Genomic DNA, 56,503 nt, shown 5'->3' on the forward strand with positions numbered 1-56,503 from the left:
GGCCGGTGTGGTCGACGTCGAGCCCGCGGCCGGAGTCTCGGTCATCTCCCAGAGCAGCGGCGAACCGTCTTCCCAGGTCGATGACGCCACCTTGTCGGGCGTGGCGTAGGAGACGGCCAGCGACTGCACGATGATCGAGTCGCCCTCGGCGACCACCGGGCCGCCACCCTTCTTCAGCAGAGCCGACTTGGCCTCGGTGGGTGTGTCACCCGAGACGATCGTGATGCCGGGCCGCCCGGTCGAGTCGTGCACGACGCTGGGGAATCCGGCCTGCGCCGGCTGGTCGGCTCCGGTCGCGGTGCGCGGGAAAGTCGAGGTGATGTCGAACACCATCACCACCGAGCCGGTGGCGCCGCTGAAGATCGTGGTCGCCTGGTCGTTCGGGAGCACGATCGCGACGCGCTCTCCGGCGCTGGTGCAGAGCAGACCGTTGCGGAGGCCCTCGGGCAGCGAGTCGGCGAGCACCAGCGCAGTGGACTGCGGGGCGCCGGCGGCGGCTCCGGTCTCGCCGTCGTAGACGGAGTAGTCGACCACCACGGTGCTGCCGGGGCCGACCAGCTCGCCGGAGCCGGGGATGAGCACCGAGCGCTCCGCGTTCTGCGCGACCAGCGGGAACGGGAAGCTGGCCGCAGGGTCTGCGCCCAGCTTGCCGGTGGCCGTGATGGCCTCGCTCGAGTCACCGGGCGGCGTGGCCGTCGAACAGTCGGGAGCTGCGGGCGAGCCGCTGCACGCGGCGAGCGACAGCAGAAGCCCTGCCGACAGAATGAGCGCGAGAGACTTGCGCACGGATCCTCATTTCCTGCATTCGACGAGCCGTCGGCCCGGTGAGCGAAACTATCCTATTTCATCGTCGGGAAGCTGGATTCCGCCCGACTCCCGCTCTTCGCGGGCCTTTGCGGCATCGGCGGTGGCCGTAGCGGCCCGCACGCGCTTGCGGAGGCTCTTCGCGCTGATGCCGCGCTCCCCCAGTGCGCCCGGGGTCCAGGCCTCGACGTCGTCTTCGGAGAAGTCGCTCTTCGAGGCGCGACGCTTCAGTTCGGGCAGGATCGCTCCGGGCGCGAGCCGCCTCGCCGTCACGAGAAAGCCGGTGTGGCCGATCATCCGGTGGTCGGGCCGCACGGCGAGTCCTTCGACGTGCCAGCCGCGCACCATGGTCTCACTCGGGATCGGGTTGGTGAAGACATCCGATTCGCGGATGGCCTCGACCACCCGCGAGAGCTGGGTCACGGTCGCGACGTAGCAGAGCACCACGCCGCCGGGCTTGAGTGCAGCTGCGACGGCGTCGACGCATTCCCAGGGCGCGAGCATGTCGAGCACCACGCGGTCGACGGTGTGATCCGGATGCGTGGCCGGCAACGCTTCGACGAGGTCGCCGACGGTCACGGTCCACGACTCGGGGTCGCGCCCGAAGTAGGCGGCGACGTTGGCGCGTGCCACGTCGGCGAACTCGTCCCGCCGTTCGAAACTCGACAGATGGCCCTCAGGACCGATCGCCCGGAGCAGCCAGAGCGAGAGCGCGCCCGATCCGACGCCGGCTTCCACGACCGTGGCTCCCGGGAAGATGTCGGCCTGAGCGAGGATCTGCGCGGCATCCTTCGGGTAGATGATGGCGGCGCCGCGAGGCATCGACATCACGAAGTCGGTCAGCAGCGGGCGGAGCGCCAGGTGCTCCACGCCGACGGAGTTCTTCACGACCGAGCCGTCGGGCAGGCCGATCAGGGCGTCGTGGTCGATGAAGCCGCGGTGCGTGTGGAAGACCTTGCCCGATTCGAGGGTGATGCTGTTGAGCTTGCCCTTGGGGCCGGTGAGCTGCACCCGGTCGCCTTCACGGAACGGGCCGCTGTATTGCGCGGTCATGCGCTCTGGCCCGCGTCGCTGCGCACCTCGGCGAGCACGGTCGCCAGGTCGTCGGGCGTCACGCCCTCGAGGGTGTTCCACACCCGGTCCGCACCCGAGTCGTCGAGGTTCAGCAAGTGCTGCACTCCGATCACGGCCGCCCCCGAGGCGACGGCGGAGGTGACGCCGGTCACCGAATCCTCGATCGCGACGGTGTGCGCGATGTCGACGCCGAGCGTCTGGGCGGCAGTGAGGTAGGCCTCCGGATGCGGCTTGCTCTGCGTCACGACATCGGCCGACACGACCGTCGCGAAGACGTCAGCGGGCACGAAACCGGCCACGTGACGGGCCATCCGGCCGATCGACATGGTCACGAGCGCCTGCGGCACTCCGCGCTCGTGCAGGGCGGTGAGCAGCTCGAGCGCTCCGGGCCGCCAGGGCACGTGCTCGCTGATCTGCTCCATCACTTTGGTGGAGAGGAGCTGGATGATCTCATCGGCCGGCATCTCGACGCCGAACTCCTGCATGATGCGAGCACTGCGGTCGAGCCCCGAGCCCACCAGGGTCATCGCGGCCTCATGCGTCCAGGTGCCGCCGTAGGATTCCACCAGCTCTTCCTGAGCGCGCATCCAATACGGCTCGGTGTCGACGATGGTGCCGTCCATGTCCCAGAGGACTGCGGCGGGCAAGGCAGGTGCGGATTCGGTCACGGGCGACAAGTCTACGGCGTCGCGATCCGGCCTCACTTTTCCTCACCTCTCGGTGGAACGCCTATCCTTGACTGACGGCACCCGCACCGTGCGGACGTCTCGGAAGGCAGTGAGGTACCCATCACGGTGACAGACAACGGATTCCTCCGCGGACGGCTGCTGCTGGTCGCGTTCGAAGGCTGGAACGACGCCGGCGAAGCGGCCACCGGTGCGCTCCGGGTGCTCAAGGAGCAACTCGAGGTGGTTCCGATCAGCGAGGTCGACACCGAGGAGTACTTCGACTTCCAGTTCAACCGGCCGACGGTCTCGGCCGACGACGAAGGCCGGCGCGTGCTCACCTGGCCGGGCGCGACCGTGTACGGGCCCGATGGCGCCGTCGACACGGAGGCGACGGCGACGCCGGGCTCATCCGTCGATGCCGACGACGACTCGCACGTCTATCTCCTGATCGGCTCCGAGCCCTCCCGCAACTGGAAGAAGTTCACGGCCGAGATCATGTCGGCGGCAGTCGCCGAAGACATCAGCGGGGTGCTGCTGCTCGGGGCGATGCTCGCCGACGTGCCGCACACCCGGCCCATCTCGGTCTTCGCCACCAGCGAGAACCCACTGGTGCGCAGTGAGCTCGACATCGAGCGCAGCTCCTACGAAGGACCGGTGGGCATCCTCAGCGTCATCGCCGACGCCGCCGAGAACGCGGGCATCCCCGCCATCTCGATCTGGGCATCCGTGCCGCACTACGTGCACAACGCGCCCTCCCCGAAGGCCACTCTGGCCCTGATCGACAAGATCGAAGAGCTCATCGACGTGCAGATCGACCGGGGTGAACTCGTCGAGGAGTCGAGCGCCTGGGAATCGGGCATCGACGCGTTGGCGGGCGAAGACGAAGACATGGCGGCGTACATCCAGCAGCTCGAGCAGGCGCGCGACACCGTCGACTCGCCCGAGGCGAGCGGCGAGGCCATCGCTCAGGAGTTCGAGCGCTACCTCCGCAAGCGCGGCGACGGTCGCGCCGGCGGCGATGGTCGGCCCGACGAGCCCTGGCGTCGCGACTGAGTTGGTTGCCTCGGGCGCCGTGCTTCGCGCGGCGTCCTCGGGCGTCGCCGGTCCTTGCCCGGCGCCGCGCGACATGCTCGCGTGCGGTCGCTGACGCGGCCGCGCGCTCACCCTGGGTCGTCGAGTAGGGCCTGTTGCGTGGCGTGCCGTGCGCTCGTGTGCGAAACGACGGAGTTTCGGGGCCCACACCGGAAACGACGGAGGCTCCGCCCGCAGTTCCGCGCCCCCTCCGTCGTTTCGTTCTCGTTCTCGTTCTCGTTTCCCAAGTCGTGGGGCGCGAGACCGCAGGCCGCGGGCCGCTCCCGGATGACCCAGGGTGAGGCCGAGGCCGCGTCAGCGACCTCAGCCGAACATGTCGCCTCGCGCCGCAGAAGCGGCGGCGCGAGAAATGAGCGCCGAGCTACCCGGCAGGGCAGCTCAGCGCGGGCAGTGGCGAGGCGGTACAGAAGCGGCGGCGCGAGCAATAAGGGCTCGCCCAGCCGAAGGCCGGGCGAGCCCGAAGAATGCGGCGCGGTACCCAGTTCCCCGGCCCCCGCAACAGCCGGTACCTACAGCCGAATCCCCAAAAGCGCATCCAACATGCGAGCCGCCAGCGCGTTCGACGCCGCCGAGTGCGGCACTGCGTACCAGGCGTCGAACTCGTCGAGGGCGCCGGGGGTGTCGAGGTCGTCGTGCAGGCGCAGGCGCACGCGCTCCAGGAGTAGCAGCGCGTCATCCGCGTCGAGGCCCTCGTCGAATTCGTCGTCGACGAGCGGACGGACGGTGGATGCACGCCAGCCCGCCAGGCGCTCGGCAGCCCGCAGCTCGTCGCCGCGGTGCCACTCCCAGTCGTCGCGGTAGCAGTGCGAGAGGATGGCCAGGCGGATGGCGGCCGGTTCGACACCCGCTTCCCGCAGCTGTGAGACGAGCACGAGATTGCCGAGCGACTTGCTCATCTTCTCGCCGTCGAAGGCCACCAGACCGCCGTGGGCGTTGACCCGCGCGAAGCGCTGACCGGTGAGGGCCGTGGCGTGTGCGGCGCTGAACTCGTGGTGCGGGAAGACGAGGTCTCCTCCCCCGCCCTGCACGCAGATCGTGTCGCCCAGGGTCTCGCGGGCGATGACGGAGCACTCGATGTGCCAGCCGGGTCGCCCGCGGCGGATCTCGGCATGAGACGTCTGCCAAGCGGGTTCGCCGGCGCGCTCGACGCGCCAGAGCAGCGGATCGAGGGGGTCGCGCTTACCGGGGCGGGCCGGGTCTCCCCCGCGTTCCGCGAAGAGGCGGCTCATCGTCTCGCGGTCGAGGCCGCTCTCCGAACCGAGCACCCAGGGCGTCGACCGCTCGGCCGCCGCGATGTCGAAGTACCAGTCCGAGGCCGACGCGTCGACCGCATCCGGAGTCGGCACGGTGTAGGCGATACCCGCGGCGCGCAGTTCGTCGACGGCGCGTGCGATGTCGTCGATGGTCTCGGTGACGCCGACGTAGGCATCCGGTGGCCGCACGCCGAGCGCCGCCATGTCGGTGCGGAACAACTCGATCTGGCTCGCGGCGAGCTCTCTCCAATCGACGCCGGTGGCGGTCGCACGTTCGAGCAGCGGGTCGTCGACGTCGGTGATGTTCTGCGTGTACGAGACGTCCAGACCCGCGTCGATCCAGGAGCGGATCAGGGTGTCGAAAGCCAAGTAGGTGGCCGCGTGCCCGATGTGCGTGGCGTCGTAGGGCGTGATGCCGCAGACGTAGAGTGTCGCGGCGCCGCCGGCGCCCGTGACGGTGGAGTCGAGGAAACGGCCGCTCGAATCGTCGTGGATGCGCGGCGCTTCACCGCGCCCGGGGAGCTCGGGGATGTCGGGACGGGGCCAGGAATGCACCGGTCAAGCTTAGTTGCGTTCCCTGAAGGAATCCGTGTAGCCGCCTAGGCCGCGATGACGCCCGTCGAGAGCAGCACGATCAGCACGCCGCCGAGCGCGATCCTATAGATGACGAAGGGCAAGAAGCTGCGCTTGGAGATGTAGCTCATGAAGAACGCGATCACCACGAGGCCGACGATGAACGCGATGACCGTCGCCACCAGCGTCTCGAGAGGGCCGAACCCGCCCGACACGGTCTCACTGCCACCGAGGCTCTTCGCCACCTGGAACAGGCCACTCCCGAACACCGCGGGAATCGCGAGCAAGAACGAGTAGCGCGCAGCGGCGCGGCGCTCGTAGCCCATGAAGAGGCCGGCCGTGATCGTGCCGCCCGAGCGGGACACGCCGGGGATGAGTGCGAGCGCCTGGGCGAAGCCGAAGATGATGCCGTGCGGCACCGTGAGGTCTTTCAACCGCCGCCGTTTCGCTCCCACGTAGTCGGCGATGCCGAGCAGGATGCCGAAGACGATCAACGTCGTCGCCACGATCCAGAGCGAGCGGAACGTCGTCTCGATGTCGTCTTGGAACAGCACGCCGAGGATCACGATCGGGATGGAGCCGATGATGATCAGCCAGCCCATCCGCGCATCCGGATCGTTGCGGGGAACGCGACCCGCCAGCGATTTGGCCCAGCGGGAGACGATCCGCACGATGTCGCGCCAGAAGAACACGACCACAGCGGTCTCGGTTCCGAGTTGAGTGATGGCGGTGAACGCAGCACCCGGGTCTTTCGCACCGGGGAGCAATTCCCCCACGATGCGCAGGTGCGCGCTCGACGAGATCGGCAGGAACTCGGTCAGGCCCTGGACGAATCCGAGGATGACGGCGTTGAGAAAGTCCATGTCTCCCTTTTGGAGTGATCGTGCGCGGATGCGGACTCGCATCCCGCGCGCCGGTCGCGACCACGTGGTCGCAATGCGGCCGTTCTGCGGCGCGGTGTCAGTACCGCAGCAGCAGGTCGGTCAGAACGTCTGAGCCAAACCCTAGCGCGTCGAGCGGCACGCGCTCGTCAACGCCGTGGAACATGGCGGGAAAGTCGAGGGTGGGCGGCAGCTGCAGCGGGGCGAACCCGAATCCACGGATGCCGAGCAGACTCAGTGCTTTGTTGTCGGTGCCTCCGGAGAGCAGATACGGCAGCACCTCGGCGCCCGGGTCGTGTCGTTGCAGCGACGCGACCATGGCGTCGACGAGCTCGCCGTCGAAGGTGGTCTCCAGTCCGATGTCGCGGTGCGAGATCACGATCTCGATGTCGTCGCCCACGATCGCGCGGATCTCTTCGAGCACCGCATCCTCCTCGCCCGGCAGCACCCGCACGTCGATCATCGCCTCCGCGCGGTCGGGGATGACGTTGTGCTTGTAGCCGGCGGTGAGCCCCGTGGGATTCGTGGTGGTGCGGAGGGTCGCCGTGATGAACCGCGAGGTGGTGCCCGTCGCGAGCGCGATCTCGTCGGGGCTCAGCAATTGCGCGTCCTTGCCGAGCAGTTCCGCGACGCGGTCGAGCAGCTGCCGCGTGGTGGCTGTGAGGTGCATCGGCCACTCCCGGGCGCCGATCGCGGCCACCGCACGGGCCAACCGCGTGACGGCGTTGTCGCGGTTGATCTGCGAGCCGTGGCCGGCGGTTCCGCGCGCAACGAGCTTCAACCAGATCAGCGCTTTCTCGCCGGTCTGCACCAGGTAGGCACGCTTGCCGTCGAGGTCGATGGAGTAGCCACCCACTTCGCTGATCGCCTCGGTGGCACCGGCGAAGAGCTCCGGATGCTCGGTGACGAGGTGATGGGAGCCGAAGACTCCCCCGTTCTCCTCGTCGGCGAAGAAGGCCACCACGAGGTCGCGTTCGGGCTGCCGACCCGACGAGAGGATGCGGTCGAGCGCGGAGACGATCATCGCATCCATGTTCTTCATGTCGACGGCGCCCCGACCCCAGAGCATGCCGTCGGCGATCACGCCGCCGAACGGGTCGACCGACCAGTCCTCCGCAATGGCCGGCACGACATCCGTGTGGCCGTGCACGACGAGTGCCGGTTTGGAATGGTCGCGGCCCTCCACACGGGTCACGATGCTCGTGCGGCCGGGAGCCGCATCGAAGGATTGCACGGTCAAACCCAGTCGCTCGAGGTGGGCCGCGAGGTACTCGGCGGCCTCGGTTTCGCCGTTCGACCGGCCCTCTCCGAAATTCGAGGTGTCGAACCGGATGAGGTCGCGCGCGATGCGTGTCGTCAGGTCGGGTTCGGCGCTCGGAGGAGTGGACGTCATACCCCTCACGCTACCGTTCCGCGGGAGCCGCACCGGTGGATTTGCCGGGTGCGCATCCGTGCTATTGTCTTTCCTTGGCTGGTTGAGCAATCAATCACCGGCACCAGTCCGGGTGGCGGAAATGGCAGACGCGCTAGCTTGAGGTGCTAGTGCCCGTATAGGGCGTGGGGGTTCAAGTCCCCCCTCGGACACACTGGTTGAGACAGTGAACGAAAAGAAGGCCTGGCATGACGCCAGGTCTTTTTTTCGTTAACCCGCATCCTCTACGCTCGTAAAAAACGGAGAAAGGTTTCACACACTCATGGCCGATTTGATCGTCATCGCCTTTGACAACGAAAAAGACGCCGAAGGCGCCTACGAGAAGGTGCAGGAGCTCCAGGGCGACCTGATCGTGCAGCTCTCCGGCCTCGCTCTGGTGAAGGTCGACGAACAGGGCAAAACCCATGTGGAGCACCCCGGAGCGGCCGGCAACATCGGCCTCGGGGCGGCCGGGGGTGCGCTGTTCGGAACGCTCATCGGCATCCTGTTCTTCGTGCCGTTCTTCGGTCTCGTGTTCGGCGGTCTCATCGGCGCCCTGTTCGCCGGCATCGACAAGACGGGCCTCAACAGCGAGTTCCGCGCCCAGGTCAAGGAGTCGGTCACCGCCGGCAAGTCGGCCGTGGTGATCTACACGGTGAAACTCACCGAAGACAAGTTCGCGGCGGCCATCGCCCCCTTCAACGGCACGGTCATCAAGACCTCGCTGAGCGAAGAGGACGAGAAGACGCTCATCCACGACCTCGCCGACAAGCCTCAGGCGTAGTCTTATCGCACCAACGGGAGGAGAGCACCATGGGCATCGTGACCCCCGGATTCTTCGGGAAAAGGCGTGAGGCAGACCCTCATCTGCCACCTGGGCAATACGAGACGAAAGATTTCCCGGTGCTCTCCGCCGGCCCGACTCCCAACATCCATGAGGGAGAGTGGGAGTTCTCGATCACCAACGAGTCGGGCGACGTGAAGCGCTGGTCGTGGGACGAGTTCATGGCGCTGCCGATCGAGAACGTCGACACCGACATCCACTGCGTCACCCGCTGGTCGAAGTTCGACACGAAGTGGCGGGGGGTCTCGCTCGACACCCTGTTCGCCGAGATCGAGACGGATGCGGACTTCACGATGGCGCATTCCTACGGCGGCTACACCACCAACGTTCCGCTTGAAGACCTGCTGGAAGGCAAGGCCTGGGTCGCGTTCGAGTTCGACGGCGAACCCCTCGACCCCGAGCACGGCGGCCCGGCACGACTGCTCGTGCCGCACCTGTATTTCTGGAAGAGCGCGAAATGGGTCACCGGCCTCACCATGCACGAGACCGATGAGCTCGGTTTCTGGGAGGTCAACGGCTACCACGCCTATGGCGACCCGTGGAAGGAACAACGCTATTACTACGACTCCTGACGCCCGATACTGAACCCGATGAAATGGGCAATCGCCGACGTGGTCGGCGTTCGTGAGGAGACACCCACGGCGCGCACGATCATGCTGCGCATTCCCGGCTGGACCGGGGCTCTCGCCGGCCAGCACATCGACATCCGGTTGACCTCACCCGACGGCTATCAGGCCGCTCGGTCGTACTCCCTGTCGTCGGCAGCGGGTGCCGAGTTCGCGTCGGTGAGCATCGAGCTGATGCCCGACGGGGAGGTCTCGCCGTACCTCGTGAGAGGTGTGAGCGTGGGTGACCAGCTCGAGGTGATCGGGCCGCTCGGCGGCTGGTTCGTCTGGAAGCCGACACAGCCCGAGCCGCTTCGGCTGATCGGCGGCGGTTCGGGCATCGCCCCACTCGTCTCGATGCTGCGCACCCACGCCGAGGCCAAGAGCACCGCACCGGCCCACCTGCTCTACTCGGTGCGCTCCCCCGACTACGTCTACTTCCGTGACGAACTCGATGCGCTGGCGGCGGCCGCCGACGCCGAGGTGACGATCCAGTACACCCGGCACGCCCCCCAGGGCTGGACGGGCACCGTCGGCCGCCTGGATGGCGCGCGGGTGACGTCGTGGGCGGCGAGCACCGCTCCGGCCGACGGCGGCACGGTCTCCACGTACATCTGCGGGCCCACCCGCTTCGTCGAATTGGCAGCCGACACCCTGGTGGCGACGGGAGCCGACCCGCTGACGGTGCGCACGGAACGGTTCGGCGGGGCGTAGGGGTACCGCGCCGCGTTCTTCGGGCTCGCCCGGCCTTCGGCTGGGCGGGCCCTTATTGCTCGCGCCGCCGCTTCTGCGGCGCGAGGCGACATGTTCGGCCGAGGTCGGAGGGCCCGGCCTGCGGTCGGACCCTCCGGCCTCGGCCTCACCCTGGGTCGTCGAGCGCGGCCCGCGGCCTGCGGTCTCGTGCCCCACGACTTGGGAAACGAGAACGAAACGACGGAGGCGGCGCGGCACTGCGGGCGGACGCTCCGTAGTTGCCGGTGTGGGGCCCGAAACTCCGTCGTTTCGCACACGAGCGCACGGCACGGCACGCAACAGGCCCTACTCGACGACCCAGGGTGACGGCGAGGCCGCGAAGCGACCTCACCGGAACATGTCGCGCGGCGCCGGGCAGGGACCGGCGCCGCCCGAGGACGCCGCGCGAAGCACGGCGCCCGAGGCAACCAGCACAGCTACCCAGCCTTCACGACGCACCACTCGTTGCCCTCGGGGTCGAGGAGCACCTGGAAGGTGCCCACCGCATCGCTGTGCACCGGCCCTTGTCGTGCCGCTCCGAGGCGCTCGGCGGCATCCGTCGCCTCCGGCACGTCGTCGACGGCGACGTCGAGGTGCACCCTGTTTTTCGCGTTCTTGCCCTCCGGCACACGCTGAAAGGCGATACGGAGCCCTGTGGGGCTGTCGAAGTACGACCAATCGGGGCTGCGGTCGGTCGGCGCCGACCCACCCAGCACCTGCTGCCAGAAGCGCACCAGGGCGGCCGGCTCCGCGCAGTCGAAGACCACCTCGTCGAGTGAGCCGAGCATCCTCACCTCACCCCCTGCATCATCTTTCGCACCCACGGTGCGGCCGCGATCAGGGCAGCGCCCACACCGATCGCCACGAGCCCTGAGATGCCGAAGTAGGGCACCTCGTCGTTCTCGTTGTAGAAGGCGGCGAGGATGCCCGACAGGGCCGTTCCGAGGGCGATGGAGAGGAAGAACAGGGCCACCATCTGCGTCTGGAACACCTTCGGCGCGAGTTTGGTCGAGAGCGACAGCCCGACCGGCGAGAGCAGCAGCTCGGCGATGGTGAAGACGAACAGGATGCCGACCAGCGCGATGAGCGGTGTGCCGTGCGCCCCGGTGCCCGAGAAGGGGATGAACAGCAGGAAGGCGAGACCCATGACGATCGCGGCCGCGGCGAACTTGTACGGCGTGGCGGGCTGCTTCGCGCCCCATTTCGTCCAGATCGCCGCGAAGACCCCGGAGAGGATGATGATGAAGATCGGGTTGATCGACTGCACCCACGCCACCGGCATCTCCCAGCCGAACAGGTTGAGGTTCAGGCGATCGTTGGCGTACAGGGTCACGACGGTGAACTGCTGCTGGTAGAGGGCCCAGAACGCGACGCTCGTGATGAACATGGGGATGAAGGAGAACACCCGGCTCCGCTCGGTTCCGCTGATGCGCTTGCTCGAGAGGATGATCACGAAGTACGCGATCGAGGCCGCGAGGGTGATGATCGCGACGGCGGCGGCGAGATTGTCGGCGTTCAGCACACCGATGAGCACGGCCACGACGATCAGCACCACCGCCCCGACCGCGACACCCACCATGATGAGCCGGTGGTTGCGGGGCAGCGGGTTCGGCACGGCCTTCGCTTCGGGCGGCAGCGAACGACGTCCGAAGGAGTACTGGGTCAGGCCGATGGCCATCCCGACCGCCGCCACGGCGAACCCCACGTGGAAGCCGAAGGAGGTCTGCAGGAGTCCGGTGAGCAGCGGCCCCAGGAACGCTCCCAGGTTGATGCCGAGGTAGAAGATGGAGAACCCGGCGTCGCGTCTCGGATCTTTCTCGGTGTAGAGCGTGCCCACGACCGAGGTGGCGTTGGCCTTCACCCCGCCGGATCCGAGGGCGATCAGGATGAGACCGGCTGCCAGCCCGGGGATGCCCGGGATGAGCGAGAGCGCGATGTGCCCGGCCATGACGACGATGGCCGAGTAGAACAGGGTGCGCTCGGAGCCGAGCAAACGGTCGGCGAGCCACGCGCCGAGGATGGTGGCGAGATACACCGACCCGCCGTACGCCCCCACGATGCCCACCGCAACCGGTTTCGGGATGCCGAGACCGCCCTCGGCGACCGTGTAGAACATGTAGAGCAGCAGGATGCCCTGCATGCCGTAGAACGAGAACCGCTCCCACATCTCCACGCCGAAGATGTGCACGAGGGCGAAGGGTTGCCCGAAGAAGGTGCGCTCCTTCTTCGTCGGAACTCCTGGAGGCGGCGCTGTCTCAGTCGTCATGCAGCCATAGTGGCACGGTGAAAGCGCAAATCACGCGAGCTTTTCGCCCCTTGTTCCCGGGCGCCCGCTCGCGACCGCTCAGTGCCCGGCGGACATCCACTTACGCACGGTGACGATGCGGGCCTGAAGCTGGGTGACGCTCGCCTGCGCGACGGCCGGGCCGCCGCAGATGCGCCGGAGCTCGGCGTGGATGAGACCGTGCGGCTCGTTCGCCGTCTTCGACCAGAGGCCGACCAGGCTGTTCAGAAGAGACCGCTGCTCCTTCAGAGTGCGGTAAAGGGGGGCGGGCACTCCCCCGTCGTCGGCCGCCGGGGTCGCCGCCTTGTTGGTCTTGGCGTGCTTCTGCTGGCGGGCCTGGCGGTGCTGCAACAGGTCTTTCACCTGCTCCGGCTCCAGGATGCCCGGCAGCCCCAGGAAGTCGAGCTCCTCTTCGCTGCCCACCACCGCTTCGAACCCGAACTCGCCGCCGTCGTAGACCACACGATCGAAGGTCGCTCCCGAACTGATGGCCTGGAAGGCGAACTCGTCCGTCAACCGCTCGGAGGCCTTGGAATCGCGGTTGGCCTCGGCCATCATGGCGTCTTCGGGGTTGTAGAAGTCGCCCTCGGGGTCGGAGCCGTCGTCGCGACGGTCGAGCGCGTGGTCGCGCTCCAGCTCCAGCTGGGCCGCCAGCGCCATGAGCGAGGGCACATTGGGCAGAAAGATCGAGGCCGTCTCGCCGCGTCGGCGTGCCCGCACGAAGCGGCCCACCGCCTGGGCGAAGAACAGCGGGGTGGAGGCGCTCGTCGCGTAGACGCCGACCGCGAGCCGCGGCACGTCGACGCCTTCCGACACCATCCGCACTGCCACCATCCAACGCTTCGACGACTCCGAGAACTGCTGGATGCGGTCGGAGGCCTCTTTCTCGTCGGAGAGCACGACCGTCACGGACTCGCCGGAGATCGACTCGAGGATCGCGGCGTAGGCCCGTGCCACGGTCTGGTCGGTGGCGATCACCAGGCCTCCCGCATCCGGGATCGCCTGGCGCACCTCGGTGAGCCGTTTGTCGGCGGCGCCGAGCACCTGCGGAATCCACTCCCCGTTCGGATCGAGCGCCGTGCGCCAGGCCTGCGAGGTGATGTCTTTGGTGTTGCCCTCGCCGAGCCGCGCCTCCATCTCGTCGCCCGCCTTGGTGCGCCAGCGCATGTGCCCGGCATAGACCATGAAGAGCACGGGGCGCACCACGCCGTCTTTGAGCGCGCGGCCGTAGCCATAGCTGTAATCGCTGCGGGAGACCCGGATGCCGTGCTCGTCGGGCGCATATTCCACGAACGGGATGGGCGAGGTGTCGGAGCGGAACGGCGTTCCCGTGAGAGACAGCCGGCGGATGGCGGGCTCGAACGCCTCGCGCACGGCCTCGCCCCAGCTCAGCGCGTCGCCGCCGTGGTGCACCTCGTCGAGGATGACCAGCGTGTTCGCACCCTGGGTGAGTTCGCGGTGCAGCGCCGGCCGGGCCGCCACTTGCGCATAGGTGAGCGCCACTCCGTGGAAGTGCCGCCCGAAACGGGATTCGCTGTTCTTGAATCCGGGGTTGAGGCGCACGCCCGCGCGGTCGGCCGCATCCGCCCACTGCCGCTTCAGATGCTCGGTGGGCGCGACCACGATCACGCGGTCGACGGTGCGCCGGTGCAGCAGCTCCGAGGCGAGGCGCAGGGCGAAGGTGGTCTTGCCGGCGCCCGGTGTCGCGGCGGCGAGGAAATCGCGGGGCTCGTGTTCGAAGTAGGCCGTGAGCGCCTCTTCTTGCCAGGCGCGGAGGCGGCCGGCGGTACCCCACGGTGCGCGGCCCGGAAAGGAGGGCGGGAGGTGGCCTGCTGCACTCGTTCCCGGAGCGGGTTCGAACAGCGGCAGGTTGGTCACGATGTTCGAGGATACCCCGTGCCGCTGACACCGTCGGTCGTACCGCCTACTCTGGAAGACGGTTCGAAAGGAGCATCTCGCAGATGACTCAGCCTCATCCCTGGCGACGGTATGTCGCCCTCGGCGATTCGTTCACCGAAGGCATCGGCGACCCCGAGCCGGAGAGCCCCGGCGGCTACCGCGGCTGGGCCGATCGCGTGGCGGAGACGCTCGCGATGACGGCCGATGGGGAGTTCTCCTACGCCAACCTGGCCATCCGAGGCCGGCTCCTGCAGCAGATCATGGACGAGCAGATCGAGCCGGCGCTCTCGCTGCAACCCGACCTCATCACGATCTCCGCGGGGGGCAACGACGTCATCCGTCCGGGCACCGATCCCGACGACATCGCGGCTCGATTCGAAGTGGGCATCCGGCGGCTGCGGCACGACGACGCGACCGTGGCGATCTTCACCGGGGTCGACACGAACTTCACGCCGGTGTTCCGCGGCATCCGCGGCAAGGTCGCCATCTACAACGAGAATCTGCGGGTGATCGCCGATCGCTACGACTGCATCGTGGTCGACCAGTGGGGCCTCAAGGCCATCCAGAACCCGCGGATGTGGGCCGACGACCGTCTGCACCTCAACCCGCTCGGCCACCACGAGGTCGCCCGGCGCGTGCTCGAAGCCCTGAACGTCGACAACAATCTGGTGCCGGGCGAGCCGGAGCCGCTCCCCCGCACCGGCTGGCGCCACGCGCGCGCCGAAGACCTGGTCTGGGCGCGGATGCACCTGGTGCCCTGGGTGATCCGCCGCATCACGCACCGCTCGAGCGGTGACGGTGTCGCGCCCAAGCGCCCCACCCCCCAGCCCATGGACGTGGCGAAAGACGAGTGAGCTCGGCTTCGTGCGTCAGCGGAACGGATGCGTGAGCCGCCACCACGCGTCAGGTCCGTCGAGCTCGCCCGCCAGGGTGAGCGGCACCGTGAGCTCCCCGCCGCCGAGCGTCGTGCCCGTCACCGTGTAGCGGGCCGTGCCGACCTCGGTTCCGGAAGCGCCGTTCGAGAGCTGCTGAGCCTCCACCTGGCGCGTGGCGTCGACCTGTGACCACACGATCTCGCTGAGGGAGCCGCCGGCGACGATGTCGGCCGTCGTTCCCCAGGGGGTGGAGTAGCTGCCGATGACGTCTCCGGCGGTCACGAGCGACAGCGTCTGGAAGCCGCTCCGCGCGCTCTGCAGCAGAGCCAGAACGGCAGCGTGCAACTCATCCTCGCCGGCCGCTCCGAGCACCACTCCGACGAGCTGCACCGTCTCGTCGCCGGCCGCGACGTCGGCGGAGAACAGCAGGCAGAAGCCCGCCTCGTCGGTGGTTCCCGTCTTCACGCCGTCGATGCCATCGGTGCCGATCAGTGTGTTCGTGTTCTCGATCTCGCCGAGCTGCGGCAGCTGATCGCTCGCGGTGCCCACGATGCCCCCGAGCACCGGGTCGGCGAGCACCATCGACGCGATCGACAGCAGATCGCGGGTGCTGCTGCGACTGCCCGGGTCGAGCCCCGACGTGTCGACCACCGTGGTTCCACTGAGCCCATGGTCGGCCAGCCACGTGGCGGCCGCCGCGAGGTAGGCCTCGGTCGATCCGAAGGCCCAGTTCGTGAGGGTGACGCTGTAGTTGTTGGCCGATTCGAGCATCATGATCTCGAGCACCTGGCGCTCCGTCAGTACCTGACCGGGGTAGACGGATGCCCACGAGCCGCCCTCCGCGATGGTCGCCTGCAGAATGGCGGCGTCGGCATCCGTCATCGTCAGTTCGGGGCCGTCGCCGCCCTCGGGGATGGGCTTCGCGTCGAGCACCACGAGAGCGGTGACCGATTTCGTGATGCTCGCGATGGGCACCGGATCGGCCGTTCCGCTCGTGCCGAGGGTCGTGACGGCGTCGGCGCCGGCGTCGCCGGCCGCGAGCCCGATCGCGCTCGCCCCCACCCCGGGTGTGGCGAGCGTGACGGCCGTCGATGACACGGGGGCGGCATCCGGGATCACCGCTGTCGCCGCGGGAACGGGCGACAGCATCGCCACAGGAACGTAGGTGCCCAGCAGGGCGACGATCACCAGGAGGGAGCCCACCACGATCCGCCGCCGCCGGTATTGCGCACGGCTAGGACTCACCCGGCCATCCTATTGGCCGATGGCGCTACATCAGACCGCCGTCGACCGAGCGCAGGAGCACCGGCTCGTCTTCGGGCACCATCACGGCGGTGTCGCGGTTGAGGCTCTCGCCACGGTAGAACGGCTTCGACGCCGGGAAGAAGAACCACACCACCATCAGCACCACGCCCACCGCCAATGCGCCGACGCCGACCACGAACACTCCACCGATGCCCCAGATGACCGTGTACCCGTAGTCGGGGTTGTACATGTCGATGGCCGACTTGATGAAGGCTGCCGTGAGCATCAGGCCGCCCAGCAGCGGGAACAGGCCCTTGAAGAAGAAGTTGCGGGCGCTGGTGAAGATCTCGCGCTTGAAGTACCAAACGCAGGCGTAGGCCGTGATGGCGTAGTAGAACGCGATCGCGAGGCCGAGCGAGAGGATGGTGTCGGAGAGGATGTTCTCGCTCACCAGGGTCATGCCGATGTAGAAGGCGATGGCGACGACGCTCATGAAGATCGTGGCGAACCGCGGCGTGCGGAACTTCGGGTGCACCCGGCCGAACGCGGCCGGCAGCGCCTTGTAGGTGGCCATGGCGAGTGTGCCGCGTGCGGTCGGCAGGATCGTGGTCTGGGTCGACGAGATCGCGGAGACGCAGACGGCGATCACCAGCAACCACGCGAAGGGCCCGAAGATGGCTTCTTTCAGGGCGAGGAACACGTCTTCGGCGTTGTTCTCGTTGCCGAGCCCCATGCCGGAGGTGCCGAGGCCGGCGTAGGCCATGGCGGCGACGGTGACCGAGACGTAGGTGACAACCAGGATGACGGTGGAGAGCACCGCCGCGCGCCCGGGTGTGTGCTTCGGATCCTTCGTCTCCTCGTTCAGCGCGAGACAGGTGTCCCAGCCCCAGTAGATGAACAGGCAGAGCAGGATGGCCTCGGTGAAGCCCGACAGGGAGGTGAAGGCGAAGGGGTTGAACCAGTCGGCTTGCGGCAGCGTCGAACCCTCGGGCGCGGTGCCGGCGAAGACGTTCCAGAGGGCGATGCCGACGAAGAGAGCCAGCGCGAGGTACTGGATGCCGAGCAGGACGTTCTGCAGCCGCTCCCCGAGCTCCAGGCCACGCACGCTCACGAACGTCATCACGGCGATGAAGACCACCCCGGTGGCAGTGACCAGCGGAACGTTGTCGTAGAGGTCGGGATTGTCGGTGAGGAGCCAGAGGTACTTGCTGCCGATCTGCGCGAGGTTCGCGAGCACGACGATGCCGGCCACCGCGAGACCCCAGCCGCCCATCCAGCCCACCCAGGGACCGAAGGCTTTCGTGGCCCAGGTGAAGGAGGTGCCGCAGTCGGGCACGGCACGGTTGAGTTCACGGTAGGCGAACGCGGTGAGCAGCATCGGGATGAAGGCGAGGATCATCGCGATCGGCGCCTGCGCGCCGACGGCCAGCACCACGAATCCGATCGTGGCGGCGAGCGAGTAGACCGGCGCAGTGGAGGCCAGGCCGATGACGGTCGATCCGAACAGGCCGAGAGTTCCGGCGGCCAGGCCTTTGCCAGAGGAGCGAGCCGGTGTTTCGGCTGGAATGGCGGTCTTCTCACTCATGGCGCACCTCCCTTGGTTCGGTAGGGAGAGCATAGTGCAGGGGTCAGCGTTGCGACATGAACCTCACGGCATAGAGCGCGACCGCGCTCGCCGACGCCACGTTCAGCGAGTCGACCCCGTGCAGCATCGGGATCTCCACGCGCACGTCGGCTGCCGCCAGGGCGCGACGGCTGAGTCCGTCGCCCTCGGTTCCGAGCACGATCGCGACCCGCTCCGGAAGCGCGGCCGCGAACTCCGGCAACGACACCGAGTCTTCGCCGAGGGCGAGCGCCGCGATCGTGAAGCCGGCCTCGTGCAGCATCGGCGCGGCATCCTTCCACTCACCGATGCGTGTCCACGGCACCTGCAGCACGGTGCCCATGCTCACGCGCACGCTCCGCCGGTAGAGCGGATCGGCGCAGCGCGGACTGATCAGCACCGCGTCGGCTCCGAGACCCGCCGCTGAACGGAAGGCGGCACCCACGTTGGTGTGGTCGACGATGTCTTCGAGCACGACGACCGTGCGCGCCCCGGCCAGCAATTCGCGCGGGTCGGGCAGCGCGGGGCGGTGCATCGATGCGAGGGCGCCACGGTGCATCTGAAATCCGGTGAGCCGCTCGAGCTGCTCGTCGCTCGCCACGAACACCGGAACCTCGGGGAAGCGCTCGGCCACCCATGCGAGGTCGGGCAGCCATTTCTCCTGCAGCAGCACCGAGCGCGGCCGATGTCCGGCCGCCACCGCCCGCTCGATCACCTTGCTCGATTCGGCCAGATACAGTCCGCCCGCCGGCTCAAGAATGCGACGGAGCGCCACGTCGGTCAGGTCGGCGTAGTCGGAGAGCTCAGGATGCTCGAGGCGGGCTTTGTCGAGGCTGTCGCTGTCGACGCCGGCGATGCGGATGACGGGCACGGTGCCCTTTCTGTCGGGAGGTTCGCGGTCAACTCTGCCAGGCCGGAAACATTCCGGAAAACTTCGCTGTTTAGACTCTCAAGTGGCCGGTCTCTCAACCGGCGAGGAGGTCTCATGGTTTCGCTCGTGTCTTCGGCATCCGAGGCGCCGACGGAGCGTGCCCTCGACGAGGCCGTGGAGGTGCTCGGAGGCAAGCGGATCGTCGTGCTCACAGGAGCCGGGGTGAGCACCGACTCCGGCATCCCGGACTATCGGGGCGAGGGCGCCCCCAAGCGCAATCCGATGACCTTCGACCAGTTCCTCGGCAGCGAGTCGTATCGCAAGCGCTATTGGGCGGGCAGTCACCTCGGGTGGAAGATGTTCGACGCCGCCCGGCCGAATGACGGCCACCGCATCCTCGCCGATCTCGAAGACGGGGGTCTCGTCACCGGCGTCGTCACCCAGAACGTCGACGGCCTGCACGCCCGCGCCGGCACCAAGCACCTGGTCGACCTGCACGGGTCGATGGACCGGGTGACCTGTCTGCGTTGCGGCCAGAGTTACGCCCGTGCCGGCATCGCGGAACGCATCAGCGAGGCCAATCCCTGGCTCACCGAGCCCGAGCTCGTGCGCATGGCACCCGACGGCGACGCCGAGGTCTCCGAGTACGAAGCCTTCGTGGTTCCCGCCTGCACCGTGTGCGGAGGCACCCTGAAGCCCGACGTGGTGTTCTTCGGCGAATTCATTCCCACCGAGAAGTTCGCGGAGGCCTCCTCGATGGTGGCGTCGTCGGACGCGATGGTGATCGCCGGCTCCTCGCTCGTCGTGAACTCGGGCATCCGTCTGCTCGAGCAGGCGCGACGTCGCAAACTCCCGGTCGTGATCGTCAACCGCGGCATCACGAAGGGCGACGGGCGCGCCACCGTGAAGATCGACGCCGGAACGACCGAGACGCTCCGCACGATCGCCTCGCGTCTCCTGCCGTAGCCTCTCTTCGGCACCCCGGGGCCGCCGCATAGGATGGTGGCGATGACTACCTTCACCTTCGTGCGCCACGGCCAGACCGACTGGAACTTCCAGAAACGCATCCAGGGCTCGACCGACATCCCCCTGAACGAGATCGGTCGCGAGCAGGCGCGCGAGACCGGAGCCGCCCTGGCGGAGCGCACCTGGGACGGCATCGTCGCCAGCCCCCTGAGCCGCGCCCGGGAGACGGCCGAGATCATCGCCGGCATCGTCGGCCTCGGCGAACCCGAGCTCGTCGGCGCCCTGGTCGAACGCAGCTACGGCGAGGTCGAGGGCCTGAACGCAGCCGAACTCGCCGAGCGGTTTCCCGACCCGATGGCGGATGTGCCGGGCCGCGAGAAGCGCTCGCACGTGGTGCGCCGGGTGCTGCCCGCGCTCGAGAAGCTGGCGGCCGAGCATCCGGCTGAGTCCCTCATCGTGGTCTCGCACGGCGGCGTGATCGGCTCGTTGATCCGCTATGTCACCGAGAAGGCGCTGCCCCAGCAGGGCCACGCGATTCCGAACGGGTCGGCGCACGACTTCGTGGTCGACGGCGGCGAACTGTCGATCATCGCTTTCAACGGCGTGCCGATCGACCCGTCAATCCGGTCGCGAGCACCGCTATCGCTCGAGCTGACGCTGCCCAACTGAAGCCCTCGGCCTGCCTGCGCGACGCGAGCGAGCGTCGCCGCCACTCGGCCGGATCCTCCAGCCGTGCGACCGTCGCTGCGAAACGGGCGGCGTCGCGGGCGGGTGCGTAGAGCGCGGCCTCTCCCCCGATCTCGCGGAACACGGCGATGTCGCTCACCACGACCGGCGTGCCGTACCCCATCGATTCGACCAGCGGGATGCCGAAGCCCTCGTCGAGCGAGGCCGTCACGAGCGCCGTCGCCCGCCGCAGCAGCGCGTGGTACTCCTCGTCGCTGACCCCGTCGTGGAAGACGAGGTGCGCATCCGGAACGATCGCCTGCAATCGTCGCTTGTCGGCATCCGTCGCCCGACTGAGCAGGTGCAGCGTGTACCCGGGCAGCTCGCCCGTGGCCCGCACCAGGGTCTCGACGTTCTTGTAGGGCATGAACGAGCCCATGTAGACGAGCGACTTCGCGTCGGCGCGGTTCTCGGCGTCGGCGGCGGCCGCGGAGGCCTCGGACGGTCCGGGCAGGTCGGCGGCGTTCCTGGCCACCACGACGGGCCGCTTGGTGAGCGCGTGCTCGGCGATCAGACCCCGCGTGGTCTCGGAGACGGTGACGATGGCGTCGGCGCGGTTGAGGAGCATCCGCTGCGGCCACCAGGCCTTGTGGTAGAGCCGCCAGAGCACCCGCACGAAGGCGGGCAGATCGTGCGGCGGGGTGGGGTTCGAGTAGTAGATGAGGTCGTGCACGGTGAGCGCGAGGCGGTATCGGCGGCCGGCGGTGCCCATGGTCTGCATGGGGCTGATCACGACATCCGGATGCGCGCGGTTGACCTGACGGGCCACGAGCGGCTCGAGCACACTGGTGGGGCCGGAGACCTTGATCCAGGGCAGCTCGGGCAGCATCTCGAGTTGGCGCTCGTCGCTGATGATCATGGTGAGATCGAGGCCGTCGATCTTGGCCAGTTCGCCCACCACACCGGCGGTGTACCGGCTGATGCCGTCGTGTCGGCCGATTCGCGTGTAGCGGCAGTCGAAGGCGAGTCTCACGAGCCCACCGCGGTGTCGGCCGCCGGCGTCGTGCCCGCCGTCGACTGCAGGAACGCCTCGATGGCCCGCGCGGCCTCGATCGGGCGTTCGTAGTGAATGAGATGCCCCACGTCGTCGAGCACCACGAGGCGCGCGTCGGGCATCGTGTCGCGCAGCCGGTGCTGGGCGGCGAGGGGCGTGATGTCGTCTTTGTCGGCTGCGATCAGCAGGGTCGGCGCCGTGATGCGCGCGGCGTATTCGCCGACGTCGTTGCTCACGGAGGCGCGGAAGGCGTCGAGCACAACGGTGCGGTTCGCGAACGCGCTGAAGTAACGGTGGTGCTGGTCGTGGATCCAGCGCCGCAGCGCCTTGTTCTTCGTCTTGGCCATGGTGATGCTGATCACGCGCACCATCACGGGGCTCGAGAGGATGACGTGACCGAGCTTCTCGGGGGCCGCGGCGCCGAGCCGGTAGTAGCCGATGGCGACCCGGCTCATCACACCCCGTGGGCCTTTCAGTGCGGGGGCGGCGATAGGGTTGATGAGAACGGCGTCGTCGACCTCGATGCCCGGGCGGTTCGGGCTGCCGGGGGTGCCGGGCGTGCCGGGGGTGCCGGGGCCGCCCGCCAGGGCTGCCGCCACGACGATGGATCCGAAGGAGTGCCCGACGATCACGAGCCGGGCGAGGGGTGACTCGGCTCGCACCACGTCGACGAACTCGTGCAGCCACTCGACGTAACCGTCGAGGTCGTGCACCGCCCGCAGGGGCGTCGAGACCCCGAAGCCCGGAAGATCGGGCGCCACGATGCGGTACCCGGGATGATTCAGCTGGGCGATCACGGGCTCGAGGCCATGGTGGTCGCCGCGGTAGCCGTGCACCACCACCAGCAGGGTGCCGGCGTTCGCTCGCGTGTCGGCATCCGACCCCGACTCGCCGTATTCCCACAGGTGGGTCGTGCTGCCGGCGACCGGGAGCACGCGCGTGGTGACGGGCATCCGGGAGAGTTCGACGGCATAGGGCGAGGCGACGGTCATCCGGTCCAGCATAGACGGGGCGAACGGTGCGTTCCTGTGGTGTGCTGGGTGCTCCATTGCGTGTCGGTGACCTGGGCTATCGTGAAACCGAACACCCTGGCCGGTCATCGATGTTCCGAAAGGACGCCCGTGAACTTCACCGCTCCCATCCAGTTGCCGGGCCTCACGCTCGACCCGCAGTGGTACCGGAGATCGGTCTTCTACGAAGTCATGATCCGCTCGTTCGTCGATTCGAACGGCGACGGCTTCGGCGACATCGCGGGCCTCATCTCGAAGCTCGACTACTTGCAGTGGCTCGGCATCGACGCACTCTGGTTGCCGCCCTTCTTCCAGTCGCCGCTCCGCGACGGCGGCTACGACGTCTCCGACTTCAAGGCGGTGCTGCCCGACTACGGAACGGTGGAGGAATTCCGCGACCTGGTCACCAAGGCGCACGAGCGCAACATGCGCATCATCATGGACTTCCCGCTCAACCACACCTCCGACCAGCACGAGTGGTTCCAGCAGTCGCGTGAAGACCCCGAAGGCCCCTTCGGCGACTACTACGTGTGGAGCGACACCGACGAGAAGTACGAGAACATCCGCGTCATCTTCGTCGACACGGAGGAGTCGAACTGGACCTTCGATCCCGTGCGCCGGCAATTCTTCTGGCACCGCTTCTTCTCGCACCAGCCCGACCTCAACTTCGAGAACCCTGCAGTGCAGGAGGCCGTGTTCGACATCTGCCGGTTCTGGCTCGACATGGGGGTCGACGGACTGCGGCTCGACGCCATCCCCTACCTGTTCGAATCCGAGGAGGGCAACGGTGAGGGCGAGCCGAAGACGCACGACTACATCGTGCGCCTGCGCCAGATGATCGACACCGAATACCCGGGGCGCATGCTGGTGGCCGAGGCGAACCAGTGGCCGCGCGAGGTGGCCGCGTTCTTCGGCACCGAGGAGGAGCCCGAATGCCACATGGCATTCGACTTCCCGGTGATGCCGCGCATCTACTACTCGCTGCGGTCGCAGAAGGCCGATGAGCTCATTCGTGTGCTCTCCGAGACCACGACGATCCCCGAGGGGGCCGCCTGGGGCGTGTTCCTTCGCAACCACGACGAGTTGACGCTCGAGATGGTGTCGGAGGAGTACCGGCAGGCCATGTACGGCTGGTATGCCTACGACCCGCGGATGCGCTCGAACATCGGCATCCGGCGCCGCCTCGCTCCCCTGCTCGACAACTCGCGGGCCGAACTCGAACTCGCCCACGCTCTGCTCTTCGCGCTCCCCGGGTCGCCGTTTCTCTACTACGGCGACGAGATCGGTATGGGCGACAACATCTGGTTGCCCGACCGGGACTCCTCGCGCACGCCGATGCAATGGACACCGGATCGCAACGCCGGCTTCTCCACCGCCGACCCGGGCAAGCTCTTCCTGCCCGTCGTGCAATCGCTGGTCTACAACTACAACCTGGTGAACGTGGAGTCGCAGCTCGCGCAGTCGCGCTCGCTGCTGCACTGGGTGCGCAACGTCATCCACGTGCGGAAGGCGCATCCGACGTTCGGGCTCGGGTCGATGGAGGTCGTGGGCAGCGACCACGAGTCGGTGCTCGCCTTCGTGCGCTCCTACCAGGGCTCGGGCGCCTACTTCGGCGACGGACCCGAAGACGTGCTCTGCGTGTTCAGCTTCGCCCACAATCCGGTGTCGGCCACCATCACGGCACCGCAGTTCGCGGGGCGACGGCTGTTCGATCTCTTCGGGCACGGCGAGTTTCCCGCATTCGACGAGAACGGCACCGTTACGCTCACTTTCGGAACCCAAGCGTTCTACTGGCTGCACGTCGGCCAGTCCACCGAACAAGAACAGGGGCGCTAAGCGGTGCCGATGCCCGAATCATCCCGCCCGGTCGTGGTGGAGGTGCCGCTGTTCGACTTCGACGACGAGAGGCTGGATGCGGGGGCGGCGCCCGAAGCGCAACCTGTTGCGCCGGCACCCGTCGCAGCACCTGCGACGCCGGTGCCGCTCGCCGCTGTGAACGGCGAGGTGCACGTCGGTTCGATCGTGGTGCTGGAGCGGGAAGACACCACGACGCTCGACCGCGACGACACGACCGTGATCGAGGTCGATGCTGCGGCGGTGCTCGAGACGGGTCGGGCAGCCGTGCTCGACGACCTCGAGGAGGTGGTGCAGGCTGCACCCGAACCCGAGTACGTCGTCGACACCGAGATCACCCTTCCGCTTCTGCCCCGGCCGGCCTGGGCCGATCGATTGGCCGTCTTCGACCTCGAGACCACAGGCATCGACGTCGAGACCAGCCGCGTGGTGACCGCGAACATCAGCCTGCTGGATGCCGCGGGCCAGGTGGTGAGCCGTCGTGACTGGTTGGCCGATCCGGGTGTTCCGATTCCCGAGCAGGCCACCGCGGTGCACGGCGTCAGCACCGAGCACGCGCGAGCGGCGGGTCGCCCGGCGGCCGAGGTGGTGGCGGAGATCGTGGCCGAGCTCCGCCGAGTCTTCGACGAGGGCTATGCGCTCGTCGTCTACAACGCTCCCTACGACCTCACGCTGCTCAATCGCGAAGCGTCACGACACGGCAGTGAGCCGCTCGACACGCCTCCTGCGGTGGTCGATCCGCTGGTGATCGACAAGCAGATCGATCGTTACCGGAGGGGCAAGCGCACGCTCGAGGTGTCCGCCGCGTTCTACGGCGTGGCACTCACGGATGCCCACGACGCCGGTGCCGACGCCATCGCGGCGGGGCGCGTGGCCCAGGCTCTGGCCTCGAAGTATGCGGTCGACCTCGACCTGACGCTCGAGCAACTGCACGCGGCGCAGGCAGCTTGGCATGACGCCCAGTCCGACTCCTTCGAGGACTACATGCGCCGCACCCGCGACCCCACGTTCACGTCCCGTCGCGGATGGCCCGAGTCCCCGCGCCCTGCCTGACCCGCCGTCCGCCCCTACCCGCTCGGTCGGCCCCAGCCGCCCCCACCCTCACCCAAACGACGGAGTTTCGCCCCGAGAACCCGAAGCGACGGAGGCACACTCCGCGTGTCGCGAAGAACTCCGTCGATTCGCACCTGGGCGAACCTGCGCGAGTCGACCACGAGCATCCGCACCTCCTGATCGAGGTGCCAGCCGCCGCCGGCTCCCATCGCGATCGCAGGCCGCGGGCCGCGCTCGACGACCTAGGGTGAGCGCGAGGCCGCGTCAGCGACCTCACGCGAACATGTCGCCTCGCGCCGCAGTAGCGGCGGCGCGAGCAGTGAGCGACGCGCGACCGCAGGCCGCGCATCGCGGGAGGCGCAGGAATAGCAAGAACCCCGCCGACCGGAGTCGACGGGGTTCCCGTGCGTTTGTGGAGACGGAGCTTACTTGCTCGCGCCGCCGAAGCCCTTGTAGCGGCTGTTGAACTTCTCGACGCGACCGGCCGAGTCGAGGATGCGCTGCTTGCCCGTGTAGAACGGGTGCGACTCCGACGAGATCTCGACGTCGATCACCGGGTAGGTGTTGCCGTCTTCCCACTCGATCGTCTTCGACGACGACACGGTCGAACGGGTGAGGAAGGTGGCGCCGGACGCGAGGTCTCGGAAGACCACAGCTTCGTACTTCGGGTGGGTGTCAGTCTTCATAGTGGAGTCCTTGTTTACACAGTGGTGATTTTTGAGCACAGCGGGGATGAAATCGTGGGCCACACGGGCCAGCTAGACAGTTTAGCAGATCTGATTCCGGATGAGCGTCAGGATGCGCGTGCCGTGTAGCGGCCGTCTTCTTCGTTCAGCGTGATCGGAAGCCCGAAGGTCGTCTCGAGGTTCTCGGAGGTGAGCACCTCGCCGATCGGGCCGCTCGCGACGATCCCGCCCTGGTTCAGGAGCAGCGCGTGGGTGAACCCGCGCGGGATCTCCTCGACGTGGTGGGTCACCATCACGATCGCGGGCGCCTCAGGTGCCGAGGCGTAGCCGCCGAGCAGCTGCAGCAGCTCCTCGCGAGCGCCGAGGTCGAGCGACGCGGCCGGCTCGTCGAGCAGCAGCAGCTCGGGGTCGGTCATCACCGAGCGGGCGATCTGCACGCGCTTCTGCTCGCCGTCACTGAGCGAACCGAAGAGCCGCTCCGAGAGATGGTCGAGCTTCCACTCGCCCAGCACCCGTTGCGCCCGGCGCAGGTCGATGTCTTCGTAGGCCTCGTTCCACCGGCCGGTGACGGAGTAGGCGGCTGTGAGAACCACGTTCAGCACCGTCTCGTTGCCCGGGAAGCGGCGGGCCATCGCGCTCGACGCGAAGCCGACACGCGGGCGCAGCTCGAACAGGTCGACCTCGCCGAGCTTGCCGTCGAGCACATGCACGGTGCCGCCCGAAGGATGGTTCATCGCCGCGGCGATCTGCAGCAACGTCGTCTTGCCGGCGCCGTTCGGCCCCAGCACCACCCATCGCTGGTCGCCGTCGACCGTCCAGTTCACGTCGGTGAGGATCTGATTTCCATCACGGATGACAGAGACGTTCTGCAGGTCGAGCACGTTGGGCATGAAAGAAGTTTATCGGGCGGCGTCAGGTGTATTTGACGAACGGTGCTTGGGTACCACATCGCCACTTCCCACGATGCGCCGGCCTGCGGCTGGCGCGTCGCTCATTGCTCGCGCCGCCGCTTCTGCGGCGCGAGGCGACATGTTCGCGTGCGGTCGCTGACGCGGCCGCGCGCTCACCCTGGGTCGTCGAAAAAGGCCCGCAGCCCGCAATATCGTGCTCCCCTATCAGGCTCCTGGCTTGCTTCCGCCGACCCTCAGTCGCCTGGCTGGCTCCCGCCGGCTACGGGCTCACCCCACGAGCGACCGGTAGATCCCCGCCGTCTGGGCCGCGATCGACGACCAGCTGAACTCGGCCTCGGCTCGGGCGCGTCCGGCCTCGCCCATCCGTGCCGCACGCACCGGATCGGTGACGACCTCTGTCAGCGCGCGCGCCAGGTCGGTCACGAAACGGTCGGGGTCGGTGGGGGTTCCGGTGCCGTCCTGCAGCTGGTCGATCGGCACGAGAAGTCCGGTCACCCCGTCGTCGACGACTTCGGGGATGCCCCCGGTCGCCGTGCCCACCACCGGCAGCCCGCAGGCCATCGCCTCGAGGTTCACGATGCCGAGCGGTTCGTAGATCGAGGGGCAGACGAACACGGTAGCGGTGGTGAGGATGGCGGTGAGCGAGGGCTGCGGCAAGATCTCCTCGATCCAGACGATGCCGCCTCGTGTCTCCTGCAGCGCCCGCACCGCCGTGCTCACCTCGTCGAGAATGGCCGGCGTATCCGGTGCGCCTGCGCACAGCACGACCTGCACCTCCGCGGGCAGCAGAGCGATGGCGCGCAGCAAGTAGGGCAGACCCTTCTGCCGGGTGATCCGACCCACGAACACCACGGTGGGGCGCGTGCTGTCGATACCGTGCCGGGCGAGCACCTCCTCGTCGTAGTGCGGCTTCCACTTCTCGAGGTCGATGCCGTTGTAGACCACGGTCACTTTCGACTCGTCGAGAGCGGGATAGGAGCGCAGGATGTCGCGGCGCATCCCATCGCTCACCGCGATGACGGCGTCGGCCGACTCGAACGCATCCTTTTCGATCCACGACGAGACGCGGTAGCCGCCGCCGAGCTGCTCGGCCTTCCACGGTCGCAACGGCTCGAGCGAGTGGGCGGTGACGACATGGGGCACGACGTGCAGCAGGGCCGACAGCCGGCCCGCCGCATTGGCGTACCAGGTGTGCGAGTGCACGAGGTCGGTGCCGGCGGTGGCCTCGGCGATCTGCAGATCGACGCCGAGGGTCGTCAAAGCGGGGTTCGCTCCGTCGAGCTCGGCGGGCACCCGGTAGGCGAAGACCCCTTCCTCCGAGCGGGGTGCGCCGAAGCACCGCACCGTCACGTCGAGGTGGGCGCGGAGTCCTTTCACCAGTTCGGCGACGTGCACTCCCGCCCCTCCGTAGACCTCGGGCGGATACTCTCGTGAAATCACATCTACTCGCATAGTTGAACGGTAGTACGGACCGGGGGAAACCTCATTAGGGTTGGGGTCATGGCTGCATCAAAGAAGATCTTCGGCATCGTCCTGGCCGGAGGTGAGGGCAAGCGACTCATGCCCCTCACGGCAGACCGGGCCAAGCCTGGCGTTCCTTTCGGAGGCGGCTACCGCCTGATCGACTTCGCGCTTTCGAACCTCGTGAACTCGGGTCTCCGCCAGATCGTGGTGCTCACGCAGTACAAGTCGCACAGTCTCGACCGCCACGTCTCGCAGACCTGGCACCTCGACGGCCTGCTGAACTCCTACATCGCGTCGGTGCCCGCTCAGCAGCGGCTCGGCAAGCGCTGGTTCAGCGGATCGGCCGACGCCATCCTGCAGTCGCTCAACCTGATCCGCGACGAGAAGCCCGACATCGTCGTCGTGGTCGGCGCCGACCACGTCTACCGAATGGACTTCGGGCAGATGATCCAGGCCCACATCGAGTCGGGCATGGGGGCGACGGTCGCCGCCATCCGGCAGCCGATCGAGCTCTCCGACCAGTTCGGCGTCATCCAGACCTCCGCCGACGACCCGAAGCTCATCGACGAGTTCCTCGAGAAGCCGAAGAACGCGGTGGGTCTCGCCGACGCGCCGCACGAGGTACTCGCGTCGATGGGCAACTACATCTTCGACGCCGATCAGCTGATCGACGCCGTCATCCGCGACGGCGAGCGGCCCGAGTCGAGCCACGACATGGGCGGCGACATCATCCCCGACTTCGTGGCGCGCGGCAACGCCGCCGTCTACGACCTGAACCGCAACGAGGTCCCCGGTTCGACCGACCGCGATCGGTACTACTGGCGCGACGTGGGAACCATCGAGTCGTTCTACGACGCCCACCAAGACCTCATCTCGGCGCTCCCCGTCTTCAACCTCTACAACGAGAAGTGGCCCATCTACACGCAGCAGCTCAATTCGCCGCCGGCGAAGTTCGTGCGCGACAGCAAAGGCAACCCCGGGGTGACGGTCGAATCGATCGTGTCGCTCGGCTGCCTGATCTCCGGCGCGCGCGTCGAGGGCAGTGTCGTCGGCCCGTGGACGACGGTCGATTCCGGCGCGCTGGTGCAGCAGTCGGTGCTGTTCGACCGTGTGCACATCGAACCGGATGCCGTCGTGCGCCGCGCTATTCTGGACAAGAACGTCGTCGTCGTCGCGGGCGCCCAGGTGGGCGTCGATCCCGAACGCGATCGGGAACGCGGATTCACCGTGACCGACACGGGGATCACGGTCGTTGGTAAAGGAGTCCGCGTAGTTCCATGACGCAGCAGCTGCTGGCACACGATTCTTCGCCCGCGAGCCAGCCGACCGCCGATCGATCGCGCTTCCTCGTCGTGCTCGACGTCGATTCGACGCTGATCGAGAACGAGGTCATCGAGATGCTCGGCGATCTGGCCGGATGCCACGCCGAGGTGGCCGAGATCACTGAACGCGCCATGCGCGGCGAACTCGATTTCGCGCAGAGCCTCGCGGCCCGGGTCGCGCTGCTCGAGGGACTGTCCGACACCTCCTTCGCCGAGGTCGGCGCCGCCATCCGCGTCACCGCAGGGGTCCCCGAGATGATCACCGCGGTACACGCTGCCGGCGGCGCCGTGGCCGTCGTCTCAGGCGGCTTCCACGAGGTGCTCGACCCGCTGGCCACGTCGCTCGGCCTCGACCACTGGCGCGCGAACCGCCTCGGTGTGCGCGGCGGAGTCCTCACCGGCAGCGTCTCGGGCCCGATCATCGACCCCCAGAGCAAAGCGGATGCCCTGATCGAGTGGGCAGGTTCACGCGGCATCCCGCTCTCCCGCACCCTCGCAGTCGGCGACGGCGCCAACGACCTCCGCATGATGGAGGTCGCAGGCCTCTCGGTCGCCTTCGACGCCCGACCCTTGGTACGGGAGCACGCCGACATCATCATGGACGTGCGCGACCTCTCGCAGCTGCTCCCCTTACTGGGCCTCCGCGGCTAAAGCGCGGGACCGCTCGGTGGGGGCGGATATCACCCTCCGCCTAGGGGTTGAGCGGAGCTCAAAGGCGGCGGAGGGCGACATCCGCCCCCACCGAGCTATCGGGTCAGTGACCCATGCCGAGGCCTCCATCGACGGGGATGACCGCACCGGAGATGTAGGCGGCGTCGTCCGACGCGAGCCAAGCTACCGCCTTCGCGACCTCGGCGGCGGTGCCGTAGCGAGCTGCCGGGATGCTCTTCTTGTACTCGGCCTGCTGCTCCGCGGGGAGTTCGGCCGTCATATCGGTCTCGATGAATCCGGGCGCCACCACGTTCGCCGTGATGTTGCGCGCACCGAGCTCACGGGTGATCGACCGCGCGAAGCCCACGAGGGCGCTCTTGGAGGCGCTGTAGTTCACCTGTCCGGGCGAACCGTAGAGGCCCACCACGCTCGAGATCAGCACGATGCGGCCGAAGCGGGCCTTGAGCATCCCCTTCGACGCGCGCTTCACGACGCGGAACGAGCCGGTGAGGTTGGTGTCGATGACGCTCGTGAAGTCGTCTTCGGTCATCCGGAGCAACAGGGTGTCCTTCGTGATACCCGCGTTCGCGACCACGACCTCGACCGGGCCGAGCTCCTTCTCGACCTCGGTGAACGCGGCGTCGACTGATGCGCTGTCGGTCACGTCGGCGATCACCGTGAGCGTTCCCGCAGGGCCGCTGCCGGAACGGGCGGTCACGGCGACCCGGTGCCCCTGAGCCACGAATTCTTCGGCGATGGCGTAGCCGATGCCACGATTTCCGCCGGTGACGAGCACGGTGCGAGGGGTGGTGGGAGTAGTCACTGCGGGAGGGTCCTAACTTCGGGGAGACGGTGGTGCCGTACCAGCTTAGGAGCAGTTTTCGAAGCGTAGGCTAGAGGCACACCATGAGACATGCGCCGCAGTCCATCACGAGCATCCCGCGGTCCCCCGAGGACGAGCGGCGCTCGCGCATGACCAAGTACTTGGTCACGATGAGCATCCGCATCGTCTGCCTCATCCTCATGCTGTTCGTGCAGGGCTGGTGGCTCGCGGTTTGTGCGGCCGGCGCCATCCTGCTCCCCTACTTCGCCGTGGTGCTCGGCAACGTCGGAACCTCGTGGGTGAGCCGCGCCGAGCGGCCCACCGCCATCGAGGTGTACCGCCGTCCGGAGGCGCCGACGAACCCGGCCGAACCTGAGGAGCCGCGTCCGTGATCTCGCTCGGCCTCGATCCGATCGCAGAGGAATGCTCGCGCGCTGCGTGCCGCGCGGCGGCCACCTGGCGCATCGACTGGCGCAACCCGCGCATCCACGCCGAAGACCGTCGCAAGACCTGGCTCGCGTGCGATGAGCACGTCGACTACCTGCGCGAGTTCCTGGATGCGCGCGACTTCCCGCTGATGGTCGCCCCGTTGACATCGGCGGGAGCAGTCGACGCATGACCGGCTGGCGGTTTCTGCTCAGCCGCCGCTGGGCCGGCTATCTCGCGCTCGTGATCGTGTTCGCGATCGTCTGCGTGCTGTTGGCCATGTGGCAGCTCGCCCGGCGCGACGAGGCGGTGGCCGAGATCGACCGGGTCGCCACGAACTTCGACGCCGATCCGACCGCGCTCACGTCGGCACTCCCCGAACTCGACTCCTACGACCCCTCGCAGGAGTGGCTCACGGTGTCGATGCAAGGCCACTACCTCGTCGACGACCAGGTGCTCGTCCGCAATCGCCCGCTCGGGGGCGACGTGGGCTTCGACGTGCTGGTGCCGTTCCAGCTGACGAGCGGTGAGGTGTTCATCGTCGATCGCGGCTGGGTTCCGACGGGTCAGAAGCAAGACGTTCCGGATGCGATCCCGGCGGCCCCCACCGGAACGATCTCGGTCGTCGCCCGACTGAAGGCCGGCGAACCGCACCTCGACAACCGCAGCGCGGTTCCCGGGCAGATCGCCACGATCGAACTGCCCGTGCTTGCCGATCAGATCGGCCTCCCCACCTACACGGCGGCCTACGGCCTGCTGGCGTCGGAGAACCCGGCACCGGCCGATCGCCCCACGGCTGCGGTGAAGCCGACACCGGATGAGGGCGCCCACCTCTCCTACACCTTCCAGTGGTTCGCGTTCGGGCTGCTCGGATTCGTGGCCCTCGGCTACATCGTGCGCCAGGAGTTCCGTCGCGTGAACGAAGACGACCCGGAGGAGCAGGAGCGCGCCGCCGAGCGGGAACGCAAGCGCCTGGCCCGCAAGACCGACGCCGAGATCGAAGACGAGATCATCGACAACCGGAGCTGAGGCGCGTGCCCGGATGAGGGCATCCGGAGATCAGGCCAGCGAGATCAAGTCTGCGTAGTCCTTGTTCCAGTGATCCTCGACGCCGTCGGGCAGAATCAGCACCCGCTCGGGGTTGAGCGCCTCGACCGCGCCCTCGTCGTGGCTCACCAGCACGACCGCGCCCTCGTAGTGCGCGAGCGCATCCAGGATCTCCTCGCGGCTGGCCGGGTCGAGGTTGTTCGTCGGTTCGTCGAGCAGCAGAACGTTCGCTCCGCTCACGACGATCATGGCCAGGGCCAGACGCGTCTTCTCTCCGCCCGAGAGCACGCCGGCGGGTTTGTGCGAGTCGTCGCCGGTGAACAGGAACGAGCCGAGAACGCGTCGCGCCTCGGTCTCGGTGAGGTTCGGCGAAGCCGACACCATGTTCTCGAGCACCGAACGCTTCACGTCGATGGTCTCGTGCTCCTGGGCGTAGTAGCCGACGCGCAGCCCGTGACCGGGTTCGATCTGACCGGTGTCCGGCTTGTCGACGCCGCCCAGGATGCGCAGCAACGTGGTCTTGCCCGCACCGTTCAGTCCGAGAACGACGACTTTCGACCCACGGTCGATCGCCAGATCGACGGCCGTGAAGATCTCGAGTGAGCCGTAGCTCTTCGAGAGATTCGAGGCCATGAGGGGCGTGCGTCCGCAGGCCACCGGGGTCGGGAACCGCAACTTGGCCACGCGGTCGACCGCGCGCACCTCTTCGAGACCCGAGAGCATCTTCTCGGCGCGTGCCACCATCTGGTGGGCGGCGGCGGCTTTCGAGGCCTTGGCGCCGAAGCGGGCGGCCTGCATCTGCAGCTGCGTCGCCTTCTTCTCGACGTTGACGCGCTCCTTCTTGCGGCGCTCCTCGTCGGCTTCGCGCTGCTTGAGGTAGTTGCGCCAGTTCATGTTGTAGACGTCGATGATCTGCCGGTTCGCGTCGAGGTAGAACACCCGGTTCACGGTCTCGCCCACGAGTTCGATGTCGTGGCTGATCACGATGAATCCGCCGTTGTAGCTCTTCAGGAACTCGCGCAACCACACCACGGAGTCGGCATCGAGGTGGTTGGTGGGCTCGTCGAGAATGAGTGTCTCGGCGTCGGAGAACAGGATGCGCGCCAACTCGATGCGCCGGCGCTGACCACCCGAGAGGGTTCGGAGGGGCTGGTCGAGGATGCGGTCCGGCAGGCTCAGGTTGCTCGCGATCGACGCGGCTTCCGCCTCGGCGGCATATCCACCGAGTGCGTCGAAGCGCTCGGTGAGGTTGCCGTACTTCTTCATCGCGGCGTCGCTGACCTTGCTGTCGCTGCTCGCCATCTCCATCGACGACTGCTGCATGCCGAGTACCAGCGATCCGAGACCGCGGGCATTCAGGATGCGCGTGCGAGCCAGTTCGTCCGGATCGCCCGAGCGGGGATCCTGCGGCAGGTAGCCGAGCTCGCCCGTGCGATGAACAGCCCCGGCGGAGGGCTGGAGTTCGCCGGAGAGCACCTTCGTGAGAGTGGTCTTTCCCGCCCCGTTGCGGCCGACGAGACCGACTTTGTCGCCGGCTCCGACTCGGAACGACACGTCCTCCATGAGGGTTCGTGCGCCGACCCGGATGGCCAGGTCTGTAACGCTGAGCACAGAAGTATCCAATTCTTGTTGCGAAGGGGGAACGCTCCAGTCTATCCGCCCTGCGCCGCCACCCTCCCCCCGCTCGCCCCCAGCGCAATCCGCCGCCCCACCCCGCGCCGCGCCTGACCCCGGAGTTCTCCAAACGAGACCGCACCCGCAGCGCCCTGGCGTTGACCATGCCGTCTCGTTTGGAGAACTCCGGCCAGTCAGGGCACGAGAAGTGCGCCGCGCCGATGTCGCGCAGCCCACCGGTGCTCGCCGCGGCGCATCAGGTCGCGGATGACGGCGAGCACCCGCTCCCATTGGAACATGACCTGCTCGTAGCTCAGCCGGATCACCAGGTACCCCATCGAGACGAGCGCCAAATCCCGCCGCTTGTCCTCGCGAAACGACTTCTTGTCGGAGTGCCATCGGCGCCCGTCGACCTCGATGACGAGCCGATCCCCCACCACGAGATCGACGTCACCGACACCCGAGACGGAGACCTGGCTTCTGCATCGAATCCCCGCGGCGCGCAGACCGAGACGTGTGTGCGTCTCGACTCCCGACTCGGCAGGCGCGAGCACCTGAGCGAACTCGCTGTACCGGCGGGGTAACGTGTCGAGCAGTTCGAGAACTCGGGGCTGCCGGATCACCCTCAGATGCAGCGCAGACTCCAGCGACGCGATCGCATCGAGCCGAGGTTGACACATCGTCGCGTGCAGCAGCGCCCACTCGATCGAGTCGACACCGCCCCGGGCGGGTGTCGGCGTGCTCGTCGGCCACGACCTGTGAATGTGCAGCCCATCAGCGGCAGCGCTCGGCGCGATCTTGTCGAAACGCGGTACCCGTACGTGCAGAAGGCGGGACTCTGGCGTATCCGCTGTCCAGACATCCCGAGCACGCAGTACTGACACGCAGGAGAGCGTTCCGCGCGCGGCGACCGAGCGCACCACCTCGGGCGGGGCACCCGGGAGCGCGACCCACCCGCGGCGGACGCGTCTCACGGCGCCGGCCGCCACTGAGGCGTCGATCGCGCGCAACGAGAAGCCGCGGGCAGCCAGCTCTCCGGTGGACGCGACCCCTCCGAGCGCAGCGACAGATTCGGCGACGGTGTGCATGCCGCGAGCCTGCCCGAACAAGGCGGCAGCCGGCCCTGGCCGCACACATCTGTGGACAACAGAACTACGCCGGGCCCTGTGGACAACGGCGGACGCTGGAGTTCTCCAAACGAAACGGCCACCGACGCCCTAGGGCGGTGCGGTGGCCGTTTCGTTTGGAGAAGTCCGGGGAGGCGCGGGTCAGATGGAGAAGCCGAGGGCCCGCATCATGTCGCGCCCGTCGTCGGTGATCTTGTCGGGGCCCCACGGCGGCATCCACACCCAGTTGATGCGGAACTGCTCCACCACGCCGTCGAGCGCCTCGGCCGTCTGCTCTTCGAGCACGTCGGTGAGCGGGCAGCCTGCGCTGGTGAGGGTCATGCTGATGACCAGAGCGTCCTGCTCCGCATCCCAGCCCAGATCGTAGATGAGGCCGAGGTCGACGATGTTCACGCCGAGCTCAGGGTCCATCACGTCTTTCAGCGCCTCTTCGACCTGGTCGAAGAGTTTCGGTTCGAGTGTCGTGACCATATCGTTATCCTACGTTCGAGCTTTCGAGAAAGCGATCGTATCCCTCGTTCTCCAGTCGCACGGCGAGCTCGGGCCCGCCCTGCTCGGCCACGCGGCCGGCGACGAACACGTGCACGAAGTCGGGGTGCACGTAACGGAGGATGCGGTTGTAGTGGGTGATCAGCAGGATGCCGAGCCCGGTGTTCGCCTTGGCTCGGTTCACACCCTCGGAGACGACCTTGAGCGCATCCACGTCGAGTCCGGAGTCGGTCTCGTCGAGCACCGCGAACTTCGGCTTCAGGAGTTCGAGCTGCAGGATCTCGTTGCGCTTCTTCTCGCCACCCGAGAAGCCCTCGTTCACGTTGCGCTCCCGGAACGACTTGTCCATCCGCAGCGCCTGCATCGACGCGTCGAGGTCTTTGATCCAGCCGCGGATGGCGGGCGCCTGCCCGTCGATCGCGGTCTTCGCGGTGCGCAGGAAGTTCGACACCGACACCCCCGGGATCTCGACCGGGTACTGCATCGCCAGGAACAGGCCCGCACGAGCACGCTCATCGACCGTCTTGGTGAGCATCTCCTCACCGTCGAGCGTCACGGAGCCGCCCTCGACGTGATACTTCGGGTGACCCGCGATCGCGTACGCGAGTGTCGACTTACCCGACCCGTTCGGGCCCATGATCGCGTGCGTCTCGCCCTCACCGATCGTGAGGTCGACGCCGCGCAGGATGTGCTTGGTCCCCTGCTCGGTCTCGACGCTCACCTGGAGGTCTTCGATCTTCAGAACCGACATGCTAATCAATCACTTTCGTCACGGTTGGGTCGATGTAGATGTCCCCGTCGATCACCTGGACCTCGAAGACGGGAACGGGCTCGTAGGCCGGGAGCGACAGAGGCTTCCCGGTCTCGAGCGAGAACTTGGAGCCGTGGGCCCAGCATTCGAGGGTGTCGTCTTCGACGAAACCCTCGGACAACGAGATGTCACCGTGAGTGCAGGTGTCGCCGATGGCGTGGCATTCACCCGCCGAGTCCTTCACCAGAGCGATGGCCACGCCCCCCACCACGACGCGCAGCGCCTGGTTCACGGGAACGTCGTCGAACGCACAGACCTTCTCTGCCATGGCTACTCCGCACCCTGGGAGCGGATGAGCTCCGCTTCGACGGCGGCAGCGAGCCGCTCCTCGAGCGCGGGCGATCCGATCTGCTGGATGATCTCCGCAAGGAAGCCGCGCACGACCAGTCGCCGCGCCTCCTCCTCGGAGATGCCGCGGGACTGCAAGTAGAACAACTGCTCGTCGTCGAACCGGCCGGTCGAGGACGCATGCCCCGCTCCGACGATGTTGCCGGTTTCGATCTCGAGGTTCGGGATGCTGTCAGCCCGCGTTCCCTCCGAGAGCACCAGGTTGCGGTTCTGCTCGTAGCTGTCGGTGCCATCGGCGTGCGGGCCGATCAGCACGTCGCCCACCCACACCGTGTGCGCGCCCTTGCCCTGCAAGGCACCCTTGTAGTTGACCCGGCTGCGCGTGTTCGCGGCGACGTGGTCGATGTACGGGCGCTGCTCCAAGAACTGACCAGCATCGGCGAAATAGAGACCGAACGCATCCGTCGACGCCCCCTGCTCCACGAGATGGATGGCGGGATTGACCCGCACAACCGAACCACCGAGCGACACGATGACGTGACGCAGGTTGGCATCGCGGCCGACCGTGGCGAAGTGACTGGAGAGATGCAGAGCCGAGTCATCCCACTCCTGAACGGTCACGACGGTCAGCTGAGCGCCCTCGCGCACGACGATCTCGACGTTCTCGACCAGATTCGCGGAGCCGGTGTGCTCCAGGATGACGGTGCCGCGGCTGTTCGGCGCCGCCTCGATCACCACGTGGGCGGCCCGCGGGGCGGTACCGAAACCACTGCGGCGCACGATCAGCTCACTGCTCTCCTCACCGGAGACCCGGATGTGCAGCGCCTTCTCCGCACTCGACCAAGCGTTCGCCGAGGCGCGGTCTTCGGGCGCACCGGCGGAGCCGATCAGCGCGTCGTCGCGCGCGATCCACTGGACAGAGAGACCCTCGATCGCGTCGGCGGCCGGCTCGAAGCCCACTTCCACCACCGAGCCGTCGAGCGGCTCCGCGGTGAGGTGTGCGATCTTCGCCATCGGCGCGAACTTCCACTCGAACTCCAGGCCCGTGACCGCGGCGAAGTCATCAGCCGAGGTGGACGTGAAGCGCCCGGAGCGTGTCTGCACCGGCACGAATGCCGATCCGCCGTCGGAGTGCGCCTGGAACCCATGCTGAACGGGTTCGACCCGGGCAGGAACGGACACGGGTGCGGTTGTTTCGGGTGCCGCCATTTAGCCGACGCTGCCTTCCATGCCCATTTCGATGAGCTTGTTGAGTTCGAGGGCGTATTCCATCGGCAACTCGCGCGCGATGGGTTCGATGAACCCGCGCACGATCATCGCCATCGCCTCGTCTTCGGGAAGACCGCGCGACATGAGGTAGAACAACTGCTCCTCGGAGACCTTCGAGACCGTGGCCTCGTGACCGAGCTGCACATCATCGACCCGGATGTCGATGGCCGGATACGTGTCCGACCGCGAGATCGTGTCGACCAGCAGCGCGTCGCACCGCACCGTGTTCGCCGAGTGGTGCGCGTTCTCCGACATCCGCACCTCGCCGCGGTAACCGGCTCGGCCGCCTCCTCGGGCGATCGACTTCGACACGATCGACGACTGCGTGTAGGGCGCCATGTGGATCATCTTCGCGCCCGCGTCCTGGTGCTGGCCCGGGCCCGCGAAAGCGACCGAGAGCGTCTCGCCCTTGGCGTGCTCGCCGACCAGGTAGATCGACGGGTACTTCATGGTGACCTTGGAGCCGATGTTGCCGTCGATCCACTCCATCGTCGCGCCTTCGTGCGCGATGGCACGCTTGGTGACGAGGTTGTAGACGTTGTTCGACCAGTTCTGGATCGTGGTGTAGCGAACGCGCGCGTTCTTCTTCACGATGATCTCCACCACGGCCGAGTGCAGCGAGTCGCTCTTGTAGATCGGCGCCGTGCAGCCCTCGATGTAGTGCACGTAGGAGCCCTCGTCGGCGATGATCAGGGTGCGCTCGAACTGCCCCATGTTCTCGGTGTTGATGCGGAAGTAGGCCTGCAGCGGGATCTCGACGTGCACCCCCGGAGGAACGTAGACGAACGATCCGCCCGACCACACCGCCGTGTTCAACGCGGCGAATTTGTTGTCGCCCGAGGGGATGACGGTGCCGAAGTATTCGGTGAAGAACTCGGGATGCTCCCGGAGTGCGGTGTCGGTGTCCATGAAGATGACACCCTGCGCCTCGAGATCCTCACGGATCTGGTGGTACACCACCTCCGACTCGTACTGCGCCGCGACGCCGGAGACCAGGCGCTGACGCTCGGCCTCGGGGATGCCGAGCTTCTCGTAGGTGTTCTTGATGTCGTCGGGCAGATCATCCCAGGTCTGGGCCTGCTTCTCCGTCGACCGCACGAAGTACTTGATGTTGTCGAAATCGATACCCGAGAGATCGGCACCCCACGTCGGCATCGGCTTACGACCGAAGATCTGCAGCGCCTTCAAACGGTTCTTCAGCATCCACTCGGGCTCGTCTTTCAACGCCGAGATGTTCGCGACCACCGATTCGTTGATGCCGCGCTTCGCGCTGGCACCGGCCGCGTCGGAGTCCGACCAACCGAACTCATACACGCCGAGGTTCTCGAGTTCGGGCCGGTCGATGAGCACATCTGACATGGCTGACTCCCTTCATTGCTGCTGACAACCTTCAACGAGTCAAAGGTCTCCGACATTCCATCGTCGCCGCGATCTATCTGCCGCGTGGCGATTCAGGGCGGATTGTGTGTCGGGCAGAACTACGCGTTAAGAGCGTGTTCCCGAGATCCCATTGTATACGTGCCCGTCTGGGGCCGGGCGAAGAGTTGCGGATGCACATCCAACAGCACCCGGAGCGCGCCTACCCAGACCAGGGCGGAGCCGAGCAGGTGCAGCACCACGAGCCATTCGGGCAAGCCGAGCAGAGCCTGGGTGACACCGAGGGCCGCCTGGAGAACGACCACCACCACGAACGTCAGTGCGCGCCGGCGGGCGATCTCCGCGCCCGGGATGCGCGACAGGGCCACCAGGAGAACGACGCCGAGACCGAGGGTGGCGAAGCCGAGCACGCCGTGCACGACGGCGACGTCGGCCCAGACGAACGCCATGCGGGGCACATCCGCGGAGTCGCCGGCGTGCGGGCCGGAGCCGGTCACGAGTGTGCCCACCAGGATGAGCACGGCGGTGACGCCCACGAGCACCCAGGCGAGGGCGCCGAGCCAGCGCGGGAACACGGTCTCGGCCGACTGACCGCGGTGCGCGCGATGCCAGGTGAGCGTCGTCGTGGTGAGCAGGGCGACGGCGAGCACGAAGTGCATGGCGACGATGTAGGGGTTCAGCTCGCTCAACACGGTCACACCGCCGGCCAAGGCGTTGATCACGACGAGCCAGAACTGCGACCAGGCCAGCCGCGTCATGGTGCGGTCGCGCGGCTTCTGCAACCGGGCAGCGACGATCGCCCAGCCGACGGCCGCGATCAGCACTCCGGTGAGCGCCCGGTTGGTGAACTCGATGAAACCGTGGATGCCGAGTTCGGGAGTGGTGGTGAGCGATCCGGTGTCGCAGGCGGGCCAGGTCGGGCATCCGAGCCCCGAACCGGTGACGCGCACGACGCCGCCGGTGACGATGATGAGGATGCTCACCACGAGCGCCGCCGTCGTGCCCCAGCGCAGAGCGCGGGGCGTGAGGGTCCAGCGGTCGGCAGCCCAGCCGAGGGGAGTTTTCATGGCGCCCTCAGAACGGCAGCAGCGGATCGATCGCCACGGCGAGGAAGATCAGCGTGAGATAGGTGATGGAGCCGTGGAACACGCGCATCGGCTTGATCGAGAGATCGCGGATCGAGCGGCTGTAGAGCCGGTGCGACTCGAACAGGAACCAGGCGCCGGCGGCGACGGCCGTGATCGAGTAGACCAGGCCCATGTGCCCGACCGGGATGAGCAGCAGCGAGCAGGCCACCATCGCCCAGGCGTAGAGCACGATCTGCAGGCCCACCACGACGCGGCCGCGAACCACGGCCAGCATCGGCACGCCTGCCGTCTTGTAGTCGGTGCGGTACTTCATCGAGAGCGGCCAGTAATGCGGCGGCGTCCAGAGGAAGATGATGCCGAAGAGGATGAGCGCCTGCCAGGAGAGCGAATTCGTGACGGCCGCCCAGCCGATCAGCACCGGCATGCAGCCGGCGGTTCCGCCCCAGACGATGTTCTGCGGGGTGCGGCGCTTCAGCACGAGCGTGTAGAGCAGCACGTAGATGAGGATCGCGAGCAGCGACAGGGATGCGGCGAGCAGGTTGGTGAAGACGGCCAGCCAGACGATCGAGATGACCCCGATGGTCCAGGCGAAGACGAGCGCCTCCCGGTCGCTGAGCACGCCGGTGACCAGCGGCCGCTTCGACGTGCGGTTCATCACGCGATCGATGTCGCGGTCGAAATAGCAGTTGAAGGCGCCGGCGCTGCCGGCCGAAAGGGCTCCGCCGATGAGGGTGGCGAACACCAGCCAGATGTTGGGGATGCCGTTCTGGGCCAGGATCATGACCGGAACGGTGGTGACGAGAAGAAGCTCGATGACCCGCGGTTTGGTGAGGGCGAAGTACGCCTTCACCTTCTCCATCGGGCTGATTCGCCGATGCTCTATCCGGCCGTCAACCGCTACGTCCATTACTCCTCATTACGTGCCCGTTGGTGAACCCCTGGCCAAGTCTATTCGATGGCGGGCGGCGGCCCCGCCCGCGCCGATATGATTGGTGCGGACGATTCCTTAGACAGGAATTGCAATCGAGAAGGGTCATATACCTCGTGGCGACATTCCAATGGGAACCCATTGACGACAAAGCAGTGAAGACGGTCAAGGTACTGGCGGCAGACGCCGTCGAGAAGGTCGGGAACGGGCATCCCGGCACCGCGATCAGCCTCGCACCGGCCGCCTACCTGCTCTTCCAGAAGGTCATGCGCAAAGACCCGCGCGATCAGCATTGGCTCGGCCGCGACCGCTTCATCCTCTCGGTGGGCCACTCCTCTCTCACCCAGTACATCCAGCTCTATCTGGGCGGCTACGGTCTCGAGCTCGACGACCTGAAGGCGCTTCGCACCTGGGGTTCGCTGACGCCGGGCCACCCCGAGTACGGGCACACCGACGGGGTGGAGATCACCACCGGCCCGCTCGGCCAGGGTCTCTCCTCGGCGGTCGGTTTCGCCTACGCCCAGCGCTTCGAGCGTGGCCTCTTCGACCCCGACGCGGAGCAGGGCACCAGCCCCTTCGACCACCACGTCTACTTCATCGCCGGCGACGGCGACCTCGAAGAGGGCATCACCAGCGAGGCCTCCTCGCTCGCCGGCCACCAGCAGCTCGGCAACCTGATCGGCATCTACGACTCCAACCAGATCTCGATCGAAGACGACACGAACATCGCCTTCACCGAAGACGTGAAGGCCCGTTACGAGGCCTACCACTGGCACGTGCAGGTCGTCGACTGGAAGAAGACCGGCGACTACGTCGAAGACGTGCAGGCGCTGAACGACGCGATCGAAGCCGCCAAGGGCGAGACGTCGAAGCCCTCGCTGATCATCCTGAAGACGATCATCGGCTGGCCGAGCCCGAAGAAGCAGAACACGGGCAAGATCCACGGATCGGCGCTCGGCGCCGACGAACTGAAGGGCCTCAAGGAGGTTCTCGGCTTCGACCCGGAGAAGAGCTTCGAGGTCGACGCCGACGTGCTCGAGCACACCCGTGGCGCGATCGCCCGGGGCGCCGAGGAGCGCGCCGAGTGGCAGAAGGGCTTCGACGCGTGGGCCGAGGCGAACCCCGAGCGCAAGGCTCTGCTCGACCGCCTCGAAGCCGGCGAGCTCCCCGAAGACCTCGAGTCGGTGCTCCCCGTGTTCGAAGCGGGCAAGGATGTCTCGACCCGTGCCGCCTCGGGCAAGGTCATCAACGCCCTGGCCGAAGTGCTGCCGGAGTTCTGGGGCGGTTCGGCCGACCTCGCCGAGTCGAACAACACGACCATCGAGAGCGCCGCGTCGTTCGTGCCCGCCGAACACTCCACCCACGAGTGGACGGGCAGCCCCTACGGTCGTGTGCTGCACTTCGGCATCCGCGAGCACGCCATGGGCGCCATCCTGAACGGCATCGTGCTGCACGGCAAGACCCGCCCGTTCGGTGGCACCTTCCTCATCTTCAGCGACTACATGCGCCCGGCGGTGCGTCTGGCCGCGCTGATGAAGGTTCCCTCGATCTTCGTCTGGACCCACGACTCCGTGGCCCTCGGCGAAGACGGCCCGACGCACCAGCCGGTCGAGCAGCTCACCGCACTCCGCGCGATCCCGGGTCTGGACGTCGTGCGACCGGCCGACGCCAACGAGGTCGGTCACGCCTGGCTCACCATCCTGGGCCGCCACCACAACCCGGCCGGCATCGCCCTGACCCGCCAGAACATCCCGGTGTTCGAGCGCGGCGACGGCGACGCTTCGGGCGAGACCTTCGCCTCCGCGCGGAATGTTTCGAAGGGTGCCTACGTTCTCGCAGAAGCACCGAACGGAACCCCGGATGTCATCTTCATCGCCACCGGCTCCGAGGTGCAGCTCGCCGTGAACGCGCGAGCCATCCTGAAAGAAGAAGGCATCAATGCCCGCGTGGTCTCGGCCCCGAGTCTCGAGTGGTTCGAGGAGCAGAGCGACGAGTACAAGGAGTCGGTGTTGCCGGCATCCGTGAAGGCTCGTGTCTCGATCGAAGCCGGAATCGGTCTCGGCTGGCGCCCCTACGTCGGCGACGCCGGCCGCAGCGTGTCGATCGAGCACTTCGGCGCATCTGCCGACTACAAGACCCTGTTCCGCGAGTTCGGTATCACCACCGAAGCCGCAGTCGAAGCAGCAAAGACGTCGCTGGCCGCCCTGTAGGGCCCGGCAACCAAGGAGATATGAAATGACGGAAGCAACACAGAAACTGTCCGATGTCGGCGTGTCGATCTGGCTCGACGACCTGTCGCGGTCGCGCATCACGAGCGGTGGGCTGCAGAAGCTGATCGAAGAGCAGAACGTCGTCGGCGTCACCACGAACCCCACGATCTTCGCCGGTGCTCTCGCCAAGGGCGAGGCGTACGACGAGCAGGTCGCGGTGCTGGCCAAGGCCGGCACGGATGTGACGACCGCCGTGTTCGAGATCACGACCGACGACGTCGCCGCGGCATCCGACATCTTCAAGCCGGTCTACGACGCGTCCAAGGGTTTCGACGGCCGCGTCTCGATCGAGGTCGAGCCCGGTCTCGCTCATGATGCAGCTGCCACGATCGAGCAGGCCAAGGCGCTGTACGCCAAGGTGAACCGTGAGAACGTGCTGATCAAGATCCCCGCGACGGTCGAGGGCCTCGAGGCCATCACCGAGACCATCGCGGCCGGCATCTCGGTGAACGTCACGCTGATCTTCTCGCTCGAGCGCTACCGCGACGTCATCAACGCCTACCTCGCCGGCCTCGAGAAGGCCAAGGAAGCCGGGCACGACCTGTCGAAGATCCACTCGGTCGCCTCCTTCTTCGTGTCGCGCGTCGACACCGAGATCGACAAGCGCCTGGTGGCCATCGGCACCGACGAGGCCCTCGCCCTCAAGAGCAAGGCGGGCGTCGCGAACGCCCAGCTCGCCTACGAGGTCTACGAGCAGGCCTTCACGACCGAGCGCGCGAAGCTGCTGCTCGACGCCGGCGCCAACAAGCAGCGCCCGCTCTGGGCCTCCACCGGTGTGAAAGACCCGTCGGTTCCCGACACGACCTACGTCGTGCAGCTGGCGGCCCCCGAGGTCGTCAACACCATGCCCGAGAAGACGCTCGACGCGGTCTCCGACCACGGCGTCATCGAGGGTGACACCATCAAGGGTTCCTACGCCGGCGCCAACAAGGTGCTCGACGCCATCGGCGCTCTCGGTATCTCGTACGCCGAGGTCACCGAGCTGCTCGAGAAGGAGGGCGTGGAGAAGTTCATCGTCTCCTGGAACGAGCTCCTCGACACGGTCACCGCCGCACTGAACTCGGCCAAATGACCGTCGCGATCCACTCCTCGGGGGACGCCAAGAAGGCGATCCAGACCGTCGTTCCGCAGCTCGTGAAAGACCTGGTCGCATCAGGCATCACGGCTCAGGATCCGGCGCTCTGGGGCCCCAAGGCCGAGGCTGAGGCCGCCAAACGCCTCGGCTGGACCGAAGCGGTCTCGATCTCGCGACGCCTGGTCGCTCCGATCGAGGCCCTTCGCGCCCGGTTCCTCGAGGAGGGGATCGATCATTTCGTGCTGGCCGGGATGGGCGGCTCCTCGCTCGCCCCCGAGGTGATCACGCAGACGCTCGGTGTCGAGTTGACCATCCTCGACTCGACCGACCCCGGGCAGATCCGTTCGGCTCTGGCCGACCGGCTGGCCAGCACGGTACTGATCGCCTCGTCGAAGTCCGGCGGCACGCTGGAGACCGACAGCCAGCGCCGCGCCTACGAGAAGGCGTTCCGTGACGCGGGCATCGACCCTTCGACGCGGATCGTGATCGTCACCGATCCCGGTTCGCCGCTCGAGGCCCTGGCCAAGGATGCCGGCTACCGCACGTTCCTGGCCGACCCGAACGTGGGCGGGCGCTACTCGGCGCTCACCGCATTCGGACTGGTGCCGTCAGGTCTGGCCGGTGCGAACATCGGGGAGCTGCTCGACGAGGCCGACGCGATCTCGCTGAACCTCGCCGAAGACGGCGATGAGAACTTCGGCCTCATGCTGGGCGCCGCGATCGCCGGCACCCAGCCGCTGCGCGACAAGCTGGGCATCGTGGCCGACGGCACCCACATCGTCGGCTTCGCCGACTGGGCCGAGCAGCTGATCGCCGAGTCGACCGGAAAAGACGGCAAGGGGCTGCTGCCCGTGGTGCTCGACGTGAACTCCCCCGAGCTCACCGAGAACCTGCCCGACGTGCAGATCGTGCGTCTGGTCTCCGACGCGCACGAGTTCCATCTGCGCGAGAAGCACCCGGGCGAAGTGCTTCTGAGCGGATCGCTCGGCGCATTGCTGCTCACCTGGGAGTACGCGGCCGCGATCGCCGGACGACTGCTCGGCATCGATCCCTTCGACCAGCCCGATGTGGAGTCCGCCAAGGAGGCCGCTCGCGGTCTGCTCGACGAGCGCCCCGCCCCGTCCGCCCCGGCTTTCGTCGAGGCAGGCATCGAAGTGCGCGGCTCGGGTGACGCCCTCGTCGCTCCGGGCACCCTCGCCGGCTCCGTGGATGCGCTCCTCGCGCAGCTGCCCGCCGACGGCTACGTGGCGATAACGGCCTATGTCGACCGCCTCGCCCTCCCCCAGCTCGCCGAGCTCCGCGACCTGCTCGCGGCCCGCTCCGGGCGCCCCGTGACCTTCGGATGGGGACCCCGGTTCCTGCACTCCACCGGTCAGTACCACAAGGGCGGCCCGGCCGTCGGAGTCTTCCTGCAGATCACCGCGGACAGCACCGACGACCTCGAGATCCCCGATCGTCCGTTCACCTTCGGACAGCTCATCCAAGCGCAGGCCGCCGGCGACGCCGGTGTACTGGCGGACCACGGTCGACCCGTGCTCCGACTGAACCTGACCGATGCGTCTACCGACGTGTCGACGCTCTTCAGCGTCTTGCGCTGAGCGGCCCACGCCCGATACAAGGAGTTCAATGCCTCCCGTTGAGATAACGCCGGAGTACAACCCACTCAGGCTGCCGACCGATCGCCGGCTGAACCGGATCGCTGGGCCGTCAGGCCTCGTCATCTTCGGTGTCACTGGCGACCTGTCGCGCAAGAAGCTGATGCCGGCGGTCTACGACCTCGCCAGCCGGGGGCTCCTGCCGCCCGGCTTCTCCCTGATCGGGTTCGCCCGGCGCGAATGGGAAGATCAGGACTTCGAGCGAGTCGTGCACGACTCCGTGAAGGAATACTCGCGCACCCCGTTCGATGAAGACGTCTGGCGCCAGCTGTCCGAGGGCATCCGCTTCGTCTCGGGCGAATTCGACGACGACGCCGCCTTCGAACAGCTGAAGGCCACGATCGACGAACTCGACCGCGACCGCGGAACCATGGGCAATTACGCCTTCTACCTGTCGATTCCGCCGAAGGCGTTCCCGCTCGTCACCGAGCAGTTGCGCCGTTCAGGCCTCGCCGACCAGCAGGAGGACCGCTGGCGCCGCGTCGTCATCGAGAAGCCCTTCGGCAGCGACCTGAAGACCGCGATCGAGCTGAACGAAGTCGTCGAATCGGTCTTCCCGCCCGACTCGGTGTTCCGCATCGACCACTACCTCGGCAAGGAGACGGTTCAGAACATCCTGGCCCTCCGCTTCGCCAACCAGCTGTACGAACCCATCTGGAACGCGAACTACGTCGACCACGTGCAGATCACGATGGCCGAAGACATCGGAGTGGGCGGCCGCGCCGGCTACTACGACGGGATCGGCGCCGCTCGCGACGTCATCCAGAACCACCTGCTCCAGCTCATGGCGCTCACCGCCATGGAGGAGCCCATCTCCTTCGACGCCGCCGACCTGCGCGCCGAGAAGGAGAAGGTGCTCGCTGCGGTGAAGCTTCCGGATGACCTCAGCACGGTGACGGCGCGAGGCCAGTACTCCGGAGGCTGGCAGGGCGGCGAGAAGGTGCTCGGCTTCCTGGAGGAAGACGGTATGAACCCGCAGTCCACCACCGAGACCTACGCCGCAGTGCGACTCGACATCGGCACCCGGCGCTGGTCGGGCGTTCCGTTCTACCTTCGCGCCGGCAAGCGGCTCGGCCGGCGGGTGACGGAGATCGCGGTCGTGTTCAAGCGTGCGCCGCAGTATCTCTTCGCCGAGAGCCAGACCTCCGAGCTCGGCCAGAACGCTCTCGTCATCCGCGTTCAGCCGGATGAGGGCGTCACGATCCGCTTCGGCTCGAAGGTGCCCGGCGCCGGTGTGCAGGTGCGCGACGTCACCATGGACTTCGGATACGGCCATGCCTTCACCGAGGCCAGCCCCGAGGCCTACGAGCGCCTCATCCTCGACGTGCTGCTCGGCGATCCGCCGTTGTTCCCACGTCAGAAGGAGGTCGAGCTCTCGTGGATGATTCTCGACCCCATCGAGGAGTACTGGACAACGCAGGGCCAGCCCGAGCAGTACCGCCCCGGAACCTGGGGGCCTGCTTCGGCTGACGAACTACTGGCCCGCGACGGAAGAACTTGGAGACGCCCGTGATCGTCGATCTGCCTGACACCACTACGAGCAAGATCTCGAAGTCGCTCGTCAAGATCCGAGAGGAGGGCGGCGCTGTCGCTCTGGGCCGCGTGCTCACTCTCGTGATCGTCACCTCGCTGGGCGAGGAGGAAGACGCGATCGAAGCGGCGAACGACGCCTCCCGCGAGCATCCGATGCGCGTCATCGTGGTCTCCACCGACCACGAGAACGACGGCATGAACACCGGCCGCGGAGCGCGTCTGGATGCTCAGATCCGGGTCGGCGGCGACGCCGGCGCGAGCGAGGTCATCGTGCTGCGCGCCTACGGTGCCGCTGCGAGCGACCAGGAGGGGCTCGTGACCGGCCTGCTGCTCTCCGACGCACCGGTGGTCGTCTGGTGGCCCGGAATGGCTCCCGACAACGTGTCGACCTCGAGCCTCGGCCGGATCGCCACACGGCGCATCACCGACTCCTCCAACCAGGCGAACCCGTACGAGGCGCTGCTCAGCCGCTCCAAGACCTACGCGCCCGGCGACACCGACTTCGCCTGGACGCGGTTGACCCTGTGGCGGGCGCAGCTCGCGGCCGTGCTCGACCAGCCGCCCTATGAGCCGGTGACCGATATCGAGGTCTCGGGCGCATCCGATTCGCCGTCGACCTTGCTTCTCGCCGCGTGGCTCCGGCACCAGTTGAAGGTGCCGGTGAAGTACGGCTTGGCGCCGCGCGCGAACGGCTCCAGCGGCATCCACGGCGTCATCCTCGCCCGGAGCGGCGGACCGATCGAGTTGGTGCGCGAAGTGCCCAACGTGGCCCGGCTCTCCCAGCCGAACCAGCCCACGCACGATCTGTCGCTTCCGCGCCGCAACCTCCGCGATTGCCTGGCCGAGGAGCTGCGGCGACTCGACCCGGATGACCTGTATGGTGAAGTCATCTCCCAGGGCCTCGTCGAGTTGCTCGAGAAGAACGACGGCAGCGCGAGCGACGAGGTCTGAATTTCTGGTTTTCTGCGCGTACGCGCGCAGAAATCGCCCGTGTGAAGGTATGGCTTGATGACAACTGACCGCCGTGTACTCGTCCACCCCGACAAGGAGTCGCTCGCCGGCTCCGTGGCCGCCCGGTTCATCACCAAGGTCATCGACATCCTCGACGAGTTCGACGATGCGACCGTGGTGCTGACCGGCGGCACGATGGGGAGCGCGGTGCTCGCGGCGATCCGTTCGTCAGCGGCGTCGGACACGATCGACTGGTCGCGCATCAACTTCTGGTGGGGCGACGAGCGATTCGTGCCGAAGGGCGATCCCGACCGCAACGACCTCCAGGCGCGGGAAGCCCTGCTCGACCACATCCCGGTCGACGAGTCGCGGGTGCACGCCTTCCCGGCGTCCGACGAAGTCTCCGACCTCGACGAGGCGGCCCGGGTGTACGCCCGCGAACTCGCGGCTGCAGCGCCCGAGGGTGCTGACTATCCGCGCTTCGACATCATGTTCCTCGGTGTGGGGCCCGACGGCCACATCGCCTCGCTCTTCCCCGGCCACGACGAGATCCGAATCACGGATGCGACGGTCGTGCCGGTGCGCAACTCCCCCAAGCCGCCGCCGGAGCGCCTCAGCCTCAGCTTGCCCGTCATCCAGTCCGCCGACCGCATCTGGATGGTGCTGGCCGGCGCTGACAAGGCTTCTGCCATCGGTCTGGCACTCGCGGGCGCGAGCACCGACGAAGTGCCCGTGGCCGGCGCGCAGGGCCGCAAGCGCACGGTCTTCTTCGTCGACCGCGAGGCGGCGGCAGAGGTTCCGGAGTCGCTCATCGCGCCGAGCTACTAGCCGCCGTGCGGCCCGGGCTTCGCTCGGGCTGCCCGGGTCGCGCCGGTCCTTGCCCGGCGCGACGCGACACGTTCGCGGGCGGTCGGAGAGCGCGGCCTGCGGTCGCACCCTCCGGCCACGCGCTCACCGTGGGTCATCGAGCGCGGCCCGCGGCTTGCGGCCTCTTCCCGCCGTCTCCTCGGGCGTGTGACGAGCTGCGGCCCACCCCGGCACGTCTGAGCGCAGCCCGCCCCCTGCATCCTCGTTCCGCACGTCGCGGCTCGAGGGCTCGCCCATCGAGTCGCCAAAACACGCCGCAACGCCGCGCCGCATTCCGACAGTTTTTGGCGAATGGGTGACGGAAGTCTCATCGAGGGCCGCGGGCCGCACTCAGACGACCCAGCGTGAGCGCGCGGCCGCGTCAGCGACCGCACGCGAACATGTCGCGGAGCGCCGGGCTGGGACCGGCGCGACCCGAGGAGGCCGCGCGAAGCACGGCCCCCGAGGCAACAAAAAGGGAAGCACCCCACGCCGTCGTGAGGGCTTCCCTTCAGGTTTCAGAGACCTAGGTCAGGACGCGGTGCCCCGACGGGCGCGCAGCTGCTGCAGCGCGTCTTCGAGGAGCTGCTCCGCTTCTTTCTCGGTGCGCCGCTCCTTCACGTAGGCGAGGTGTGTCTTGTACGGCTCGAGCTTCGCCACCGACGGCGGGTTCTCTTTGTCGCGACCGGCCGGCAGCCCTGAGGCGGGGCAGTCGATGGTCTCGGGGATCTCCTCGTCGGGCAGGTTCGCCGCGAAGTACCGCACCGTCTCGTTGCCCAGTGCGTCCCAATAGGAGACCTGGATACGCTCCGCGTGGAAACCTCGGTCTTGCTCACCCATTGGCCCTGCGCCGACGCGGGATCCGCGGATCGCGCTTCCTCCTGATGCCATGCTGTTGCCCCCTAAAGGCTGGTGTCGAACTTGGTGATCAGCCCGAGGACGACGATGCTGCCGACCCAGACCAACCCGAGGATGACGGTGATGCGGTTGAGGTTGCGCTCGGCCACACCGGACGCGCCGAGGTTCGAGGTGACACCGCCGCCGAACATGTCGGACAGACCGCCGCCCCGGCCCTTGTGGAGAAGGATGAGAAGGGTCAACAGCAGGCTCGTGATACCGAGCACCACCTGGAGGATGACCTGAAGGATTTGCACTGCTTGCCTTTCACATACGGGAGAGCGGGGTCGCTACCCCCGAAGACCACGAGCTAGTATAACCCGCCACAGAACTCGAGGCTGACTCCAACCTCGGCCCAACGATTTCTGCGCGTGTACACGCAGAAATCCATCGGCTCAGACTCCGACGTGCTTCTGGAAGCGCACGATCGCGGCGAACTCCGCGATGTCGAGGCTCGCTCCGCCCACCAGGGCGCCGTCGACGTTCGGCTCGCGCATGAAGCCGGCGATGTTGCCCGACTTCACCGAGCCTCCGTAGAGGATGCGTGTAGCGGCCGCCGCGTCGGCGCTGAGGCTCTCGGCGACGACGGCTCGCAGGGCTGCGCCCACGGTCTCCGCCTGCTCGGGAGTGGCGGCCTGTCCTGAGCCGATGGCCCAGACGGGCTCGTAGGCCACGACCACATCGGCATCCGGCTTGAGCCCCTCGAGAGCCACTTTCAGCTGAGCGACCGGAACGGCGCTCTGCCCGTGCTTCTCGAGGTCGTCGGCCGTCTCGCCCACGCAGATCACGGGCACGAGGCCGTGCTTCACGGCCGCTTTGACCTTCGCTGAGACGATTTCGTCGGTCTCGCCGTGCAGCGTGCGCCGCTCGGAGTGGCCGATGATGACGTACTGGCAGTCGAGCCGGTTGAGGAACTCGCCCGACACCTCGCCGGTGTAGGCGCCGGAGTCGTGCTGCGACACATCCTGACCGCCGTAGCGGATGGAGAGCTTGTCAGCTGACACCAGGGTCTGCACCGAACGCAGGTCGGTGAACGGTGGGAACACCGCCACCTCGACGTCGTCGAAGTTGTGCTTCGCGTCATCGAGCGACCAGGCCAGCTTCTGCACGAAGGCGATGGCCTGCAGGTGGTCGAGGTTCATCTTCCAGTTTCCCGCGATGAGCGGGGTGCGCTTCAGGACCATCCGAGGACCTCCAGGCCGGGGAGACGCTTGCCCTCGAGGAATTCGAGACTGGCACCGCCTCCGGTTGAGATGTGACCGAACTGGTCGTCGGAGAAACCGAGCGCACGAACGGCCGCCGCGGAATCTCCCCCGCCGACGACGCCGAGGCCGTCGACTTCGGTGAGCGCCGCTGCGACTGCACGGGTGCCCTCGGCGAACGGGGCGAGCTCGAACACGCCCATCGGGCCGTTCCAGAACACGGTCCTCGAGTCGGCGATGACGCCTGCGAAGGTCTTCGCCGTGTCGGGCCCGATGTCGAGCCCCAGACCGGATGCGCCGAACGGCGTGTCTTCGATGGCGTCGGCCGCGGTGATGACGGTCTCCGCATCGGCTCCGAACTTCGAGGCCACCACGACGTCGGTGGGCAGCACGATCTCGACGCCGAGTTCTTCGGCCTTGGCGAGATAGCCGCGCACGGTGTCGAGCTGATCCTCTTCGAGGAGGCTGGAACCGACGGCGTGACCCTGAGCCTTGAGGAAGGTGAAGAGCATCCCGCCGCCGATCAGCAGCGTGTTCACCCGCGGGAGCAGGTGACCGATGACTCCGAGCTTGTCGGAGACCTTCGACCCACCGAGCACCACCGTGTAGGGGCGCTCGGGGTTCTCGGTGAGCTTGTCGAGCACCTCGAGCTCGGTCTGGATGAGCAGACCAGCGGCGCTCGGCAGCAGCTCGGCGAGGTCGTAGACGCTCGCCTGCTTGCGGTGCACGACGCCGAAGCCGTCGGACACGAAGGCGTCTCCGAATGCGGCCAGCTGCTCCGCGAACGCTCCCCGCACCGCGTCGTCCTTGCTGGTCTCCCCCGCATTGAAGCGGAGGTTCTCGAGCAGGGCGACGTCGCCGTCTTCCAGGCTGCCGACCGCATCCTGAGCCGCCTGCCCGACCGTGTCGTGTGCGAACACCACCGGCTTGCCGAGCAACTCACTGAGGCGCTGAGCCACCGGCTCCAGGGTGTACTTGGTGTCGGGGGCGCCGTCAGGGCGGCCGAGGTGGCTGACCACCACCACCCGGGCGCCCTGGTTGATCAGGGCGTTCAGGGTGGGCAGGCTCGCGCGCACGCGCCCATCGTCGGTGATGACCCCGTCCTTCACAGGAACGTTGAGGTCACACCGAACGATGACGCGCTTGCCGGCGAGCGAACCCAGGGAGTCGAGAGTGCGGAGCGTCACACGCAATCGCTTTCAGTAGAGCCGGCGGCGCAGCCGCAATGTGTCGAACCTTGCGGGGGCGCCACCGGCTGGGTGGCATTGACTCAGAGCCGGTCGGCGACGTACTCGGTGATGTCGACGAGACGGTTGGAGTACCCCCACTCGTTGTCGTACCACGAGGCGACCTTGACCTGGTTGCCGATCACCTTGGTGAGGCCGGCGTCGAAGATCGACGAGTGCGGGTCGGAGACGATGTCGCTCGACACGATCGGGTCTTCGGTGTAGCTCAGGATGCCCTTGAGCGAGTCGTTCGCGGCGTTCTTGTACGCCTCGTTGATCTGCTCGACGGTGGCCGGGGTGCTGAGTTCGACGGTGAGGTCGGTGATCGAGCCGGTCGGAACCGGAACGCGCAGCGCGTAGCCGTCGAGCTTGCCGACGAGCTCCGGGATGACGAGGCCGAGCGCCTTGGCGGCACCGGTCGACGTGGGGATGATGTTGACTGCTGCGGCGCGGGCACGGCGGAGGTCGCTGTGCGGCCCGTCCTGCAGGTTCTGGTCGGCGGTGTAGGCGTGCACCGTCGTCATCAGACCGCGCTCGATGCCGAAGTTGTCGAGCAGCACCTTGGCGAGCGGCGCGAGGCAGTTCGTCGTGCAGGAGGCGTTGGAGATGATGTCGTGGATCGCCGGGTCGTAGGTGCCCTCGTTCACACCGAGCACCAGGGTGGCGACATCCGAGCCCGTGGCAGGAGCCGAGACGATGACCTTCTTGGCGCCGGCTGCGATGTGCTGGCGCGCGTCGTCGCTCTTCGTGAAGCGGCCGGTCGACTCGATGACGATGTCGACGCCCAGCTCGCCCCAGGGGAGGTCGGCGGGGTTGCGCTCGGCGAGCACGATGATCGGCTTGCCGTTCACGACGATCTTGTCGCCGTCGAGCTCCACCTTCGCGTCGAGCCGGCCCGTGATCGAGTCGTACTTGAGGAGGTGGGCGAGCGCCTTGTTGTCGGTGAGGTCGTTGACCGCGACGATCTCGAGGTCACTCCCCTTGGCGAGGGCGGCGCGGAAGAAGTTGCGACCGATGCGGCCGAAGCCGTTGATGCCGATCTTTACAGACACGTAGTGCTCCTGTTGCTGGGGCCCGGGAGGGCAGGGTGGTGGGTAGCTGGGGAGAGGGACGCCGGGGCGGTCGATGACGCGCCCCGGCGGGATCCTGCGTCGCTACGACAGTACCAGCAGGCCGGAGGTCTTCTCGCGGGCCGCGGAGAGGCGTTCGGCCACGTTCGCCCAGTTGGCGATGTTCCAGACGGCCTTGATGTAGTCGGCGCGCACGTTCAGGTAGTCGAGGTAGTAGGCGTGCTCCCAGACGTCGAGCATGAACAGCGGCACGACGCCGAAGGGAATGTTGCCCTGCTGGTCGAAGAGCTGGAAGACGGTGATGTTGCCGCCGATCACGTCGTAGCCGAGCACAGCCCAGCCGGAGCCCTGGACACCCAGTGCCACGGCGGTGAAGTGGGCCTGGAACTTCTCGAACGAACCGAAGGCGTCGTTGATCGCCGCCGCGAGCTCGCCCTCGGGCGTCTGCGTGTCGGGGGTCAGGTTCGTCCAGAAGATGGAGTGGTTGACGTGGCCGCCGAGGTTGAACGCGAGGTCTTTCTCGAGTTTGTTGACGTTGGCGAGGTCGCCGGCTTCGCGAGCCGCGGCGAGCGAGGTGAGCGCGGTGTTCGCGCCCGCGACGTAGGTGGCGTGATGCTTGTCGTGATGGAGCTGCATGATCTTGCCGCTGATGTGCGGCTCGAGTGCCGCGTAGTCATACGGCAGTTCCGGCAGAGTGTACTCAGCCATTGTGATGATCTCCTCGTGATAGAGGCCGCCGACCCGATTCGCGGCGGCTGTGAGTGACCTCTCCAGTCTATTGCGTTCCGCTGGGAGGATCAGTCGTCGAGATCGGGAGGCAGGTTTGCTTCGGTGCCCGGGATACCGAGGTCGGTGGCCTGCTTGTCGGCCATCGCCAGGAGGCGGCGGATGCGGCCGGCGATGGCGTCTTTCGTCATCGGCGGATCGGCATGATGGCCGAGCTCGTCGAGGCTGGAATCGCGGTGCGCCAGGCGCAACTCGCCCGCGTACTTCAGGTGCTCGGGGATGTCGTCGCCGAGGATCTCCATGGCCCGCTCGACACGTGCGCACGCGGCGACGGCGGCCTGCGCCGAACGCCGGAGGTTCGCGTCGTCGAAGTTCACCAGGCGGTTGGCTGTGGCCCGCACCTCGCGGCGCTGGCGCATCTCCTCCCACTTGGTGACCGTGTTCGCAGCACCCATGATGCCGAGCATCGCGGCGATCGCCTCACCGTCACGGATGACCACGCGATGCACTCCGCGCACCTCGCGCGCCTTCGTGGAGACGCCGAGCCGCGAGGCCGCGCCGACGAGGGCCATCGCGGCCTCGTTGCCGGGGCAGGTCACCTCGAGGGCCGCCGAGCGACCGGGGTCGGTCAACGATCCCGCGGCCAGGAATGCGCCCCGCCAGACGGCCGCGAGGTCGTCGCGGCCACCGGTGGTGAGACGATTCGGGAGCCCGCGGATCGGCCGGCGGCGCGCATCCAGCAGTCCGGTCTGGCGGGCCAGTGTCTCGCCGCCGTCGAGCACCCGCACCAGGTAGGTGCCTTCACGACGCACGCCCGAGGGCGCGATCATCGACACGTCACCCTTCACTCCGTAGAGCTCGGCGAGGTCGCGGAGCACGCGCTTCACGATGTCGGCGGTGTCGAGCTCGGCCTCGATCGCGATCCGCGAGGAGATCAGGTGCAGTCCCCCGGCGAACCGCAGGACCGTCGCGAGCTCGGCGGCCCGCACTGTCGTCTTACTGACCGCGACGCGGGCCAGTTCGTCTTTGACGTCGGCGGTGAGTGCCAATATGCAAACCTTCTTCTGTTGACGGGCATTCTTTCACGTGCTGTTCACCGAATGGGAGGAACACGAATCCCTCGCCCCGGCCGCGGAGTCACTCCCGACCGAGGTCGCGGTGTTTGACGTTCACGACGACCCCGGGGAACGTGCCGATCTTCTCGGCGAGTTCACGCGCGATGGCGACGGAGCGGTGCTTGCCGCCCGTGCAGCCGATGGCGATGGTCGCGTGCCGCTTGTTCTCCCGCTGATACCCCGCGAGAACGGGTTCGAGTGCTTTGGCGTAGGCGTCGACGAACTCCCGCGCACCGGACTGGCCGAGCACGTATTCGCTCACGTCGGAGTCGAGGCCGGTGTGGGCGCGGAGCTCCGGC

At 67.4% G+C, this 56,503-nt stretch carries 55 protein-coding genes and 1 tRNA gene (2 of these 56 running past the window's edge); 21 read left to right on the top strand and 35 right to left on the bottom strand.

The window, feature by feature from the left end:
• The 3 genes in view from N1027_RS14760 to N1027_RS14770 are tightly spaced (at most 48 nt apart) and all read right to left on the bottom strand, a layout consistent with a single transcriptional unit that may run on beyond the window.
• Nucleotides 1-786, bottom strand: partial view of an FKBP-type peptidyl-prolyl cis-trans isomerase gene (locus N1027_RS14760; protein WP_259508891.1) — the 5' portion only. It extends 135 nt beyond the left edge of the window; only the first 786 of its 921 coding nucleotides appear in the window; its start codon is at nt 784-786; its stop codon lies beyond the left edge, outside the window.
• Nucleotides 787-834: 48 nt separating this feature from the next.
• Nucleotides 835-1,857, bottom strand: coding sequence for a tRNA (adenine-N1)-methyltransferase (locus tag N1027_RS14765; protein WP_259508892.1), 1,023 nt, complete (start codon nt 1,855-1,857; stop codon nt 835-837).
• Nucleotides 1,854-2,546, bottom strand: coding sequence for an HAD family hydrolase (locus N1027_RS14770; RefSeq protein WP_259508893.1), 693 nt, complete (start codon nt 2,544-2,546; stop codon nt 1,854-1,856). The genes N1027_RS14765 and N1027_RS14770 overlap by 4 nt, the downstream gene beginning before the upstream one ends.
• Before the next feature lie 126 nt (nt 2,547-2,672).
• Between N1027_RS14770 and N1027_RS14775 the strand changes: the two genes are divergently transcribed.
• Entirely contained in the window at nt 2,673-3,599 is a 927-nt protein-coding gene (locus N1027_RS14775) for a proteasome assembly chaperone family protein (protein WP_259508894.1), read from the top strand.
• 548 nt (nt 3,600-4,147) lie between these two features.
• Here the strand turns inward: N1027_RS14775 and mshC are convergent.
• From mshC to N1027_RS14790, 3 genes are all read right to left on the bottom strand, one after another.
• The gene (mshC, locus tag N1027_RS14780; RefSeq protein ID WP_259508895.1) at nt 4,148-5,446 is read right to left on the bottom strand and encodes a cysteine--1-D-myo-inosityl 2-amino-2-deoxy-alpha-D-glucopyranoside ligase; all 1,299 of its coding nucleotides are present in this window, start codon (nt 5,444-5,446) and stop codon (nt 4,148-4,150) included.
• 44 nt (nt 5,447-5,490) lie between these two features.
• Nucleotides 5,491-6,327 (bottom strand): undecaprenyl-diphosphate phosphatase, encoded by an 837-nt coding sequence (locus tag N1027_RS14785; RefSeq protein WP_259508896.1) that lies wholly within the window; start codon nt 6,325-6,327, stop codon nt 5,491-5,493.
• Nucleotides 6,328-6,424: 97 nt separating this feature from the next.
• The gene (locus N1027_RS14790; RefSeq protein ID WP_259508897.1) at nt 6,425-7,738 is read right to left on the bottom strand and encodes a M20/M25/M40 family metallo-hydrolase; all 1,314 of its coding nucleotides are present in this window, start codon (nt 7,736-7,738) and stop codon (nt 6,425-6,427) included.
• Nucleotides 7,739-7,844: 106 nt separating this feature from the next.
• Between N1027_RS14790 and N1027_RS14795 the strand changes: the two genes are divergently transcribed.
• The 4 genes from N1027_RS14795 (at nt 7,845) to N1027_RS14810 (ending at nt 9,919) form a co-directional block, all read left to right on the top strand.
• A tRNA-Leu gene (locus N1027_RS14795) sits at nt 7,845-7,929 on the top strand.
• A gap of 110 nt (nt 7,930-8,039) precedes the next feature.
• A complete protein-coding gene (locus N1027_RS14800; protein WP_259508898.1) occupies nt 8,040-8,540 on the top strand; it encodes a DUF1269 domain-containing protein in 501 nt (166 codons plus the stop codon).
• A gap of 29 nt (nt 8,541-8,569) precedes the next feature.
• Entirely contained in the window at nt 8,570-9,172 is a 603-nt protein-coding gene (locus tag N1027_RS14805; protein WP_259508899.1) for a sulfite oxidase-like oxidoreductase, read from the top strand.
• Between the two features lie 18 nt (nt 9,173-9,190).
• Nucleotides 9,191-9,919: an FAD-binding oxidoreductase gene (locus tag N1027_RS14810; RefSeq protein WP_259508900.1), complete on the top strand. Its 729-nt coding sequence runs from the start codon at nt 9,191-9,193 to the stop codon at nt 9,917-9,919.
• Between the two features lie 455 nt (nt 9,920-10,374).
• Here the strand turns inward: N1027_RS14810 and N1027_RS14815 are convergent, their stop codons facing one another.
• The 3 genes from N1027_RS14815 to N1027_RS14825 all read right to left on the bottom strand — a co-directional run bounded on the left by N1027_RS14815 (nt 10,375) and on the right by N1027_RS14825 (nt 14,099).
• Nucleotides 10,375-10,725 (bottom strand): VOC family protein, encoded by a 351-nt coding sequence (locus tag N1027_RS14815; RefSeq protein WP_259508901.1) that lies wholly within the window; start codon nt 10,723-10,725, stop codon nt 10,375-10,377.
• A 2-nt stretch (nt 10,726-10,727) separates the two neighbouring features.
• A complete protein-coding gene (locus N1027_RS14820; RefSeq protein ID WP_259508902.1) occupies nt 10,728-12,203 on the bottom strand; it encodes a peptide MFS transporter in 1,476 nt (491 codons plus the stop codon).
• Between the two features lie 78 nt (nt 12,204-12,281).
• Entirely contained in the window at nt 12,282-14,099 is a 1,818-nt protein-coding gene (locus N1027_RS14825; protein WP_259508903.1) for a DEAD/DEAH box helicase, read from the bottom strand.
• 83 nt (nt 14,100-14,182) lie between these two features.
• Here N1027_RS14825 and N1027_RS14830 point away from each other — a divergent pair, with 83 nt between their 5' ends.
• A complete protein-coding gene (locus tag N1027_RS14830; protein ID WP_259508904.1) occupies nt 14,183-14,974 on the top strand; it encodes an SGNH/GDSL hydrolase family protein in 792 nt (263 codons plus the stop codon).
• Between the two features lie 15 nt (nt 14,975-14,989).
• Here the strand turns inward: N1027_RS14830 and N1027_RS14835 are convergent, their stop codons facing one another.
• From N1027_RS14835 to N1027_RS14845, 3 genes are read right to left on the bottom strand one after another with little or no spacing between them, the layout of a single operon-like run.
• Nucleotides 14,990-16,240 (bottom strand): D-alanyl-D-alanine carboxypeptidase family protein, encoded by a 1,251-nt coding sequence (locus tag N1027_RS14835; RefSeq protein ID WP_259508905.1) that lies wholly within the window; start codon nt 16,238-16,240, stop codon nt 14,990-14,992.
• Between the two features lie 25 nt (nt 16,241-16,265).
• Complete coding sequence (locus N1027_RS14840) at nt 16,266-17,825, bottom strand: APC family permease (RefSeq protein WP_259508906.1); 1,560 nt, start codon at nt 17,823-17,825, stop codon at nt 16,266-16,268.
• 43 nt (nt 17,826-17,868) lie between these two features.
• A complete protein-coding gene (locus N1027_RS14845) occupies nt 17,869-18,705 on the bottom strand; it encodes a TrmH family RNA methyltransferase (protein WP_372499777.1) in 837 nt (278 codons plus the stop codon).
• 123 nt (nt 18,706-18,828) lie between these two features.
• Here N1027_RS14845 and N1027_RS14850 point away from each other — a divergent pair, with 123 nt between their 5' ends.
• Both N1027_RS14850 and N1027_RS14855 read left to right on the top strand, forming a co-directional pair.
• Nucleotides 18,829-19,680, top strand: a complete 852-nt coding sequence (locus N1027_RS14850) for a Sir2 family NAD-dependent protein deacetylase (RefSeq protein ID WP_259508907.1) — start codon at nt 18,829-18,831, stop codon at nt 19,678-19,680.
• A gap of 42 nt (nt 19,681-19,722) precedes the next feature.
• Entirely contained in the window at nt 19,723-20,349 is a 627-nt protein-coding gene (locus N1027_RS14855; RefSeq protein WP_259508908.1) for a histidine phosphatase family protein, read from the top strand.
• On the opposite strand, the gene N1027_RS14860 is transcribed toward N1027_RS14855, so the two are convergent.
• Both N1027_RS14860 and N1027_RS14865 read right to left on the bottom strand, forming a co-directional pair.
• A complete protein-coding gene (locus N1027_RS14860) occupies nt 20,276-21,379 on the bottom strand; it encodes a glycosyltransferase family 4 protein (protein ID WP_259508909.1) in 1,104 nt (367 codons plus the stop codon). The genes N1027_RS14855 and N1027_RS14860 overlap by 74 nt on opposite strands.
• On the bottom strand, nt 21,376-22,392 hold the full coding sequence (locus N1027_RS14865; protein WP_259508910.1) for an alpha/beta fold hydrolase: 1,017 nt from the start codon (nt 22,390-22,392) through the stop codon (nt 21,376-21,378). The genes N1027_RS14860 and N1027_RS14865 overlap by 4 nt, the downstream gene beginning before the upstream one ends.
• 129 nt (nt 22,393-22,521) lie before the next feature.
• Here N1027_RS14865 and treS point away from each other — a divergent pair, with 129 nt between their 5' ends.
• Both treS and N1027_RS14875 read left to right on the top strand, forming a co-directional pair.
• Nucleotides 22,522-24,246 (top strand): maltose alpha-D-glucosyltransferase, encoded by a 1,725-nt coding sequence (gene treS / locus N1027_RS14870; protein ID WP_259508911.1) that lies wholly within the window; start codon nt 22,522-22,524, stop codon nt 24,244-24,246.
• Nucleotides 24,247-24,255: 9 nt separating this feature from the next.
• On the top strand, nt 24,256-25,317 hold the full coding sequence (locus N1027_RS14875; protein WP_372499744.1) for an exonuclease domain-containing protein: 1,062 nt from the start codon (nt 24,256-24,258) through the stop codon (nt 25,315-25,317).
• A gap of 425 nt (nt 25,318-25,742) precedes the next feature.
• Here N1027_RS14875 and N1027_RS14880 read toward each other — a convergent pair whose 3' ends face one another.
• The 3 genes from N1027_RS14880 to glgA all read right to left on the bottom strand — a co-directional run bounded on the left by N1027_RS14880 (nt 25,743) and on the right by glgA (nt 28,366).
• Entirely contained in the window at nt 25,743-26,003 is a 261-nt protein-coding gene (locus N1027_RS14880; RefSeq protein WP_259508912.1) for a type B 50S ribosomal protein L31, read from the bottom strand.
• A 107-nt stretch (nt 26,004-26,110) separates the two neighbouring features.
• Entirely contained in the window at nt 26,111-26,893 is a 783-nt protein-coding gene (locus N1027_RS14885) for an ABC transporter ATP-binding protein (RefSeq protein ID WP_259508913.1), read from the bottom strand.
• Between the two features lie 288 nt (nt 26,894-27,181).
• Nucleotides 27,182-28,366, bottom strand: a complete 1,185-nt coding sequence (gene glgA, locus N1027_RS14890) for a glycogen synthase (protein WP_259508914.1) — start codon at nt 28,364-28,366, stop codon at nt 27,182-27,184.
• 48 nt (nt 28,367-28,414) lie between these two features.
• Here glgA and N1027_RS14895 point away from each other — a divergent pair, with 48 nt between their 5' ends.
• Together N1027_RS14895 and serB are read left to right on the top strand one after the other, a co-directional pair.
• The gene (locus N1027_RS14895; protein ID WP_259508915.1) at nt 28,415-29,659 is read left to right on the top strand and encodes a glucose-1-phosphate adenylyltransferase; all 1,245 of its coding nucleotides are present in this window, start codon (nt 28,415-28,417) and stop codon (nt 29,657-29,659) included.
• Nucleotides 29,656-30,351 (top strand): phosphoserine phosphatase SerB, encoded by a 696-nt coding sequence (gene serB / locus N1027_RS14900; RefSeq protein WP_259508916.1) that lies wholly within the window; start codon nt 29,656-29,658, stop codon nt 30,349-30,351. Before N1027_RS14895 ends, serB begins: the two co-directional genes overlap by 4 nt.
• Nucleotides 30,352-30,454: 103 nt before the next feature.
• Here serB and N1027_RS14905 read toward each other — a convergent pair whose 3' ends face one another.
• On the bottom strand, nt 30,455-31,174 hold the full coding sequence (locus N1027_RS14905) for a beta-ketoacyl-ACP reductase (RefSeq protein WP_259508917.1): 720 nt from the start codon (nt 31,172-31,174) through the stop codon (nt 30,455-30,457).
• An 83-nt stretch (nt 31,175-31,257) separates the two neighbouring features.
• On the opposite strand from N1027_RS14905, the gene N1027_RS14910 reads away from it, so the two are divergent.
• From N1027_RS14910 to N1027_RS14920, 3 genes are read left to right on the top strand one after another with little or no spacing between them, the layout of a single operon-like run.
• Nucleotides 31,258-31,566 (top strand): DUF3099 domain-containing protein, encoded by a 309-nt coding sequence (locus N1027_RS14910; protein ID WP_259508918.1) that lies wholly within the window; start codon nt 31,258-31,260, stop codon nt 31,564-31,566.
• Entirely contained in the window at nt 31,563-31,793 is a 231-nt protein-coding gene (locus tag N1027_RS14915) for a hypothetical protein (protein WP_259508919.1), read from the top strand. Before N1027_RS14910 ends, N1027_RS14915 begins: the two co-directional genes overlap by 4 nt.
• Nucleotides 31,790-32,629 carry an SURF1 family cytochrome oxidase biogenesis protein gene (locus N1027_RS14920; RefSeq protein WP_259508920.1) on the top strand — a complete coding sequence of 280 codons (840 nt, stop codon included), beginning with the start codon at nt 31,790-31,792 and terminating at the stop codon, nt 32,627-32,629. The genes N1027_RS14915 and N1027_RS14920 overlap by 4 nt, the downstream gene beginning before the upstream one ends.
• A 30-nt stretch (nt 32,630-32,659) precedes the next feature.
• Here N1027_RS14920 and N1027_RS14925 read toward each other — a convergent pair whose 3' ends face one another.
• The 9 genes from N1027_RS14925 to N1027_RS14965 form a co-directional block, all read right to left on the bottom strand.
• On the bottom strand, nt 32,660-34,258 hold the full coding sequence (locus N1027_RS14925) for an ABC-F family ATP-binding cassette domain-containing protein (protein ID WP_259508921.1): 1,599 nt from the start codon (nt 34,256-34,258) through the stop codon (nt 32,660-32,662).
• A 197-nt stretch (nt 34,259-34,455) separates the two neighbouring features.
• Entirely contained in the window at nt 34,456-35,349 is an 894-nt protein-coding gene (locus N1027_RS14930) for an endonuclease domain-containing protein (RefSeq protein ID WP_259508922.1), read from the bottom strand.
• 180 nt (nt 35,350-35,529) lie between these two features.
• Complete coding sequence (locus tag N1027_RS14935; RefSeq protein ID WP_092553023.1) at nt 35,530-35,859, bottom strand: metal-sulfur cluster assembly factor; 330 nt, start codon at nt 35,857-35,859, stop codon at nt 35,530-35,532.
• 4 nt (nt 35,860-35,863) lie between these two features.
• Complete coding sequence (sufC, locus tag N1027_RS14940; protein ID WP_259508924.1) at nt 35,864-36,628, bottom strand: Fe-S cluster assembly ATPase SufC; 765 nt, start codon at nt 36,626-36,628, stop codon at nt 35,864-35,866.
• Between the two features lies 1 nt (nt 36,629).
• Entirely contained in the window at nt 36,630-36,956 is a 327-nt protein-coding gene (locus tag N1027_RS14945; RefSeq protein ID WP_259508925.1) for a non-heme iron oxygenase ferredoxin subunit, read from the bottom strand.
• Nucleotides 36,957-36,958: 2 nt separating this feature from the next.
• The gene (gene sufD / locus N1027_RS14950) at nt 36,959-38,185 is read right to left on the bottom strand and encodes a Fe-S cluster assembly protein SufD (protein WP_259508926.1); all 1,227 of its coding nucleotides are present in this window, start codon (nt 38,183-38,185) and stop codon (nt 36,959-36,961) included.
• A complete protein-coding gene (gene sufB, locus N1027_RS14955; protein WP_259508927.1) occupies nt 38,186-39,604 on the bottom strand; it encodes a Fe-S cluster assembly protein SufB in 1,419 nt (472 codons plus the stop codon). It abuts the gene before it with no gap.
• Nucleotides 39,605-39,723: 119 nt separating this feature from the next.
• Nucleotides 39,724-40,689 carry a COX15/CtaA family protein gene (locus N1027_RS14960; protein WP_259508928.1) on the bottom strand — a complete coding sequence of 322 codons (966 nt, stop codon included), beginning with the start codon at nt 40,687-40,689 and terminating at the stop codon, nt 39,724-39,726.
• A 7-nt stretch (nt 40,690-40,696) separates the two neighbouring features.
• A complete protein-coding gene (locus N1027_RS14965) occupies nt 40,697-41,617 on the bottom strand; it encodes a heme o synthase (protein WP_259508929.1) in 921 nt (306 codons plus the stop codon).
• A gap of 137 nt (nt 41,618-41,754) precedes the next feature.
• On the opposite strand from N1027_RS14965, the gene tkt reads away from it, so the two are divergent.
• The 6 genes from tkt to pgl are packed head-to-tail and all read left to right on the top strand — an operon-like array spanning nt 41,755 to nt 49,950.
• Nucleotides 41,755-43,848 carry a transketolase gene (tkt, locus tag N1027_RS14970; protein ID WP_259508930.1) on the top strand — a complete coding sequence of 698 codons (2,094 nt, stop codon included), beginning with the start codon at nt 41,755-41,757 and terminating at the stop codon, nt 43,846-43,848.
• Nucleotides 43,849-43,873: 25 nt separating this feature from the next.
• Complete coding sequence (gene tal / locus N1027_RS14975) at nt 43,874-44,980, top strand: transaldolase (RefSeq protein ID WP_259508931.1); 1,107 nt, start codon at nt 43,874-43,876, stop codon at nt 44,978-44,980.
• Nucleotides 44,977-46,581, top strand: a complete 1,605-nt coding sequence (locus tag N1027_RS14980) for a phosphoglucose isomerase-related protein (protein WP_259508932.1) — start codon at nt 44,977-44,979, stop codon at nt 46,579-46,581. Before tal ends, N1027_RS14980 begins: the two co-directional genes overlap by 4 nt.
• A 28-nt stretch (nt 46,582-46,609) precedes the next feature.
• A complete protein-coding gene (gene zwf, locus N1027_RS14985) occupies nt 46,610-48,151 on the top strand; it encodes a glucose-6-phosphate dehydrogenase (RefSeq protein WP_259508933.1) in 1,542 nt (513 codons plus the stop codon).
• The gene (locus tag N1027_RS14990; protein WP_259508934.1) at nt 48,148-49,122 is read left to right on the top strand and encodes a glucose-6-phosphate dehydrogenase assembly protein OpcA; all 975 of its coding nucleotides are present in this window, start codon (nt 48,148-48,150) and stop codon (nt 49,120-49,122) included. The genes zwf and N1027_RS14990 overlap by 4 nt, the downstream gene beginning before the upstream one ends.
• A 57-nt stretch (nt 49,123-49,179) precedes the next feature.
• Nucleotides 49,180-49,950, top strand: coding sequence for a 6-phosphogluconolactonase (gene pgl, locus N1027_RS14995; protein WP_259508935.1), 771 nt, complete (start codon nt 49,180-49,182; stop codon nt 49,948-49,950).
• 549 nt (nt 49,951-50,499) lie between these two features.
• On the opposite strand, the gene N1027_RS15000 is transcribed toward pgl, so the two are convergent.
• The 8 genes from N1027_RS15000 to rapZ all read right to left on the bottom strand — a co-directional run.
• A complete protein-coding gene (locus N1027_RS15000) occupies nt 50,500-50,859 on the bottom strand; it encodes an RNA polymerase-binding protein RbpA (protein ID WP_259508936.1) in 360 nt (119 codons plus the stop codon).
• A gap of 11 nt (nt 50,860-50,870) precedes the next feature.
• Entirely contained in the window at nt 50,871-51,122 is a 252-nt protein-coding gene (secG, locus tag N1027_RS15005; RefSeq protein ID WP_022894976.1) for a preprotein translocase subunit SecG, read from the bottom strand.
• A 138-nt stretch (nt 51,123-51,260) separates the two neighbouring features.
• Nucleotides 51,261-52,049: a triose-phosphate isomerase gene (gene tpiA, locus N1027_RS15010; protein ID WP_259508937.1), complete on the bottom strand. Its 789-nt coding sequence runs from the start codon at nt 52,047-52,049 to the stop codon at nt 51,261-51,263.
• Nucleotides 52,040-53,254, bottom strand: a complete 1,215-nt coding sequence (locus tag N1027_RS15015) for a phosphoglycerate kinase (RefSeq protein WP_259508938.1) — start codon at nt 53,252-53,254, stop codon at nt 52,040-52,042. The genes tpiA and N1027_RS15015 overlap by 10 nt, the downstream gene beginning before the upstream one ends.
• Before the next feature lie 83 nt (nt 53,255-53,337).
• On the bottom strand, nt 53,338-54,345 hold the full coding sequence (gene gap, locus N1027_RS15020) for a type I glyceraldehyde-3-phosphate dehydrogenase (RefSeq protein ID WP_259508939.1): 1,008 nt from the start codon (nt 54,343-54,345) through the stop codon (nt 53,338-53,340).
• Nucleotides 54,346-54,447: 102 nt separating this feature from the next.
• A complete protein-coding gene (locus N1027_RS15025) occupies nt 54,448-55,071 on the bottom strand; it encodes a superoxide dismutase (RefSeq protein WP_259508940.1) in 624 nt (207 codons plus the stop codon).
• An 89-nt stretch (nt 55,072-55,160) separates the two neighbouring features.
• Nucleotides 55,161-56,138 carry a DNA-binding protein WhiA gene (gene whiA / locus N1027_RS15030; protein ID WP_259508941.1) on the bottom strand — a complete coding sequence of 326 codons (978 nt, stop codon included), beginning with the start codon at nt 56,136-56,138 and terminating at the stop codon, nt 55,161-55,163.
• A gap of 88 nt (nt 56,139-56,226) precedes the next feature.
• Nucleotides 56,227-56,503 carry the final stretch of an RNase adapter RapZ gene (gene rapZ, locus N1027_RS15035; protein WP_259508942.1) on the bottom strand. Its footprint extends 602 nt past the window's final position, so only the last 277 of its 879 coding nucleotides appear in the window; the start codon falls outside the window, past its right edge — the gene reads right to left on this strand; the stop codon is at nt 56,227-56,229.

It is taken from the genome of Herbiconiux aconitum, assembly GCF_024979235.1.
Classification (GTDB): domain Bacteria; phylum Actinomycetota; class Actinomycetes; order Actinomycetales; family Microbacteriaceae; genus Herbiconiux; species Herbiconiux aconitum.

Bases quoted from the DNA above. Each gene is read 5' to 3' on its own strand.
- N1027_RS14765 (WP_259508892.1), bottom strand. From the start codon at position 1,857: ATGACCGCGCAATACAGCGGCCCGTTCCGTGAAGGCGACCGGGTGCAG.
- N1027_RS14785 (WP_259508896.1), bottom strand. From the start codon at position 6,327: ATGGACTTTCTCAACGCCGTCATCCTCGGATTCGTCCAGGGCCTGACC.
- N1027_RS14790 (WP_259508897.1), bottom strand. From the start codon at position 7,738: ATGACGTCCACTCCTCCGAGCGCCGAACCCGACCTGACGACACGCATC.
- N1027_RS14800 (WP_259508898.1), top strand. From the start codon at position 8,040: ATGGCCGATTTGATCGTCATCGCCTTTGACAACGAAAAAGACGCCGAA.
- N1027_RS14805 (WP_259508899.1), top strand. From the start codon at position 8,570: ATGGGCATCGTGACCCCCGGATTCTTCGGGAAAAGGCGTGAGGCAGAC.
- N1027_RS14810 (WP_259508900.1), top strand. From the start codon at position 9,191: ATGAAATGGGCAATCGCCGACGTGGTCGGCGTTCGTGAGGAGACACCC.
- N1027_RS14815 (WP_259508901.1), bottom strand. From the start codon at position 10,725: ATGCTCGGCTCACTCGACGAGGTGGTCTTCGACTGCGCGGAGCCGGCC.
- N1027_RS14820 (WP_259508902.1), bottom strand. From the start codon at position 12,203: ATGACGACTGAGACAGCGCCGCCTCCAGGAGTTCCGACGAAGAAGGAG.
- N1027_RS14830 (WP_259508904.1), top strand. From the start codon at position 14,183: ATGACTCAGCCTCATCCCTGGCGACGGTATGTCGCCCTCGGCGATTCG.
- N1027_RS14840 (WP_259508906.1), bottom strand. From the start codon at position 17,825: ATGAGTGAGAAGACCGCCATTCCAGCCGAAACACCGGCTCGCTCCTCT.
- N1027_RS14850 (WP_259508907.1), top strand. From the start codon at position 18,829: ATGGTTTCGCTCGTGTCTTCGGCATCCGAGGCGCCGACGGAGCGTGCC.
- N1027_RS14855 (WP_259508908.1), top strand. From the start codon at position 19,723: ATGACTACCTTCACCTTCGTGCGCCACGGCCAGACCGACTGGAACTTC.
- N1027_RS14865 (WP_259508910.1), bottom strand. From the start codon at position 22,392: ATGACCGTCGCCTCGCCCTATGCCGTCGAACTCTCCCGGATGCCCGTC.
- N1027_RS14875 (WP_372499744.1), top strand. From the start codon at position 24,256: ATGCCCGAATCATCCCGCCCGGTCGTGGTGGAGGTGCCGCTGTTCGAC.
- N1027_RS14880 (WP_259508912.1), bottom strand. From the start codon at position 26,003: ATGAAGACTGACACCCACCCGAAGTACGAAGCTGTGGTCTTCCGAGAC.
- N1027_RS14885 (WP_259508913.1), bottom strand. From the start codon at position 26,893: ATGCCCAACGTGCTCGACCTGCAGAACGTCTCTGTCATCCGTGATGGA.
- glgA (WP_259508914.1), bottom strand. From the start codon at position 28,366: ATGCGAGTAGATGTGATTTCACGAGAGTATCCGCCCGAGGTCTACGGA.
- N1027_RS14895 (WP_259508915.1), top strand. From the start codon at position 28,415: ATGGCTGCATCAAAGAAGATCTTCGGCATCGTCCTGGCCGGAGGTGAG.
- serB (WP_259508916.1), top strand. From the start codon at position 29,656: ATGACGCAGCAGCTGCTGGCACACGATTCTTCGCCCGCGAGCCAGCCG.
- N1027_RS14910 (WP_259508918.1), top strand. From the start codon at position 31,258: ATGAGACATGCGCCGCAGTCCATCACGAGCATCCCGCGGTCCCCCGAG.
- N1027_RS14920 (WP_259508920.1), top strand. From the start codon at position 31,790: ATGACCGGCTGGCGGTTTCTGCTCAGCCGCCGCTGGGCCGGCTATCTC.
- N1027_RS14930 (WP_259508922.1), bottom strand. From the start codon at position 35,349: ATGCACACCGTCGCCGAATCTGTCGCTGCGCTCGGAGGGGTCGCGTCC.
- N1027_RS14935 (WP_092553023.1), bottom strand. From the start codon at position 35,859: ATGGTCACGACACTCGAACCGAAACTCTTCGACCAGGTCGAAGAGGCG.
- sufC (WP_259508924.1), bottom strand. From the start codon at position 36,628: ATGTCGGTTCTGAAGATCGAAGACCTCCAGGTGAGCGTCGAGACCGAG.
- N1027_RS14945 (WP_259508925.1), bottom strand. From the start codon at position 36,956: ATGGCAGAGAAGGTCTGTGCGTTCGACGACGTTCCCGTGAACCAGGCG.
- sufD (WP_259508926.1), bottom strand. From the start codon at position 38,185: ATGGCGGCACCCGAAACAACCGCACCCGTGTCCGTTCCTGCCCGGGTC.
- sufB (WP_259508927.1), bottom strand. From the start codon at position 39,604: ATGTCAGATGTGCTCATCGACCGGCCCGAACTCGAGAACCTCGGCGTG.
- N1027_RS14960 (WP_259508928.1), bottom strand. From the start codon at position 40,689: ATGAAAACTCCCCTCGGCTGGGCTGCCGACCGCTGGACCCTCACGCCC.
- N1027_RS14965 (WP_259508929.1), bottom strand. From the start codon at position 41,617: ATGGACGTAGCGGTTGACGGCCGGATAGAGCATCGGCGAATCAGCCCG.
- tal (WP_259508931.1), top strand. From the start codon at position 43,874: ATGACGGAAGCAACACAGAAACTGTCCGATGTCGGCGTGTCGATCTGG.
- N1027_RS14980 (WP_259508932.1), top strand. From the start codon at position 44,977: ATGACCGTCGCGATCCACTCCTCGGGGGACGCCAAGAAGGCGATCCAG.
- zwf (WP_259508933.1), top strand. From the start codon at position 46,610: ATGCCTCCCGTTGAGATAACGCCGGAGTACAACCCACTCAGGCTGCCG.
- pgl (WP_259508935.1), top strand. From the start codon at position 49,180: ATGACAACTGACCGCCGTGTACTCGTCCACCCCGACAAGGAGTCGCTC.
- N1027_RS15000 (WP_259508936.1), bottom strand. From the start codon at position 50,859: ATGGCATCAGGAGGAAGCGCGATCCGCGGATCCCGCGTCGGCGCAGGG.
- tpiA (WP_259508937.1), bottom strand. From the start codon at position 52,049: ATGGTCCTGAAGCGCACCCCGCTCATCGCGGGAAACTGGAAGATGAAC.
- N1027_RS15025 (WP_259508940.1), bottom strand. From the start codon at position 55,071: ATGGCTGAGTACACTCTGCCGGAACTGCCGTATGACTACGCGGCACTC.